At 62.1% G+C, this 49039-nt stretch carries 40 protein-coding genes (1 of these 40 only partly in view); 22 read left to right on the top strand and 18 right to left on the bottom strand.

The window, feature by feature from the left end:
* Positions 1-132: 132 nt before the first annotated feature.
* Together QCE69_RS21400 and QCE69_RS21395 are read right to left on the bottom strand one after the other, a co-directional pair.
* Entirely contained in the window at positions 133-1233 is a 1101-nt protein-coding gene (locus QCE69_RS21400; protein ID WP_309922833.1) for an ABC transporter substrate-binding protein, read from the bottom strand.
* 51 nt (positions 1234-1284) lie between these two features.
* Entirely contained in the window at positions 1285-2646 is a 1362-nt protein-coding gene (locus QCE69_RS21395) for an FAD-binding oxidoreductase (protein WP_404987418.1), read from the bottom strand.
* 342 nt (positions 2647-2988) lie between these two features.
* Here QCE69_RS21395 and QCE69_RS21390 point away from each other — a divergent pair, with 342 nt between their 5' ends.
* The gene (locus QCE69_RS21390) at positions 2989-3762 is read left to right on the top strand and encodes a DeoR family transcriptional regulator (protein WP_309922828.1); all 774 of its coding nucleotides are present in this window, start codon (positions 2989-2991) and stop codon (positions 3760-3762) included.
* 11 nt (positions 3763-3773) lie between these two features.
* Here the strand turns inward: QCE69_RS21390 and QCE69_RS21385 are convergent, their stop codons facing one another.
* Positions 3774-4235, bottom strand: coding sequence for a cupin domain-containing protein (locus tag QCE69_RS21385; protein WP_309922826.1), 462 nt, complete (start codon positions 4233-4235; stop codon positions 3774-3776).
* A gap of 137 nt (positions 4236-4372) precedes the next feature.
* On the opposite strand from QCE69_RS21385, the gene QCE69_RS21380 reads away from it, so the two are divergent.
* From QCE69_RS21380 to QCE69_RS21360, 5 genes are all read left to right on the top strand, one after another.
* The gene (locus QCE69_RS21380) at positions 4373-5257 is read left to right on the top strand and encodes a DMT family transporter (protein ID WP_309922824.1); all 885 of its coding nucleotides are present in this window, start codon (positions 4373-4375) and stop codon (positions 5255-5257) included.
* A gap of 350 nt (positions 5258-5607) precedes the next feature.
* Positions 5608-6717: a sugar ABC transporter substrate-binding protein gene (locus QCE69_RS21375; protein ID WP_309932797.1), complete on the top strand. Its 1110-nt coding sequence runs from the start codon at positions 5608-5610 to the stop codon at positions 6715-6717.
* A complete protein-coding gene (locus QCE69_RS21370; RefSeq protein WP_309922820.1) occupies positions 6717-7727 on the top strand; it encodes an ABC transporter permease in 1011 nt (336 codons plus the stop codon). The genes QCE69_RS21375 and QCE69_RS21370 overlap by 1 nt, the downstream gene beginning before the upstream one ends.
* Entirely contained in the window at positions 7724-8515 is a 792-nt protein-coding gene (locus QCE69_RS21365; RefSeq protein WP_309932795.1) for an ATP-binding cassette domain-containing protein, read from the top strand. Before QCE69_RS21370 ends, QCE69_RS21365 begins: the two co-directional genes overlap by 4 nt.
* Positions 8516-8561: 46 nt before the next feature.
* Positions 8562-9305: a FadR/GntR family transcriptional regulator gene (locus tag QCE69_RS21360; RefSeq protein ID WP_309922817.1), complete on the top strand. Its 744-nt coding sequence runs from the start codon at positions 8562-8564 to the stop codon at positions 9303-9305.
* A gap of 300 nt (positions 9306-9605) precedes the next feature.
* On the opposite strand, the gene QCE69_RS21355 is transcribed toward QCE69_RS21360, so the two are convergent.
* Positions 9606-10058, bottom strand: a complete 453-nt coding sequence (locus tag QCE69_RS21355) for a hypothetical protein (protein ID WP_309932794.1) — start codon at positions 10056-10058, stop codon at positions 9606-9608.
* Positions 10059-10077: 19 nt separating this feature from the next.
* Between QCE69_RS21355 and QCE69_RS21350 the strand changes: the two genes are divergently transcribed.
* Entirely contained in the window at positions 10078-10980 is a 903-nt protein-coding gene (locus tag QCE69_RS21350; RefSeq protein WP_309932792.1) for a lipopolysaccharide biosynthesis protein, read from the top strand.
* Positions 10981-11002: 22 nt separating this feature from the next.
* On the opposite strand, the gene QCE69_RS21345 is transcribed toward QCE69_RS21350, so the two are convergent.
* The gene (locus QCE69_RS21345; RefSeq protein ID WP_309932790.1) at positions 11003-11929 is read right to left on the bottom strand and encodes an AEC family transporter; all 927 of its coding nucleotides are present in this window, start codon (positions 11927-11929) and stop codon (positions 11003-11005) included.
* A gap of 124 nt (positions 11930-12053) precedes the next feature.
* A complete protein-coding gene (locus QCE69_RS21340) occupies positions 12054-12317 on the bottom strand; it encodes a hypothetical protein (RefSeq protein WP_309922809.1) in 264 nt (87 codons plus the stop codon).
* A gap of 319 nt (positions 12318-12636) precedes the next feature.
* Between QCE69_RS21340 and QCE69_RS21335 the strand changes: the two genes are divergently transcribed.
* Both QCE69_RS21335 and QCE69_RS21330 read left to right on the top strand, forming a co-directional pair.
* Complete coding sequence (locus QCE69_RS21335) at positions 12637-13104, top strand: zinc-finger-containing protein (protein ID WP_309922807.1); 468 nt, start codon at positions 12637-12639, stop codon at positions 13102-13104.
* Between the two features lie 29 nt (positions 13105-13133).
* A complete protein-coding gene (locus tag QCE69_RS21330; RefSeq protein WP_309922805.1) occupies positions 13134-13616 on the top strand; it encodes a hypothetical protein in 483 nt (160 codons plus the stop codon).
* A 2129-nt stretch (positions 13617-15745) separates the two neighbouring features.
* Here the strand turns inward: QCE69_RS21330 and QCE69_RS21325 are convergent.
* Together QCE69_RS21325 and QCE69_RS21320 are read right to left on the bottom strand one after the other, a co-directional pair.
* Positions 15746-16723, bottom strand: a complete 978-nt coding sequence (locus tag QCE69_RS21325; protein ID WP_309922803.1) for a ParB/RepB/Spo0J family partition protein — start codon at positions 16721-16723, stop codon at positions 15746-15748.
* A complete protein-coding gene (locus tag QCE69_RS21320; protein WP_309932840.1) occupies positions 16720-17931 on the bottom strand; it encodes an AAA family ATPase in 1212 nt (403 codons plus the stop codon). The genes QCE69_RS21325 and QCE69_RS21320 overlap by 4 nt, the downstream gene beginning before the upstream one ends.
* A gap of 656 nt (positions 17932-18587) precedes the next feature.
* On the opposite strand from QCE69_RS21320, the gene QCE69_RS21315 reads away from it, so the two are divergent.
* Positions 18588-19988 (top strand): replication initiation protein, encoded by a 1401-nt coding sequence (locus tag QCE69_RS21315; RefSeq protein WP_309815294.1) that lies wholly within the window; start codon positions 18588-18590, stop codon positions 19986-19988.
* A gap of 24 nt (positions 19989-20012) precedes the next feature.
* On the opposite strand, the gene QCE69_RS21310 is transcribed toward QCE69_RS21315, so the two are convergent.
* Positions 20013-21239 carry a YbfB/YjiJ family MFS transporter gene (locus QCE69_RS21310; RefSeq protein WP_309932788.1) on the bottom strand — a complete coding sequence of 409 codons (1227 nt, stop codon included), beginning with the start codon at positions 21237-21239 and terminating at the stop codon, positions 20013-20015.
* Positions 21240-21313: 74 nt separating this feature from the next.
* Between QCE69_RS21310 and QCE69_RS21305 the strand changes: the two genes are divergently transcribed.
* The 3 genes from QCE69_RS21305 (at position 21314) to QCE69_RS21295 (ending at position 24573) form a co-directional block, all read left to right on the top strand.
* The gene (locus QCE69_RS21305) at positions 21314-21649 is read left to right on the top strand and encodes a hypothetical protein (RefSeq protein WP_309922799.1); all 336 of its coding nucleotides are present in this window, start codon (positions 21314-21316) and stop codon (positions 21647-21649) included.
* 28 nt (positions 21650-21677) lie between these two features.
* The gene (locus QCE69_RS21300) at positions 21678-23789 is read left to right on the top strand and encodes a phosphocholine-specific phospholipase C (RefSeq protein WP_309932786.1); all 2112 of its coding nucleotides are present in this window, start codon (positions 21678-21680) and stop codon (positions 23787-23789) included.
* A gap of 349 nt (positions 23790-24138) precedes the next feature.
* The gene (locus QCE69_RS21295) at positions 24139-24573 is read left to right on the top strand and encodes an NUDIX domain-containing protein (protein WP_309922795.1); all 435 of its coding nucleotides are present in this window, start codon (positions 24139-24141) and stop codon (positions 24571-24573) included.
* A 14-nt stretch (positions 24574-24587) separates the two neighbouring features.
* Here the strand turns inward: QCE69_RS21295 and QCE69_RS21290 are convergent, their stop codons facing one another.
* Positions 24588-26942, bottom strand: a complete 2355-nt coding sequence (locus tag QCE69_RS21290; RefSeq protein ID WP_309932784.1) for a transglycosylase domain-containing protein — start codon at positions 26940-26942, stop codon at positions 24588-24590.
* A gap of 82 nt (positions 26943-27024) precedes the next feature.
* The gene (locus QCE69_RS21285; protein WP_309932782.1) at positions 27025-27552 is read right to left on the bottom strand and encodes an Lrp/AsnC family transcriptional regulator; all 528 of its coding nucleotides are present in this window, start codon (positions 27550-27552) and stop codon (positions 27025-27027) included.
* A gap of 176 nt (positions 27553-27728) precedes the next feature.
* Between QCE69_RS21285 and QCE69_RS21280 the strand changes: the two genes are divergently transcribed.
* Positions 27729-28745, top strand: a complete 1017-nt coding sequence (locus QCE69_RS21280; RefSeq protein WP_309922790.1) for a 1-aminocyclopropane-1-carboxylate deaminase — start codon at positions 27729-27731, stop codon at positions 28743-28745.
* 6 nt (positions 28746-28751) lie between these two features.
* On the opposite strand, the gene QCE69_RS21275 is transcribed toward QCE69_RS21280, so the two are convergent.
* The 3 genes from QCE69_RS21275 to QCE69_RS21265 form a co-directional block, all read right to left on the bottom strand.
* Positions 28752-29636 (bottom strand): nucleotidyl transferase AbiEii/AbiGii toxin family protein, encoded by an 885-nt coding sequence (locus tag QCE69_RS21275; RefSeq protein WP_309932780.1) that lies wholly within the window; start codon positions 29634-29636, stop codon positions 28752-28754.
* Positions 29614-30639 (bottom strand): type IV toxin-antitoxin system AbiEi family antitoxin, encoded by a 1026-nt coding sequence (locus QCE69_RS21270; protein WP_309932778.1) that lies wholly within the window; start codon positions 30637-30639, stop codon positions 29614-29616. The genes QCE69_RS21275 and QCE69_RS21270 overlap by 23 nt, the downstream gene beginning before the upstream one ends.
* Positions 30640-30731: 92 nt before the next feature.
* Positions 30732-31052, bottom strand: coding sequence for a pyrimidine/purine nucleoside phosphorylase (locus QCE69_RS21265; protein WP_309922785.1), 321 nt, complete (start codon positions 31050-31052; stop codon positions 30732-30734).
* 1423 nt (positions 31053-32475) lie between these two features.
* Between QCE69_RS21265 and QCE69_RS21260 the strand changes: the two genes are divergently transcribed.
* The 4 genes from QCE69_RS21260 (at position 32476) to QCE69_RS21245 (ending at position 38753) form a co-directional block, all read left to right on the top strand.
* On the top strand, positions 32476-33693 hold the full coding sequence (locus QCE69_RS21260; protein ID WP_309932776.1) for a glycosyltransferase family 4 protein: 1218 nt from the start codon (positions 32476-32478) through the stop codon (positions 33691-33693).
* Between the two features lie 1017 nt (positions 33694-34710).
* Positions 34711-35880: a glycosyl hydrolase gene (locus QCE69_RS21255; protein WP_309932774.1), complete on the top strand. Its 1170-nt coding sequence runs from the start codon at positions 34711-34713 to the stop codon at positions 35878-35880.
* Between the two features lie 42 nt (positions 35881-35922).
* Complete coding sequence (locus QCE69_RS21250) at positions 35923-36081, top strand: hypothetical protein (protein WP_309932773.1); 159 nt, start codon at positions 35923-35925, stop codon at positions 36079-36081.
* A 305-nt stretch (positions 36082-36386) separates the two neighbouring features.
* A complete protein-coding gene (locus QCE69_RS21245) occupies positions 36387-38753 on the top strand; it encodes a polysaccharide biosynthesis tyrosine autokinase (protein WP_309922778.1) in 2367 nt (788 codons plus the stop codon).
* A gap of 57 nt (positions 38754-38810) precedes the next feature.
* Here the strand turns inward: QCE69_RS21245 and QCE69_RS21240 are convergent, their stop codons facing one another.
* From QCE69_RS21240 to QCE69_RS21230, 3 genes are read right to left on the bottom strand one after another with little or no spacing between them, the layout of a single operon-like run.
* A complete protein-coding gene (locus tag QCE69_RS21240; RefSeq protein WP_309922776.1) occupies positions 38811-40043 on the bottom strand; it encodes a glycosyltransferase family 4 protein in 1233 nt (410 codons plus the stop codon).
* A gap of 52 nt (positions 40044-40095) precedes the next feature.
* Positions 40096-41223 (bottom strand): glycosyltransferase family 4 protein, encoded by a 1128-nt coding sequence (locus QCE69_RS21235; RefSeq protein WP_309932771.1) that lies wholly within the window; start codon positions 41221-41223, stop codon positions 40096-40098.
* 32 nt (positions 41224-41255) lie between these two features.
* Entirely contained in the window at positions 41256-42722 is a 1467-nt protein-coding gene (locus QCE69_RS21230; protein WP_309932769.1) for an oligosaccharide flippase family protein, read from the bottom strand.
* Between the two features lie 469 nt (positions 42723-43191).
* Here QCE69_RS21230 and QCE69_RS21225 point away from each other — a divergent pair, with 469 nt between their 5' ends.
* Genes QCE69_RS21225 through QCE69_RS21215 form a run of 3 tightly spaced genes read left to right on the top strand, consistent with a single transcriptional unit; the run spans position 43192 to position 47107 of the window.
* Positions 43192-44505 carry a hypothetical protein gene (locus QCE69_RS21225; RefSeq protein WP_309932768.1) on the top strand — a complete coding sequence of 438 codons (1314 nt, stop codon included), beginning with the start codon at positions 43192-43194 and terminating at the stop codon, positions 44503-44505.
* Between the two features lie 8 nt (positions 44506-44513).
* Complete coding sequence (locus QCE69_RS21220) at positions 44514-46232, top strand: cellulase family glycosylhydrolase (RefSeq protein ID WP_309922766.1); 1719 nt, start codon at positions 44514-44516, stop codon at positions 46230-46232.
* The gene (locus QCE69_RS21215; protein WP_309922764.1) at positions 46229-47107 is read left to right on the top strand and encodes a polysaccharide deacetylase family protein; all 879 of its coding nucleotides are present in this window, start codon (positions 46229-46231) and stop codon (positions 47105-47107) included. Before QCE69_RS21220 ends, QCE69_RS21215 begins: the two co-directional genes overlap by 4 nt.
* A gap of 47 nt (positions 47108-47154) precedes the next feature.
* Here the strand turns inward: QCE69_RS21215 and QCE69_RS21210 are convergent, their stop codons facing one another.
* Complete coding sequence (locus QCE69_RS21210; RefSeq protein WP_309932767.1) at positions 47155-47862, bottom strand: methyltransferase domain-containing protein; 708 nt, start codon at positions 47860-47862, stop codon at positions 47155-47157.
* An 875-nt stretch (positions 47863-48737) separates the two neighbouring features.
* Here QCE69_RS21210 and QCE69_RS21205 point away from each other — a divergent pair.
* Positions 48738-49039: the beginning of a Crp/Fnr family transcriptional regulator gene (locus tag QCE69_RS21205; protein ID WP_309815229.1), read on the top strand. Its footprint extends 430 nt past the window's final position; the window shows 302 of its 732 coding nt (coding positions 1-302); it begins with the start codon at positions 48738-48740; its stop codon lies off the right edge, out of view.

The raw sequence follows: 49039 nt of genomic DNA, 5'->3' as shown, positions 1-49039 counted from the left end.
GAACTCGCCCTGTGCGACGTCAAGATCGGTCGGCGCGAGCGCGACGAAGTCGCCATAACGCTTGCACAGACCGCTGATCTGGAGATTGATGGTTGCCATGCGGATCTCTTCCTTGATGAACGATGCCAGGCCTTAAGTGAGAATCCAGCGGTTGAAGCGCTCGAGCGCCACGCTTTGATTCTCCTGCCAGTACTTTGCATCGATATGCACGCCGGTCTTCATGTTGTCCGGGAACGTCGGGCAGTTCTTCGCCTGTTCCGGCTTCACGTAGTTAAAGGATTCCGGTTGCGTGAGACCCGCCGGGAAGTACTCGACGAGCGCGGCCTGACGCTTCGGGTCGCTGGCGAACTTGATGAACTCGCGGCAGGCATCGGCGTTCGGCGTGCCCTTCAGGATCGCCCAGTTGTCGCAGCCCCAGATGTTCTGGTTCCACACGATGCCCACCGGCGCGCCCGAGGCCATCGCCGATTGCGCACGCGAGGCCCACGTCGCGACCATCGCGACTTCGCCCGAGTTGAGCATCTGCTCGACTTGCGCGCCCGTCGTCCACCACACATCCACTTGCTTCGAGATCTTGTCGAGACTTGCAAACGCGCGATCGAAGTTGATCGGATAGACCTGGCTCGTCGATGCGCCATCGGCCATCATCGCTTCTTCCAGCGTATCGAACGGATACTTGCGGATCGAGCGGCGGCCCGGGAAGTCCTTCACGTTCCAGAGATCGGCCCACGAACTCGGCGCCTTGCGGCCCTTGAACGCATCGGTGCGATACGCGAGCACGGTCGAATAGACATTGGTGCCCACGCCATATGCCGACATGTATTGCTTGGGAATCTTGGCGATGGTCGGATCGGATTCGAGGCCGTGCTTCTCGAGATATTCCTTGCCACCCGAGGTCAGCAGAAGAATCGCGGGCTGGCTGATCTTCGCCATGTCCCACGCGTAGCTGCCTGCTTCGACCATGCTCTTGATCTGCGCGGTCGGCTCGGCATTCGCCTGCACGCCCACCACTTCGATGCCGGTCTTCTCGAAGAACGGCTTGTAGTACACCGCGCCGTACGCCTTGGTGTAGATACCACCGTCGTCACGCACGACGATGCGCTTGCTGGCCGCGCGCGAAGGCGTCCAGACAAACGGGAACGCGCCGGCCACGATGCCTGCGCCTACGGTCTTGATCGCCGAGCGGCGGGCGGGGTTGAGGATCGTTTTGTCGTTATCGTGCTTGGGCTTCATATAAGTCTCCTGCGGTAAGCGAGGGGCGGTGGTGGCTTGATGAGGGGTGGATCAGAGCGGCGCGGCGGGAAAGAGACGCCCCGGGTTCATGAGGTTCGCGGGATCGAGCGCGCTTTTCACGGCACGCATGATCGACAGTTCGGCGGCGGACTTGTAGTGCGCCATTTCCGGCAAGCCCGTCTGGCCGACGCCATGTTCCGCGCTGAACGTGCCGCCGAGCGCATGCGCGGCATCGTTCACTGCACGGCGCACGGCAGCGCCCGCGGCGGCCTGGTCGGGCAGCGCGCGCCAGGCATCGAAGGTGTACATCGGCACCAGATGGATATTGCCGTCGCCCATATGGCCGACGATCACGATGCCGATCTCGGCGTCGAGCGCGAGCACCGCTTGCGTAGCCTGCTCGATGAACGCGGGCACCGCCGACAACGGCACCGCGCAATCCGTGGTCAGCCCGATGCCGGCCTTCTTGTTGGCTTCCGTCACGCTGTGCCGCACTTCCCACAGTGCAGCGCGCTGACGGTCGCTGCTCGCGATGATCGCGTCTTCGAGCAAGCCCGCTTCGGCCGCTTCTTCCAGCGTGGCCTGCAACACGCTTTCCATGTCGGATGCGCCCTGCGTGTCGCCCAGCTCGACCAGCACGTGCCAGTCGTGCGCGCCTTCGAGCGGTGCGCGGCGATCCATCACGTGCTCGACGACCAACTGCAATTGCCGTGCGTTCATCAGTTCGAACGCCGAGAGGCGCGAGCCGCAGTTGGCCTGGAACATCCCGAGAATCGTCAGCGCGGCTTGCGGGTCGGTCGGCGCAAACCAGGCGAGCGCGTGATGCGTCGGCAGCGGATGCAGCTTGAGGGTCGCCGCCGTGATGATGCCGAGCGCGCCTTCCGCGCCAATGAATAGATGCTTGAGATCGAGGCCGGTATTGTCCTTGCGCAGCCCGCGCAGGCCGTTCCAGATGGTGCCGTCGGCCATGACCACTTCGAGGCCGAGGACGTTCTCGCGCGTATTGCCATAGCGCAGCACGCTGGTGCCGCCGGCGTTCGTCGAGAGCGTGCCGCCGATCTGGCACGATCCCTCCGCGCCGAGACTCACGGGATAGAGTCGCGCGACATCGGCGGCTGCATCCTGCACGGTCTTGAGGACGCAGCCCGCTTCCACTTCCATCGAACCGTTCGCGGCATCGATGCTGCGAATGCGGCGCATGCGCGCCAGGCTGACGATGACAGGCGGTACGCCGTGCGTCGCCGGCACCGCGCCGCCGCACAGGCTGGTGTTGCCGCCTTGTGCGAGCAAGGGCACGCCCGCCGCCGCGCACAGGCGCACGACACCCGCGACCTGCTCCGTCGATGACGGCTGCACCACGCACAGCGCCGCACCGCGATAACGCCCGCGGAAGTCCTCGACGAAACCGCTCATGTCCTCCGCCACGGCGATGACCGCATCATCACCCAGCAGACTGCGCAAACGGCCGATCAACTCAGATTCATCAAACAAGGCAAGCTCCATTGGGGCAAGGGTTCCACCCGTCGTTTGAGGCAAGAATAGGAGCGCCAAAATTGAAATAAAATCACAGTGATCGAATAGCGATTACTTTGGTCATGCTGCAACGCATTTTTGCTTAAGTTCAAGGACTTGCGAATTCAAAAACTTATTGCAAAGCCTTAGGCCGGAAAGCACCGGGGCATTGGGTCCGGTCCGCGTTTCGTCGTACACTCGCGCATCCGCCATCACTACCAGCTCGCGCCCGTGCGCATCGCGATGACCTTCGACCCAGCACTCAACGGCAGACAGCGCGCACTGCTCGATCGTGTCGCGCGAGATGGCTTCGCGACCATCGAAGACCTCGCCGCGCATTTCCAGGTGACGCCGCAAACCATTCGGCGCGACGTCAACTGGCTTTCGGAACAGAACCTCCTGCGCCGCTATCACGGCGGCGCGAGCACGCTGACCAGTTCGGAAAACACGGCCTACACCGCGCGCCAGCAGATGTATCTGGAGGAGAAGCAGCGCATCGCGCGACGCGTGGCTGCGGAGATCCCGAATCAGGCGACGCTCTTCATCAACCTCGGCACGACCACCGAGGAAGTGGCGCGCGCGTTGTGCCAGCACACGGGTCTGCGCGTCATCACGAACAACCTGAACGTCGCGAACATTCTCGCGGACGGGTCGGACGCCGAGGTGCTGGTGGCGGGCGGCCAGGTGCGCGCGCGCGACAAGGGCGTGGTGGGCGAGCAGGCGGTCGACTTCATTCGCATGTTCAAGGTCGACTTCGGGATCATCGGCATTTCGAGCATCGAGGAAGACGGCACGCTGCGCGACTTCGATATCGCCGAGGTGCGCGTGGCGCAGGCGATCATCGAGCAGTCACGCACCGTATTCCTCGCCGCCGATCATTCGAAGTTCGGGCGCGCCGCACTGGTCAAGCTCGGGCATCTGTCGCAGATCGACGCGCTCTTCACCGACGCCCCGCCACCCGACTGGATAGCCGACACGCTCGCCGCCGCGGACATCGCCGTGCGCGTGGCGCACTGAATCCCGGTCGTTCAGACGTCCTGTATCGGCGAGCCGTCCTTGTGCACGAAGCGGCCGTCCGCGTTGGCGCTCATCATGTCGATGTCGGAACAGGTCGTGAGATCTTCATGGACGCGGCTGCCGACTTCCAGATACACCGCTACCGCGTTTGAGCGGTTGATCAGGTGATGACCGTTTCCGGTGCCCTTCGGAAAGGCCGCGCACTCACCCGCGCGCAACACGGTTTCGCCTTCGTCTTCGATCAGCACGAGTTCGCCTTCGAGCACCTGCACGAACTCGTCCTCGTGCGAATGCCAGTGCCGCTGGCTCGACCATCCGCCCGGCGGCAGGTGCATCAGGTTCACGCCGAAGTCACGCAGGCCGCCTGCGTCGCCGAGACGCTGACGCGTGCGCGTGGCGCACGGCGCGGCGAAGGGCTTCGGATAACCCGATCCCGCGATCTTCGGAACAGCGGCGATATCGACCTTGGGCATGCTGGCTCCTTGCTTGCGCACAGGTTGAAGAGCATCGCTCAAAGAGCGGCGCATGTGCAACCACGGCTTGCCATCGGCGGCATGCTGGGTTGCAATGACGGGCCCGGCTTCAACCCTCCACCAACAAGGACGCGAACATGATGCAGGATCAACGGCGCTGGCTCACTATCGGCGGTCCGGTCGTGTTCCTGCTGCTCTGGTCGGCGGGCTTTCCGATTGCCAGGACCGGCCTGCACTACGCCTCGCCGCTGACGTTCCTCTCCATTCGCTTCGCACTGAGCGTAGGCGTGCTGCTCGCGGTCTGCGCGATCAAGCGTCCGCGCTGGCCCGCCGATGCGCGCGGCTGGCGGCATCTCATCATCGTCGGCTTTCTCGTGCAGGTGATGTACTTCGGCCTCAGCTATCTCTCGATGACCGCGGGCATCGCCACCTCGGTGCTGGCGCTGATCGTCTCGTTGCAGCCGATCCTCGTCGGCGTGCTCGCACCGAAGCTGGTCGGCGAACGCATCGGCGCGCGCCGCTGGGTGGGCCTGCTGCTGGGTCTCGCTGGCGCGACCGGCGTGATCCTCGCGCGCGGGCCCTTGCAGGCATCGTCGCTCGGGCCGGTACTGCTGGCAGTGGGCGCGCTGATCGGCATCACGGGCGCGATGCTCTACGAGAAGCGGCTCGGCACCGCGCAGGATCCGCTCACGTCGAATCTCGTGCAGTACAGCGTCGGCTTCGTGTTCTGCGCGCCCATGGCGCTGTGCTTCGAGCACACGCAAGTTCACTGGACGCCCACGCTCATGGCGACGCTCGCGTATCTCGTGATCGGCAACTCGCTGATCGCCATCACGCTGCTGCTTGCGATGACGCGCGCGGGCAAGGTCTCGCAAGTGGCGTCGCTGTTCTTCTTCGTGCCGCCCGCCGCCGCCGTGATGTCGTATCTGATGCTTGGCGAAGTGCTGCCGGTGAGCGCATGGTGGGCGATGGGCATCGCGGTGCTGGGCGTGGCGATCGCTACATGGCGGCCGCGCGCATAGCGTCTTGCGCATGAAATCGAGGCGTTGCCCACTCTGTGAGAATGCCCGATGAATAGCATGACTATATGCCTTCAATGGCCGGGAAAACGCTAATCGCACGCGTCGAAAGTGCTGCATATAGTTTGTCTATTGAAGCCGACGCGCGGCATTTCGCTTTTCCCAATTACTAGTTCAAACACGCCGCGTTTTCGCACAATCCTCTCGCGCACTGCCTGCCACGTCATGGTCTCTGGCGGCATCTTTCATCCGTGAAAGATGCCCACTCATGACGTGCCGCTGAAACCCTGTATCTGAAAGCGATCGACGATCAGTCGACTCATCGACTCACGAAGAACAGACCGGAGGAAGACATGGCGCAGAATCGGGACGACGACACGAAAGACGGCAACGGCTTCATCAATTCGAGCCGGCGCGGGCTCATGCAAGGCGCGGGGCTCGGCGCCGCGCTCTCGCTGCTCGGCGGCGTGGCGGGCACCGGCGGGCTGATCTCGAGCGCGCAGGCCGCCGAAGCCGCGTTTCCGCAGCACAAGAAATGGAAGATCGTGTTCGTCAATCACGTGACGACCAACCCGTTCTTCGTGCCGACGCAATACGGCATTCAGGACGCATGCTCGATGTTCGGCATGGACTATCAGTGGACCGGCTCCGCCACGTCCGATGCCGGTGAAATGGTGCGTGCAGTGAACTCCGCCATCGCCGCGAAAGCTGACGCGATCGCCGTGCCCATCGTCGATCCGAACGCCTTCGACAAGCCCATCCAGGCCGCGCTCGACGCCGGCATTCCTGTCTTCGCCTATAACGCGGATGCACCACGCGGCAAGGTCAATCCGCGTCTCGCGTATATCGGCCAGGACCTGTATCAGTCGGGCTATCAGATGGGCGAGCGCATCGCGGGCATGATCGACAGCGGCATGGTCGCGCTGTTCATCGCGACGCCGGGTCAGCTCAACATTCAGCCGCGTCTCGACGGCGCCAGCGACGCCATCAAGAAGTCCGGCAAGAAGATCGACATCCAGACCGTGGCCACGGGCGCGACCGTCAACGAGGAACTCTCGAAGATCAAGGCGTTCTATCTCGGCCACCAGGACCTGAAAGGCATGTTCGCCGTCGATGCAGGCAGCACCCAGGGCGTCGCCCAGGTGATGAAGGAATCGAACCTGCCATCGAAGGGCGTGCATGGCGGCGGCTTCGATCTGTTGCCGCAGACCATCCAGCTCATTCACGAAGGCTTCCTCGATTTCACCATCGACCAGCAGCCTTATGTGCAGGGTTTCTATACGGTCATGGAAGCGTTCCTGTTCCTCGCTTCGGGTGGGCTGGTCGGGCCGGCGAACATCAATACGGGTCTCAAGTTCGTGACGAAGGACACCGTCGAGCCGTACCTCAATACGTCGACGCGTTATGAAGGCAAGACCACCAAGCCGGAAATCGTGCCGATGAAAGGCGCAATCAAGTCCTGATGAACACGATGAACCAACCTGGCAACGCAGCGACACCCGCGCGGATTGCAGCCCCGCGCGGGGCATGGATGTCGCACTGGGCGCCCGAGCTGCGCATCCTGCTGGTGGCCGTGCTGCTCTCGGCTTACTTTCAGTTCGTCAATCACGACTTCCTGCTCAGCGGTCCGAGTCTCGTCAACCTGTCGCAGTTCATCGCGCCGGTGGCGATCATCGCGTTCGGCGAAATCATGCTGATGATCGGCGGCGACATCGATCTGTCAGCGGGCATGGTGTTCGCCTTCGCGCCCTTCATGATGGTGTTCGCCAACGACGCCGGCGCGCCGATGTGGCTCGCGGTGATCGCGGGACTCGTCGCGGCGGCGATCATCGGCTTCGTCAACGGCGCCGTGACGGTGTTCCTGCGCCTGCCTTCGTTCGTGACCACGCTCGGCACGCTGTTCCTCATCAACGGCATCACGCTCACCGTGTCGCGTGGCACGCCGGTCGCGACACCGGGCACGCCCACGTTCGCCAACGTAATGGGCGCCTGGGGCTACAGCGAGATCATCTGGACCGTGGCGATCGCCGTCGTCATGCATACGCTGCTGCGCCACACGCGCTGGGGCCTGCATACGCAGGCGTCGGGTGCGAATGCGCTGGGCGCGAGCGAGGCCGGCATTCATGTGAACCGGCTGCGGCTCGGTAACTTCGTGCTCGCCGCCGTGCTCGCGGGCTTCACCGGTATCCTCGAAGGCTTTCGCATCACCTCCATCGATCCGCAGGCCGGCGGCAACCAGATCATGTTCCTCGCGGTGGCGGCGGCGGTGATCGGCGGCACGCCGCTGACGGGCGGTTCGGGCACGATCGTGGGCGGCCTGCTCGGCGCCGCGGTGCTCGGCATCCTGAGCGACGGCTTCACGCTGATCGGCATCAACGCGTTCACCTTCAACATCATTCTCGGCGCCGCGATCCTCGCCGCGATGATCTTCAATATTCACGTCGGGCGCATTCGCCGCAAGGGAGCGCGATGATGTCGGAAGTGCAAACAGCTCCCACTGATCTCGCGTTGCGTGGCGATCGTATCGTCAAGCGTTTCGGTGCAGTGACGGCGCTCGACGGCGTGTCGCTCACACTCGGCAAGGGCGAGATTCTCGGCATTCTCGGCGACAACGGCGCGGGCAAGTCCACGCTTGTCAAGATCCTCACGGGCTTTCATCAGCAGACCGAGGGCGCGCTGCACGTGCATGGCGAGGAGACGCTGCTCAAGTCCGTCGATCATGCGCGTTCGCTCGGCATCGAATGCGTGTATCAGGATCTCGCGCTGGCGAACTCGCTGTCCATCTATCACAACATGTTCCTCAACCGCGAGATCGTGCGGCGCGGACCCTTCCGTCTCGTCGATCACAAGCAGATGCGCGAACGCGCGGCGCAACTGCTCGACGATATCGGCGTGCATGTGCCTTCTGTTGACCTGCCGGTGGAGCGGCTCTCGGGCGGACAGCGCCAGGCCATCGCGGTGGCGCGCGCCGTGAATTCGAACGCGAGGATCCTGCTGCTCGACGAACCGCTCGCCGCGATGGGCGCACGCGAGGCCGCGCTCATCATCGACCTGGTGATGCGTTTGAAGGAGAAAGGCGGCCTCTCGATCATCATGATCATGCACAACTATGCGCAGACGCTCGACATCGCGGATCGCATCATGTTGATGCAGCGCGGACGCGTGACTTACGAGCAGCGCAGCGCGAACACGTCGGTGGCGGAGCTGATGGATATCGTGAGACGGGAATACCGGGCGATGCGCGCGACCACCGCGCATTGAGCGTCATCGACGTTTGAGCCAGTCGCGGTGAGCTGGCGGGACCAACATGGATTACCGCAATCCCAAGCAACGCAAGAGCATGCACGGACGCATCGTGCAGGAACTCGGCATGCAGATCGTGAGCGGGGTCTTTGCGCCCGGCCAGCGTCTGCCCGCCGAGCCCGCGCTCTGCGAAAGCTATGGCGTGAGCCGCCCCGTGCTGCGCGAGGCGACACGCGTGCTGGTCGCCAAGGGACTGGTGGTGTCGAAGCCGCGGGTGGGCAGCGTCGTGCGGCCTCGCGACGAGTGGCACATGCTCGATCCCGACGTGCTCGTGTGGACCATCAGCCGTCTTCCCGAAGGCGAGTTCTTCCGCTCGCTGATGACCGTGCGGCAGGTCATCGAGCCTGCCGCCGCCGCGCTCGCGGCGATCTCCGCTTCCGAGGAGGACATTGCGCGCATCAGCGCGGCCTTCGATCGCATGGAACGCGCACAAACCGCCGATGAACTGCTGGTGCCCGACCTCGAGTTTCATCGCGCGATCATGACGGCGACGCACAACGACATGCTCGCCTATATCGGCAACATGCTGTCGCTCGCGCTCAGCGAGTCGATCAAGCTGACGAGCCGCCATCCGAACACGCACGCGCTGTCATTGCCGCGACACAAGGCAATCTTTACGGCCATCGCCAACCGCGATGCGCTCGGTGCGCGGCAGGCCAGCGTCGTCCAGCTCGACAATGCCCGCGCCGACGCCAACTCGATCCTCGGCGGCGCCGCACTCGAATCCGCAGGGCCTTTCACACGTTAGGCGCTCGCGGGTTCATCGCGTGTCATTCCACGTGATACGCGTCTCAAGTTCATTTCCCTCTCGCCGTAAACCCTGACTAAGACCGGCCGCTGCTGCACGGTCTCCATCCTGCCCCTCCCTTCCCGCACTTTCTCTCGTGGAACGGCCATTGGGGTCTTGCGACGAGCACTCCACACCGTCGAGCGCCCCCTCTCCGGCGCGAGATGAAGGTCCATCATCGGTCCGTCCGTTTTTACGGACGACTCGCGGAACGCGCACCTGGTTCGTGGAAATAAAAAACTGACCATCGGGTAGTGCGTTTCACATGACGAACTTTGAATCTCTTCGTTCCTCGGGCTTCCGCTTTTCGCGCGTGCGCGGAGTTGCAATGTCCGCCGCTACGCTCGCGATGAGCGTGATGCTCGCCGCATGCGGCGGCGGCGGCGGTGGCGGTGGCGACAATGCAGGCACGGCATCCGCCGCGAGTCCGACAGCGAGTGCCGCAGCGAGCGGCACGTCGACGTCGGCCCAGGCTTCGACTGCGAACGCATCGGCGACTGGCGGTACGTCCGGCGCGAGCACGTCCACCAGCGGCGCCGCCGTGGCTCCCACGAATGCGGCCGCCGCGACCAGTCCGGTCGTCACCACGCCGGTGCCCGTCACCAGCAACGACACGTCGACCAGCCCGGCCTCACCGTCGAGCCCTGCATCGACGGCGACGCCTGCGTCATCCCCCCCCGGCGAGGTCACGTCGCCTACCAATCCCGTGTCCACTCCGAGGCGCTTCTATGGGGTGAACGGACACAACAACGAAGGCGGCGCCTACGACATCTCCAGCCCCGCCGTGCAACTGGCGCAGTTGCAGGATCTGGGCGTCAAGTACTATCGCAACGAGGTGTACAGCCCGGGCACCGCGAGCAAGCTCGCGAACATCGCCGCGATGATGGACGCGGGCGGCGTGACCGTCTATCCCGTCCTGCTGATGGACTACAGACTCTTCGCCAACGAGACGCAGGCCTATAACGCCGGCTTTGCACTCGGCCAGCAGACCGCGACCTCGCGCCGCTATCCCTATTACGAAGTGACCAACGAGATCGAAGCCGAAGCGCTGAACGGCAATGTCGACGGCGTCTATCCGCAGCAATACGACACCGGCACGTTCAGGATCGTGCGCGGCATCATCCGCGGCATGATTGCGGGCATCAAGTCGGTGGATACGTCGGGCAAGATCATCCTGGGCGGCGGCACGTGGCTGCACTACGGCTTTGCGCAGATGCTCGCGGCCGGCATGGAACCCGACGGCAGCATCAGTCATCCGACGGTCGACTGGGACATTACCGCGTGGCACTGGTACTCGGAGCAAGGCGACATCACGAACGCATGCGGCGGCACCGGATGCCATAACGTATTGCAGGCCCTCAAGGCCTTCGGCAAGCCCATCTGGCTCAACGAGATCGGCGTGCGTCCGAACTACGGTTCCGATCAGGCGATTGCCGCCTACCTGACCGGCAACACGATGATGGCGCAGTTCGTGGCGCTTGCATCGACGTACGATATCGAATCGATCCAGACTTACGAGCTCTACGACGACCCCGTCGGCGGCGAAGGCAACTACGGCTTGCTCAAGAACGACGGCGTCACGCCGAAAGCCGCTTACTCGGCCTACAAGAACTTCGTCGCCACGCATCCGATGTGAGTCGTCTGCATGTCCGGATGCGCTAGAGGACGGCGATCCAGGCGAGCAGCGTGACGATCGAGAACAGCGTGGTCATCGAGATGACCGCGCCCACGACATGCTTTTCGATGTCGTATTCCACCGCGAGCACATATGCACTCTTCGCGGTAGGCACGGCCGCGCACACCACGGCCGCGACGGTCGCGGTGTGACCGAGGCCGGTCGCGAGACAAAGCGCATAGACGACCAGCGGCACGACCGCGAGCTTCAGGGCCGTGAGACAAGCGTAGCAGCCGAGCCGCTCGCGCAGTTCGCCGATGGTCAGATCCAGTCCGATGGCGAACAGCGCGCAAGGCGTCAGCGCTTCGCCGAGAATCGTCAGGAAGGCATCGACCGGCGCGGGCAACCGGACGCCGATGATCGACCAGAGCAAGCCGACGAGCGTCGCGAGGATCACGGGGTTGGTCGCGATCTGGCGGATCAGTGGAGCCGCGCGCAGAGTGTGTGAGCTATCGCGACGGCCCAGTTCGAGCAGCACGACCAGCATCGGAAACATGATGGCGCCGACGAACACGGTGGCCACCGCCGCTGCGAGCACGCCCGGCTGTCCATAGAGGGTCTTGAGTATCGGCAGCGCGACGAAACCCGTGTTGGTCATGGCCACCGCGGCGGCGAGCATGGCGCTCGTGCTCAGGTTCATGCGCGCGGGCCACGCGATGCGCGCGCCCGACATCATGGCCGCGAAGCAGAGCATCGAGCCGCCGCCGAATGCCGCGAGGAAGCGCCATTCGAGCAGCGAGTGCAGCGGCTCTTTCGCGATCGTCACGAAGACCAGTGCGGGCATCGCCACGTAATACGCGAAGCGCATCAGCGCGGCCGCCAGCGTGCGCGGCATGTAGCCGGAAGCGCCTGCCAGCCATCCCGTGACGATGATCGCGAAGATCGGAAGAATCATTCCGGCGAGATGCATGGCGGCTCCGACAAGGAAGGCGGACCTGCCCGCAGGCGCATGATGCCTTGCGGTGATTCGCCGCCATTATCGAAGAAAAGCCGCCTGCACCTTGCCGTGTTGCGCAATCACCGGTTTCCAGGCTTCACTGACCGCTGTAGATGTTGCAACTCAGTCCGACGACGCATGCCTGATTCGTGCTCGGCGTCCACGCATCGCGCGAGGCGCCGCTGGCCTTGCTCGTCGACATCGTTCCGCCATAGCTCATATCGGACATGCTATTGCTTTGCGTGGTCTGCTGTTGCGCGGCGCCAGAATCCGGCGCCATCTGCATGTCCTGCGCGAAGACCGCAGCGCTCATCGCGAGTGCGCCCGCCGCCGCAGCGGCGTAGAGGAAGCTTGCTTTCATTGCCGTCACCTCATTGATCAAATCATCACATTCGGAGCCGCAAGCTTGCGACGGGCTTGCAGCCTGACCTTGCACGGCCGCGTCGAGCGGACTTCTTGTTTAATGCGTATGAGAGAACGCATTCATACGCTATACCGTCGGACGGTAAATTCAATTCTCGATCCGTTCGAAGCATGGCTGGCATGCACGACATCGGGGATGCGCGAGGGCTCGTTTAAGCAGACGATGAGTCGCACACGAAGCGCTGTCCGGCCGGCGCGCTTACGAAGCTTGCGACCGACTTTGCTATATTGGATTTCCCGCTCTGGAGTTGCTTGCAATGCGCGTCGGCAGACCTGTCAAACCGCTTCCTCACCCGGACTGCGACTATTGCGGCGCGCCCGCGACGCTCGCTCGCATGGGCGACGAGCCGTATCCCTATCGCGACGATCACGGACCGCTCTGGATCTGCGTGCCGTGCCAGGCATGGATCGGCATTTTCGCGCGCAGCACGCGCCATGTTCCACTGGGCAGGCTCGCGGATGCGCAGCTGCGCGATTTGAAGACGAAGCTGCATGCGGCGCTTGAACCGCTCGTGCAGGCGAAGGTGCGACGCGATGGCTGCAACGTGTTCGAGGCGCGTTCGAAGGGCATGAAGTGGCTCGCGCAGGCGATCGATGTCGAGCCGGACAAGTGCAGCATCCATACGCTCGATGCAGAACAGTGCGAACGTGCTATTGCCATCGTCGAGGCATTCGAAAAAGAGCGCGGCAACCACCCTTCAGATTCTGCGGACGACGATCGTTAACCTGAAAACGATCAACCATCGGTCTTCGCATGTCACGCACCCTTCCCTTCCAGCGCTCGCCGCAAGCGACGCGCGCACGTCTCGGCAAAGCTCAGTTGCTTCCTATCCCGCGCGCCGTCGCCGACGAGCTCGCGCTCGGCGCACACATGGCGCTGGCTGCCTTGCGCTCGGGATCGCAAGATATTGCGCCCGCGCAGAGCATCACCGAAGCCATGCTTCTGGCGAAGTTTCTCGCGGAAGCGGGACATGGGGATTTCTCGCAGGAAGAGTTGATCCTTGCTGATCAGACTATGGCCTCTGTTTTCGATGACGGGCGTAAGTCGGGGCATTGGACGTTGCCCGCTGAGGGATTCGAGCGTCTTGCCGCGATCGTGTCTCTCTATGATCACCAGTTGCGTCGCGCCACACTGGGTGCGCTTTCGGTTGCTAGCGAGCGGCTGGAGCGGTGCAAGGCGGGGGAGCCATATCAGGTGGTTCAGCCTGCGCAGGCGCGCGGGGCAGTGGGGGTTTGAGGTTTTTTGGATCTGTTTAGCGGGTGCGATGCGCTTGAACGGAGTCAGGCCGGTCACTCTTTGTGCAGCTTGTCAGCCGTTGTGGGATTGCTGCCGGTTGAGTTGGCTCCTTTCGGTTTCCGTGCGCGATGAGTCGATCAGGTATCTATTGGTTCGACTTCGCGGTGGGTCGCATATTGGGCGTAATCCAATGCCGCTCGGTGTGGGCGGTTGGCGAGTGTGGACTTGCCGCGGTGCGGTCGGTGCGGTCGGTGCGCGGAGAGCTAGTTGGCCACTCGGCCGATCGTTTATGGTTTGGGCTCAAGTGTCTGGTTGAGCCTGGCCAGGTTGCTGGGACGCGCCACGCGTTCGCGTGTTACAGCATGACGCTGAAAATCTACATATCAGACGCTCTTCCTGTCTTTCAGCAAACGACGCATAGCGCCGATGTTTTGCGCAGATACATTTCCAGTCGTCCAAACATCCGGCGCTGGACCAACCATCATTACACTAGTTGTATCGTTTGATACGCTTCAGGTCAGTACTAGGCGCTCAACTACGCTTCTTGCCGCCATTAAGCGTTGTCCTCGGTCACTAGCTTGACACTCATGTGTTTTTCCGTGAAACAAGTTCAGGAATACTTTGTATCCTATTGATTTACATAGCTTTAATTGGATTCGAGTTTCTTCTTGAATGTTTCACGCGCGAAACCGGTTGAATTGGATTAAGCCGGCCTTGCGGATCAGCGCGGAATGCGGATGGATTGGCTCGTTTCGTCGATTCCGGCCCGCAATACCTAGAGTCTTCATTTTTGCCGCATCAAGGTCGGCACGAGCGATTGGGCTGCGTCGGCATTCTTGCGAATTCGAGTGAGCGACTAGCGCTCTCCTGCTGATTGGCGTAAGAGCGTGGACTTGCTGGATGGACCCGGACGTATGCTGCGCGTTGGCTGCTGAACATGGCCTGTCGTGCCAGCCCCGAGAGCGCGGACCGCTCGAATTCAGGACGCGTAATCCAAACCAGGTGCAGCATCTCAATGCGACGCTTGGCACGGAACTATAGGGCCTAACTATTTACCACTTGGTCGGTGTCACGTCCGCGCATCAGCGGGCGAGAATAGAGTGCGTCAGATTGCGCCTGTACCGACCCGCAGACATACTGATTCGCGTGTGATTCTCACGCAACCCATCCGATAGGCAGATTCATAAGCTAAGGCAACGCCCCATCCGCTTATTCGCTCCAAGTTGCTTAGACAGTTGGGCGCTATCGCTGCAACTCAAAGTGAATCACCGCCCAACGCTTTTCAGCGGTTGATCAAAGCTTGAAGTATCGTTTGCGCAGCACGCTTGCTTATCGATTCAAACTTGGCAAACTTCAGGTCTTCTCTGACTCCTCGAGCACCCTCGTCCGCGAGTCTTACGTATCTCGCTGCTGGTAAAAGTTTAGCGCCTTCATATCCCTGGATGCGCCGTTTCGCAGAATTTGGCTCTGCTGAATCAATTCGGATCTAATACAGGACGCTCCGAGCGTCCGAATTCGGACACTTTTGATTGGCGACTATGGCCTCGCATAGAGATCGAGCAGCCTTCCTCTTCGCCTTGTAGGTCTAGGTCTCTTGCTGATGTCCGAATTCGGACACTGGCAACCGCTCGCATCGGATGCGTTTCACCCTTTTTGCAACTTGTGAACCGCGATCGTCCTCGGCCATGAAAAAGAGCTAGCTCGCGCTATCTGTTCACGGTATCGTCTGTTCGCAGCGGTCGATTGCACACATCTGTCCGTCAAACCTAAGCGCCATCCAGACTTAGAAGGCTACGAGGCTCGGGAACTTTCCCCTAACAACCACTGATTGACAACCATCTGACGTTGTCCGAATACGGACACTCGGTCGTGAAGCGTCTCGAAGGCGATAAAAAAAACCGCCGAAGCGGGCTGCGATCATTCGAGCAGGGTCAGAGCTCCGGGGCGTCATGGCCAATGTGTTGTCCCAATCGGGACTGCGAACCCGCCTGTCCGAATTCGGACACTTAACCCTACACCTCCCTTGAAGACCGCCTCCTCACCACTCCTTTAAGACCGTCCGAATTCGGACACGCCACCGCAAAGCGTCTCGCATCCCCAATAAAAAAACCCGCCGAAGCGGGTTCTGATCATTCCGATTGGATGGAAAACATCTTCCCTATGTGTTCCCTCAGCTGATTTTCCTGCTCCTCCGTAACCACACCCGCTTTGAACTTGAAAGTAAGGCCCTTGACGTCCTTCGTAATGCTGCCCGCCTGAACCTTACCTGCGAAAATCTTGAGGATGCTTCTGCCGCCGGCGTCGCTTGTCGGATTTCCCCGCGTAGCTTGAGCATTCATGCTCGCTGCAACCTTCGTCTGTACCAGATCTCCAGACACAACCTGCGGCCACAGTTCCTGAAGTGCCTTCAACCCCTGCTCACCAGTCTTCTTAAGCGCGTTGGCGATATCCTGCGCCGACGACGCGCCCAGCACCGATGGCTTGAGATCCAGATCACGCTTCACGAAATCGGGCAAGGCGTCATACGCAAGGAAGCGATACAAGTCGCTCCTCGAGATTCCCATCGCCTCCGCAAGCCTTGTTCGATTGGGGAATTCCGACTCCGCTCGACGAATAGCAATCGCAATTTCATAGTCGGAGAGATCGTCACGAGTGACGTTCTCCATGAGCGCCAACGCAGCCATGTCCTGATCCGTGCATTCGATTACCACCGCACGAACCGTTTCGCGATTGATCAGCTTGTGCGCTCGCCAGCGTCGTTCGCCTGCTACTAGTTGGAACGAGTCACCAACGCGACGAACCGTAACAGCCTGCAGCAGTCCTACTTCGCTAATCGAGCGAGCGAGTTCCGAAAGCTTTGCTTCACTGAACTGGCGTCGGGGTTGCCACGGGTTGGGCACAATCTCATCGACGCGAATTTCTGTTTCAACGCCTCGAGCTTCCAACTCCTGAATCCGCAACTGTGCCGCAGCCAATGCGCTCGTAATCCCCGGCATCGTCTGCGGACCACGATTCGTCTTATCCTTTTTAGCCTCTCCCTTGAAGTCCGCAGGCTTCGGCAGATTGGCCGTCTTGGCCATGAGTTGTTCGCGTATGTTATTGCTCATGCCGACTCCTTCCAGGATTTCACAAACATGTCGTCCAGCCACTTGGCGTATTGCATCATCGGTTGCCGGACACGCTGAAGCGACTTTGCCGTCGAGTGTGTGCTGACCACGTCCAGTGCCGTCGAAAAAGACAATGCGCCGCCGCTCATGACGGAACTCGAGGGAATCTCGAACGGATCGAGCCATCGGCCATATGCGCTTTGCGCCCACTGTCGAACCACTGGCGCCGACGACGTCTTCCCATAATCCACCTTCGACAACAGGATGGAGATAAAGTCATAGACCTTGTCTTCCTCGTAGGGAAGGAAGTCCTCAGCGACATCCGAGAAGAGACGCCAGAACGCCAATGAGCTGATGAAGTCGAGGTTCTCGGGAATCATCGGCATGAGCAACGCGTCGGCGGCCAAAAGCGCGTTCAAGTTCATATATGACAGCGACGGCGACGTGTCGATCAAAATATAGTCGTACTGCGATCGAAGCGGTTCGAGGCCTTCGCGAAGCACAGCCCAGAACCGATACCCTTGAATCGTCTTCTGCCGCGCAGGCAACAGGAACTCAGCTCCGTAGAGGAAAGTGTGGCCCGGTATGATGTCGAGTCCGTCCCAGTACGTCGATTGAACGCTGGCGCCGAGACCGCCTTCCACGTTCTGGTCATATATATAGGGCAGCACGGTGTCGTCGCCCGAAATCTCTTTCTCAGCGTAGAGTCCGCACAATTCCGAAGCCGATGCCTGCGGATCAAGATCGACGAGCAGCACCTTGCGTCCGAGCAGCGTCAGCGCCTGCGCGAGGCAAACGGTCGTCGTCGTCTTCGCCGATCCGCCTTTCAACTGAGCGGTCGTCAGCACCTTGCCCCGGAATGTGCCATCGCCTTCGTCGAGACGTGTCTGATAGATATCAGAGGCCATCTTCACCCACATGCGAACTTCCGGCAGCGTAAACGTACGGCTTCGACCCGTTCCATTCAGTGTGCCCGCCGGAAGTCCACCTTCACCTTTTGTGACGAGATACTGAATCTGCTGCCGCGTCAGATTGCACATCTCGGCCAGTTCGCTGATCGTGTAGTAGGGCGCGACTTTCCTCGGCCGGGGCGCCAGGATTTGCTCTCGCAGGTTGTCCGAGAAGGGTTCCAGGTTGTCTGCGAACTCCGCGACTTCGCGGAGTGTGACCTTGCGGTCTTCCATCGGTAGTGTGCCAACGTTAGCCATTCTGCGCTTTCTCCATGTATTGACGTCGAAGCGCAGAATACACGAATATGCGTAAACGAGGTTGTAGCGCCGCGAGATTTCAGGATTTTCCAATCCCGAACCGCCTTAAACCCTTGATTTCACTGGTGCTGCGCGTCCGATCCGGCCGCATTCAGCACCCGAAACGGCCCTCCGTACGTATCAAATTCGCCGCATCAAGCAACCCGAAACAGTATCCGCACAAAAACCACCCCGGGGGCGGTTTTTGTGCACGGCTGTCCGAAGCTCAAATAATGATCAATTTCATAGACTTAGCACACGTACCTCACATCAAACCTGATGATCGCCGCCTGTGTTCGTTCGGTTATTTTGTAAACCTTAAACTCGCAAACCTACAAACAGAGGGCAGTAAACCCTTTCAAATCAAGCGACCGCCCTGTGGATAGGGACGGTTTTTGTGATCAGCAGGGCGGTTTTTGTGCTGGTGTAAACGCATTTTGGGCAACCCTGGGCGATTTTTGTGTCGACCGGGGCGGAAATTGTGCGCAACGGATGCTCGCCGGGGTGTTTTTTGTGTCGCTCCGAACGAATCCGGGTTGGACCGCCACGGGGCGGTTTTTGTGTTGACACCTCTTGCTCGCCTGATAGAGTGCCCGTGGACCGCAGTCGACAAACGCATGGAAAACCGAGAACTCACCGTTACCCCTCAGCAACTGGCGCTGGACATCTACGAAGACATGTCCGCCCAGGGCTCGGCTATCTCCGAGTCGACGAGGGACATCGGTTTCCTGCGCAACAACATCTTCACGCGTGTCGGCGGGCTCGGCATCGCCGCGCGCCGCGTGCTGGACGCCGCTTACTTCATCGTCGCGACCAAGGCGCCGGAAGAGCTGATCGACGACAAGGTCTACACCTTTTCGGCCGACATCAACTACTTCAAGTGGCTGATGCGCTACGACAGCCGCAATCACAGCCACCTCATCACACAGATGCGCGCTGCGGCCCGGGCTCGCGTCGAAATCATGACGGCCCCGTCGATCGAGGAAATCACCGAAAAGGATTCGTGGGGCACCATCAGTCTGCTGGGCGATTGCTACATCGAACGCAACGTCGTGTGCATTCTGCTGGCCGGACGCGTCATCAAGTACCTCATCAGCCCCTACAAGGCTCACTGGCTCAGCTTGCGGGCCTCGACGGCCTTCTCGCTGTCGCTGTCCCGCGCCATTTACGACCGCCTGATTCCCTGCGAGGGTCACGGCGTGACCGAATGGTTCGCCTACGAAGAGGTACTCGAATGGCCGGGCAAAGTCGGCGAATCGCGCAAAGAGGTGAAGGAGTTCAAGAAGCGCTTCCTGGAACCCGCCATCGACCAGTTGAACGAGGTGTCGGATTTCGATGTCAGCTGGGAGCCCAACGCCGAGCGCGTACCGCCGGAGAAGCTCAAGATCCGTTTTCGCTTCACGAAGAAGCAGGGCGCGGATGCCGCGCGCGCCGGCATCCAGGACTCGATGTACCTCCTGCTGCACAACGAATTCGCCTTCGATACCCCTGACTTCGAGCGTCTCGCCAAGCAGCGCGACCTCTGGACCGACGAGCGCCTCGAGCAGGCGATCGAATACACGCGCTACAAGCTCAACGAAGGCAAGGTGACGGTGAGTCCGCGCGGCTACCTGTTCAAGGCGCTGGAGGGGAATTACCGGATCGGCGAAGCGGATCGCAAGATGGCGGCCGTCAAGGCTCGTCAGCTCGAGGACGATCGCAAGGATCGCCGTTCGCGCGATGCCGCGCAGGCCAAGCTCGAAGCCAGCATCCAGGTGCAGAACGACACGGCGAAAGCCAAGATGAGCGAGGAGGTCCGCGCGGGCCGCGAATACTTCGAGTCCGCCGATACCCCGTTGCGCCGCGATCTGTGCCACGCGTTCCTGAGCCAGCTGATTCCGCAGCGCCTGATCGAGAAGCAGGGGCTGTCGCGCGATGCGCTGAATGCCGACAACATCCTCACCGTGAACCGCGTGGTGTGCGATGCATTCTGCTCGCACGTGTTCGCGAAGATGAAGAAGGCGCGTCCGAGCCGTTGAAACGCGCCGGGCCGTGCGTCCCCGCTACCGGCCATCCAATGGCTTCTGAAGCGCCGCCAGCACCGCGCCGACCACGAGCACCAGCGCCGAATACACCAGTCCTCGCGTGAGCCCTGCGCTGTCCGAGATCTTGCCGATCACCACCGGCCCGACGATCTGCCCGAACGCGAACACGATGGTAAAGGCGTTGATGCCGCGCGCCCACTGGGCGGACGGGAGGTTGTGCCGCACGAATGCCGTCGTCGACGCCACGGCGGACAGGAAGGTCGCGCCGAACAGGGCGCCCGAGACGAAAGCCGCGAGCGGATGCACGATCATCGCGGGAACGAGCGTCGCGACGGCGAGCAGCACGTTGAGGATCGCGAGCGCCTGGCCGCCGCGCATGCGATCGAGCAGCGTGGACCACATGCGCGCCGAGAAAACCGTCGCCACGCCGAGCAGCACATAGAAGCTGCTCACGACCGGCGCACTCATGCCTGCATTGCGCAGCAACGCGACGATGAAGGTCATGTAGCCGATATAGCCGATGCCGAAGCACGCATAGCCCGACAGCGCGAGCGCGAAACGGCGCCGCCGCACGGGAGCGCTTTGCGCCGCGTGCGTCGCATGGCGTGCCGTCGACGCGGACTGCGCGCTTTCAATCCGCCGTGCGGCCGACGCCGCCACCACTGAAAACACCGCGCAGCCGACGGCCAGCGCGAACCACGCGTAGCGCCAGCCGTGCAGGGTGGGCAGGACGGTGAACGGCACGAGGATCGACGAGATGACGATGCCCCAGCCGGTGCCGCCGTAGTAGATCCCGATGACGAGTCCGGCGTCGCGCGGCGAGAGCGAGGCGAGCCGGGCCGCCAGTACACCGCCGCTCACGAAGATGAGTGCGCTGCCGATGCCGGTCGCCACGCGCAGCGCGAGCAGCGCGCGGGTGCCGGTCACGGCGCCGCTCGCCGCCATCAGCACGACCGTGGCGATGCAGCCCGCGACGAACAGCGAGCGCGAGGTGAAGCGCGTCGACCATCGGGAGAAGGCGAGTGCCCCGAGCAGGTAGCCGAACGCGTTCGCGGTGTTCATCGCGCCGGCCTGGGCGAAATTCCACGCCAGATCCTGGCGCATCGGCGGCAGCAGCAAGGCGTAGGAGAAGCGCGCGAGGCCAAGCGCGATCGCGCTGCCGAGCGATAACGCGATCGCGAGCTTCAATGCCTGCACGCGTTCCACTTCGCGCTCTTCATCGCGCGCGTCATTACGCTGGCTCACCCTCTGTCGTCCTCTTGTCGTTTTGCGCCCGCCGTATGGTATCGCGTCGAATGGTCACACTGCTTACACGAGCGATGGCTAAGCTTCGCGACGCTGCGTCGATCGGCGCGCCTCTGCCGGAGAACCCGATGTCGTTCGTGCCAGGCCGCTGCATGGCGGCGGGAGTCGTCGTATTACTGTGCGCAATCGTTTGCGGATGCAGCCGTCCGGACGCGGATGCCGCGCGTCCGGCGCCGTCGTCCACCTCCACTGCGCTCGACAATCCGGCGCCCGCCCCGACCGACACCAGCGAGCTTCAGGACTGGGCCAGACAGGCTACCGGCAGCACCTCCGTCCGCCCGGCGCAGGCAGGCAGCGCGCAGGCATCGTCGGACGCGCTTGCGACCCCCGTGATTCATACGGTGGATTGACCTTTCTCCTCACCCTCCCCGCCTACCGATGAAAAACAAGAACCGTCGTGACTTCCTGCGCGCGTCCGCCGAAGCGGCCGGCGCGGCCGCCGCGCTGAACGTGATGCCGCTCGGCATCCGCCAGGCCCTGGCGATCCCCGCCAACAACCGCCATGGCTCGATCGAGGATATCGAGCACATCGTCGTCCTGATGCAGGAGAACCGCTCGTTCGATCATTACTTCGGCACGCTGCGCGGCGTGCGTGGCTATGGCGACAAGAGCGCGGTCACCTTGCCGAACGGCAAGCCCGTCTTCCATCAGCCGACGACAGCGGGCGCGGGCGAGCTGCTGCCGTTCCATCCGGCCGCGGCCAACCTCGGGCTGCAGTTCCTGCAGGGCTTGCCGCACGACTGGGTGACCGGACACGCCGCTTTCAATGGCGGCCTGTACGACCAGTGGGTGCCCGCCAAGGGCACGACGACCATGGCGTACCTGCAACGCAACGACATCCCGTTCCACTACCAGCTCGCGGACGCCTTCACGATCTGCGACGCCTATCACTGCTCGATCAACTCATCGACGGATCCGAACCGCTACTACATGTGGACCGGCTACGTCGGCAACGACGGCACCGGTGGCGGCCCCGTCGTCGATAACGCGGAAGCGGGCTACGGCTGGTCGACGTTCCCCGAAGTGCTGGAACGCGCGGGCATCTCGTGGAAGGTCTATCAGGACATCGGCACCGGTCTCGACGCGAAGAACAGCTGGGGCTGGACCGACGACGCCTACATCGGCAACTACGGCGACAACTCGCTGCTTTACTTCACGCAGTATCAGAACGCGCAGCCGGGCAGCCCGCTGTACGAAAAGGCCCGGCGCGGCACGAACGCCGCCGCCGGCGACGACTACTTCACGCTGCTGAAGCGCGACGTCGCGAACGGCACGCTGCCGCAGGTCTCGTGGATCGTCGCGCCGGAGGCGTTCTCCGAGCATCCCGAATGGCCGGCGAACTATGGCGCGTGGTACGTCGATCAGGTCCTGCAGGCGCTGACGTCGAATCCGGAGATCTGGAGCAAGACGGCGCTGCTCATCAATTACGATGAAAACGACGGTTTCTTCGATCACGTCGTGCCGCCGTTTCCGCCGGCGTCGAGCGCCAATGGCTTTTCCACCGTCGATACCACCAACGAGATCTTTCCCGGCAGCTCGAGCTACGCGACCGGACCGTACGGACTCGGCGCGCGGGTGCTGATGCTGGTCGTGTCGCCGTGGTCGCGCGGCGGCTGGGTGTGCTCGGAGACCTTCGACCACACGTCGGTGATCCGCTTCATCCAGAAGCGCTTCGGGCGCGCGCACGGTCTCGCCGAACCGAACATCTCGCCGTGGCGCCGCGCGATCTGCGGCGATCTCACGTCCGCCTTCGACTTCCGCCGCCCGAACGCCAATCTGCCGACACTGCCCGCCACGACCGCCTACGCGCCGCCCGACAAGCTGCGTCACACGCCGTATCAGCCGGTGCCGCCCGATGCCCAGACCGTTCCGCAGCAGGAGCCGGGCGTGCGTCCGGCGCGCGCGCTGCCGTACGAACTGTTTGTGCGCGCGAAGACGCACGCGTCGAAAGATGCCGTTTCGTTCGATTTCATCAATACCGGCAGCGCGGGCGCCGTCTTCCTGCTCTACCAGAACGCCAGCACGACGGCCCCGCGCTCGTACACCGTGGAAGCGCGCAAGCGCCTCGCGGACCGCGTCGCGGCGGAGACGGACGGCAGCTTCGATTTCGTCGTGCATGGCCCGAACGGCTTTGTGCGCCGCATTGCGGGCACGGTCGGGAAAGCGCATTCATGGTGGTCGGGCGAGCAGGCCCAACCGGACGTCGCTGAAGCTTACGACGTCGCCAACGGCAACCTGCAACTGCGGCTCGAGAACCGCGGAACGGCTGCGTGCACGTTCAGCGTCAGCAACGCCTACGCGTCGACGAAGACCGTCACGCGGCGCGTACGCGGCGGCGATACGGCGCAGTTCTACCTCGATCTGCGCGACGCGCACGGCTGGTACGACGTCGAAATCAAGGTCGATACCGACGCCAAGTTCCTCCGCCGCCTGGCCGGCCACGTCGAAACAGGCCAGGACAGCATGAGCGATCCCGCGCTCGGCACGTGACCTCCGCCGCGGCGCATCCGCCGCGGTGACTCCCGGATCGTGCGTCCGTCGCCGGGCGCGCGACCGTCTCCATTTCCCCGTTTTCCGGAACTCTTCCGCTCCAATCCGTTCGGAACCAGCTGGTTGCGCGCGCCGTCCGCGCTTGCCTGTCCCGCTGCGACGCGCTGGAACGCACGTCGCCGGGCGGGGGATGCCCGGATGGCCGAATGCCCGGCGGACGAAGAAAATCGATTTCGCGCCACCGCTCGAAGCTGAGAATCGTTTCGACGGCGAGGTAGGTAACGGAAAGCCGGCGCGTCGGGCCGCACCATCATGCCAACAATGAATGCAGGTGCAAACGGAGACGGGGATGAGAGTACGAGCAACTGTGCTGCTGGTTCGACACCAGGCGGTGCTTCTGGTCCGGGAACACGGCGGCCCGTGGCTGCTGCCGGGCGGGCCGGTGGGATTGAACGAGCTGGCGCTGGTCGCGGCGGTGCGGGCGCTGCATGAGGATACGGGGGTCGAGGCGAGCGCGGCCGCGTTCCTGTTCCAGCAAGTGTCCGCGCATCACCTGCATCATGTTTTCCGCGTCGCGATTCCGGACGACATGCATCCGCGCGCCGCGATGGGCGGCGGCATCGACGACGTGCTGTGGGTCGCGCCCGCCCAGCTCAACCAGGTCGCCATGACGCCCGGTACGCGGGCGATCCTGAGCCGGGCGACGGGAATCGGCATCGATCCCGCCGAAGCGCTGCACGGCCACGACGATCCGGGCGCGCGCATCGACAGGCGGCGGCGCTAACGGCGCGCGCCGCCTTATCGTGGCGCCGACGCGGCCGCTGGCTCCGGCAGGATCGGCGGCATGGTGGTGAAGACGGGCGGCTGCGTCTGCGGCTGCGGCGGCGCTTCGGTCACTTCGGCCTCCGGCTCGGCCGGCGCGCGCTTCACGCGGACGGATTTCTGCGGCGCAGTCTGTTTCGTCGCGCTCGGCTTCGGCTCTTTCGTGAAGGTCTGCGCCATCCACGCGCGCAGGCGCGTCACCGTGGTTTTCCACAGCCCCGGCGTTTCCTGCGTGTCGAAGCGGGCGCGCGCGTCGATCAGACGCGCGCGCAGCGCGCGCTGCATGAAATCGCCGACGATTGGCAACGCACTGTGCGCGCCTTGCCCCCAGTAGTCGCTGCGCAGCGTGACGCGGCTGTCGTTGAAGCCGACCCACGCGCCCGCCACCAGTTGCGGCTGCATCAGGATGAACCAGCCGTCGGCGTTGTCCTGCGTCGTGCCGGTCTTGCCCGCGACATCGCCGCGAATCCCGAAGCGCGTGCGGATGGTCGTGCCCGTGCCGCGATTGATGACGTCGCGCATCACGTCGACGAGCTTGCGGGTCGCATCGACCGAGAGCGCGCGCTCGGGCGCGTTCTCGAACTGCGCGAGCACCTCGCCGTCCTTGTTCTCGATGCGCGTGACGAGCAGCGGCTCGATATAACTGCCGTCGTTCGCGATCGTGCCGTACGCCGACACCATCTCGTTGAGCGTGACCGGACTCGTGCCGAGCGCAAGCGACGGCACGACGTCCAGATGACTCTCGCGCACGCCCATGTCGCGCGCGAGCCCCGCGACGCGTCCCGGCCCGACCGATTCCATCAGCTGCGCGGTGATGCGGTTCTTCGAATACGCGATGCCGTCGCGCAGGCTGACCGGCTTGCCGCTCGGCGGGGCATCGTCGGTCGGACGCCAGGTTTCGTTGCTGTTGATCGGAATCTCGACGGCCTGATCGACGATAGTGTCGGTCGGCTTCGCGCCGTGTTCGAACGCCGCGCCATAGACGAAGGGCTTGAAGGTCGAGCCGGGCTGGCGGCGGGCCTGCGCGACGTGATCGAACGGATCCTGCGCGAAATCGCGGCTGCCGACCCAGGCCTTGATCTGGCCATTGCGCGGATCGAGCGCGACGAAGCCGGCCTGCACGCGCGTCTTGCTCTCGCACAGCGACTGCATGAAGCCGCGGTCCGCGCCGAGCTTCGCGAGGGCGTCGGCGTCGTTCATGCCGCCGTCACGCGCCGCGCGGTACTCGCCCGTCTCGCGGATGAACGCGTGCGCGAGATCCGCGTTCGCCTTCGCGCAGCCGCCGCGCGTGCCCCACGCCGCGTTGGCGATCGACTGCAACTGGTTGCCCTGCAACACGAGCGCGTTGGTCGCCATGGTCTGGAGACGCGAGTCGATGGTCGTGCGCACGACGAGGCCGTCGGAATAGATGTTGTAGTCGTTGTCGTCGGCCCAGGCGATCAGCCACTTGCGCAGCTGTTGCGCGAAATGCGGCGCGCGGCCGGGCTCTTCGGTCTGGCGTTCGAAGTCGATGCGCAACGGCCGCTTGACGAGCGCGTCGAGCTTCGCGGCCGGCAGATGGCCGAACTTCACCATCTGGCCGAGCACGATGTTGCGCCGGTCGAGCGCGCGCTCGGGATTGATCACCGGGTTGTAATAGCTGTTGCCCTTCAGCATGCCGATGAGCGTCGCGCTCTGGAGGGCGTCGAGTTCGCCCGCCGACTTGCCGAAATACGTGCGCGCGGCCATCTCGATCCCGTACGCGTTGTAGAGGAACGGCACGGTGTTGAGATAGGTTTCGAGGATTTCGTCCTTCGAATAGACGGCTTCGATCTTGAACGCGGTGATGGCTTCCTTCAGCTTGCGCGTGAGCGTCTGCGAGCGGCCGATCTCCTCCGGAAACAGATTGCGCGCGAGCTGCTGCGTGAGCGTCGAGCCGCCTTGCCGGTCGCCCTTCAGCGTATGCAGCGCGGCGGATGCCGTGCGCTTGAAGTCGATGCCGTGATGCGTGTAGAAGCGCCGGTCTTCGGTCGCGATGAGCGCGTCGACGACCTGCGGCGAAACGGACTTGAGGCTCACCCATTCGCGATGCGTGGGCTTGAATTCGGCGAGCAGCTTGCCATCGGCGGAATAGACCTGCGCAGGCTGATCCACCTTGGCGCGGCGCAGGTCGCGGATGCCGGGCGTGAACGGAATCAGCACCAGGACGTACAGCACGAATAGCGCGGGCAGAAGCAGCAATGTACGCGGCCGCAGATGCGGACGCAGCCGAGGCAGCAGGCGGGCCTGCAACTGGCCGACAAGCTGGCCGAAAAGCGCCCGGGCCAGGGCTTTGAGATCAGACGCGGTCACGACGAAACGGGTTGCTCAGACAAGAAAACCCTGAATCCTAGCGTAATTTTTCAGCAGGCTGACCGTTGGGCGCGTGGTCGGCTCATGCCGGCCTCGTGCCGGCGGTCTCACCGATGGGAAATGCCGTGGTCGAAAGAATCTCGCGCAATACGACGAAAGTGCGAATCTGCCGCACGCCCGGCAGATAAAGCAGCTTCTCGGCATGCAGGCGGTTGAAGCTGTCGCTGTCGCGCGTGCGGATCAGCATGAAGAAGTCGAACTCTCCGGTCACGACGTGACACTCCATGCAGCCGGGCACCTTCTGCGCGGCTTTCTCGAAGGCATCGAAGGAGTCGGGCGTGGAGCGGTCGAGGATCACGCCGATCACCACCAGCATGCCGGCGTCCAGCGCCTTCGGATCGAGCAGCGCGACCGTGGCGCGGATCAGCCCCGCTTCGCGCAGCCGTTCGACGCGCCGCAAACATGCGGGCGGACTCAGATTGACCTTTTCGGCCAGGGCGACATTCGAGATCGATGCGTCGCGCTGCAATTGCCGCAGGATGGCGCGATCGACCCGGTCGGTCTGATGCGCCGTCAGAAGGGCGTTTGCGGGGGGCGGGGTTTTTTTCATTGCGTTTGAAGTCGTTTAAACACCGTAAAAGTTTGCCGTGACGGAAATTGGTGAATGAACGTTAGGCAAAAGTGAATTTTTTTGCAACCCATCCACTGCGAGGATTCTCTAGCATTGTTTCAAGGCGACGCTTCACGCGCGCCGGCCAGAATTCCATCATCAGGAGGATGCTCACCATGAACCTGCAACGTTTTCCCCGCTATCCGCTCACCTTCGGACCGTCGCCCATCCAGCCGCTCAAGCGCCTCTCCGCGCATCTGGGCGGCAAGGTCGAGCTCTACGCCAAGCGCGAAGACTGCAACAGCGGACTGGCGTTCGGCGGCAACAAGACCCGCAAGCTCGAATACCTGATTCCGGAAGCGCTCGCCGAGGGCTGCGACACGCTGGTGTCGATCGGCGGCGTGCAGTCCAACCAGACACGTCAGGTGGCGGCGGTCGCGGCGCATCTCGGCATGAAGTGCGTGCTCGTGCAGGAAAACTGGGTCAACTACTCGGATGCGGTCTACGACCGCGTCGGCAATATCCAGATGTCGCGGATGATGGGCGCGGACGTGCGTCTCGTCGCCGATGGTTTCGACATCGGCATCCGCAAAAGCTGGCAGGAGGCGATGGAAAGCGTGCGCGCCGCCGGCGGCAAGCCGTTCCCGGTGCCGGCGGGCTGCTCGGAGCATCCGCTGGGCGGACTGGGTTTCGTCGGCTTCGCGGAAGAAGTGCGCGCGCAGGAAGCGGAACTCGGCTTCAAGTTCGACTACATCGTCGTGTGTTCGGTCACGGGCAGCACGCAGGCCGGCATGGTCGTCGGCTTCGCGGCGGACGGTCGGGCGCGGCGCGTGATCGGCATCGATGCGTCGGCGAAACCCGAACAGACGCACGAGCAGATCCTGCGCATCGCGAAGCACACCGCCGAACTCGTCGACCTGGGCCAGGATCTCACGCGCGAGGACGTCATCCTCGATACGCGCTTCGGCGGCCCCGAATACGGCTTGCCGAACGACGGCACACTCGAAGCCATCCGCCTGTGCGCGCGGCTCGAAGGCGTGCTGACCGATCCGGTCTACGAAGGAAAGTCAATGGACGGCATGATCCAGATGGTGCGCAACGGCGAATTCCCCGAAGGCTCGAAGGTGCTGTACGCGCACCTCGGCGGCGTGCCGGCGCTCAACGCTTACAGCTATCTGTTCCGCAACGGCTGAGTCGCGCTACGGCGCGGTTTCGCTGAAGGCATGGCGGAAGGCGTCGAAGAGGGCGGCGATGCGTTCGCTGGTATCGGCGTCGAAGACCGGAATGCGCGAGCCGAGCATGTGGTCGAGCAGCGGCGGCGCGGGGTCGTCCACCCGCAGGATGGCGAGCAGTTGCGCTCGCACATCGCCGGTCGCGAGCGCCGCCGTATCGCGGCCCAGCAGCGCCGCGCCGGCGATGTCGGGATCGTGGCCGTGACGCTCGACGAGATCGAAGGCATCGTAGTAAAGACGGTCGAGCTGGGCGGCCTGGGCGTAGCGCGCCATCAGGAACAACAGGTCGATGGCGTCCTTGCGGTCGGACGCGTGCCGGTCCTGCCAGGCGACGATCTTCAGCATCGCCTGCGCGGGCAGCGACGCCACCGGCACGATCAGATCCGCGGCAATGCGCACGGGCAGGGCGGCTTCGAGCGCCTGCCGGAAGCCCGCGACATTCATTCGCACCGACTGATCCGGCGGCCACGCAATCTCGCCGTGTTCGTCCTGCACGCCGCCGAAGGGCACGATGTCGAGCCAGGTGCGCTCGCCGGTATGCGGCGCGCTGAAGTCGAGTCGATGCGCCGAGCGTTTCGGCGCGTGAAAATGACCCGAGGCGATCAGCGTGCTGCGCAGCGCGTCGTGGCCGGTCCAGCTCTGGATCGAGATGCCGATGTCCACGTCAGCAGTGGCGCGGATGGCTTCGATGTCGTGCACATGCGTCAGCAACAGGTCTCGCGCGCTCGCGCCGCCGACGAACCACGCAATGCCCGTGGCCCGCGACGCCGCGACGACTTCGCGCAGCATCGCCGCGACCGGTGCGGCGAGCGGACGATGCGGCAGCAGTTCAAGCGGCAAGATAGCGTTCACGCAGCATCCTCGCGGTTTCGAGATTGCGCGGATCGCCGCTCGCCATCAGATCGGCATAGACGAGCAGCGGGGCGACCACGTTCGGCGGCAGTCCCTCCACAGGTGCAAGCTTGACCGGCGCGCGCAGGAACTCGACGTTGCCGGCGGGATCCGGACGCAGCCGCGCCTTCATGAGCCACTCGCGCGGCACGGTCTCCGCGCAGTATGCCGTGACGCTGGCCGGCTTCAGATACTCGGTCAGGATGGCGGCCGCGGGTTCACCGCCGAACTGGCATTGGCCGGGGAGTTCGGGGACATCGCGCCACCAGTCGTTCGAATCGGCACGATAGCGTCCCAGCACGAGCGATTCGCGCAATTGCCGCGGATAGAGTGTGACCCATTCGTCGATCAGCCGTTCGCGATCCGCGAAACGCAGGCCGCCGCCGTCCGGACGTTCGATCAGATCGCGATGTTCGAGCAGCGCACGCACCGCGTTCTGCACGGTGCCGTGACTGACGCCCGCGGTCTGCGCGATATCGCGATAGGCGCGCTCCAGCAGGGAAGGATCGACGAGCAAGGCGAGCGTGACGCGCAGGGTGGATCGGGTCCAGGTTCTGACGCGGCGCGTCCGGCTTTCGGCGACACGCGGGCGCCCCGAAACGATCACGACGCAATTGCCTTCGATGAGACTGGCGTTGCCGGCGAGATCGAGCGCATCGATATCGAGTTCCCGGCATGCCTGGATCATGTTCGGCGAAAGATGGGTGGTGACGAGCGTCAGCCTTTCAGTGTGCGCCGCGGCGGCGACCGTAAGGGCGCTGAACCGGTCGACGGTTTCGCGCACGACCACAAGTCGCCTGAAGCGCATGGCGCCGGCGCGAAATTCGATGGCGGCATCCTGCGGGCTGCCCCTGGGCGTTTTCACGCGGCGCGCCACCAGCCCGGTGGCGTTGCTGAAGGCCGCCGCCGCTGCATCCGCCATGTGCTCGAGATGTTCTCGTCGAGGCTCGACACGCGCTGCCATGAAAGGTCCATTTGTCCAATTTTCAGCAGTGTACACGAAACGTGGACAGACGAAAAAATTGGACAGAGGCACTGCAGCGCGTACGGGAGACGTCAGAGATAACTACAGATGTAGTCGAGCGTTTCAGTGACGTCGATGTCGAAGCGGCTCTTGCCCGGCACCGAGAACGACTCGCCCGCGCCATAGGTTTGCCAATCCTCGCTGCCGTCCAGGCGAATGCGGCAGGAGCCGGCTTGCACTTCCATCAATTCCGGGGCGTCGGTGCCGAAGTTGAGCTGGCCCGGGAGAATCACGCCGAGCGTCTTTTTCGTGCCGTCCGCGAAGAGGACTGTGTGCGATACGCACTTGCCGTCGAAGTAGACGTTGGCGCGTTTGATAACGGAAACCTGGTCGAATTGCGTTGCAGCCGTCATGGCGAAAATCCTCGAAGTCCAACGGGATAAGAATGAAGCACGCAGCATGCATTCGTGCGGTCCGCCATCTTACAGGCTTGCGCCATGTCGGCAGCAATCCTCCGATGAGACTCCTTGATTCGATCTTTGCGGAATGAATGTCCGCTTTGTCGGGCTGGGCAGGAACGCGATCTTCGAATGGAAATCCGCCTTCCCCGTTGTCCGGCTTCATTACGAATGGGCGTGATCGGCTAATAAAGAAAATTCGAAAAACCTCTGACAAAACATGCCTGCCCAAGAATGTGCGCGCTCGCACATTGTTAAGCTTCTTGTCCGAATAGCATTCTTTCCGACGGATAAAAGCGAGAGGGTAATTACATACCGAACGTGCGGTTCAAAAGGTTAGTAAACCGTAACAACGATTTTCGGACGTAATAATCGCACGATGAAATCGACTGAAGTTTGATCGTCGGTGCGGCTTGCGACGATTCGAGTCAGCGCTTCCATCGGATCAGGAAATCCGATCTTCAGATCAATAACTCAGGATTCCGAACGTGAGAGAGAGGGCCATAAAACCATCGCCACTGCCCGGCGGCGCAAGCGTCGGGAAAGAGTCGCGAACCCTGCCCGCCGTGGCAGGATCGAGCCATTGCGTATCGTCGCCATGCGTTGCGACGATACATCCCGAAAGCCATGCGTCGCACGCCTCCAATCTGTTCGTTGCTGCCGGGCGGCGTTCAAACTGTCGCCGAAAACCCGGTGTCAGGAAGAAGCGCATTCACGGTGTGATCAGCAGGCTATCAATGCCTGGATAAGCTTCACCCACGGAAAGAAAAAGCTTTATTTCCAGACGTCGCTTACAGCTTCGTCGCGGACATATCGATCGTCTTTCCATCCAGAAACAGTGTTTGCCCAATCCGTATCCGGAGATGAGCTTCTTCGGCCTGGCCGATAACGCTCACTCAAAGAGATTCAGTTTTCCTATGGAATGGCAAGTCAGCAATCAGTCAGCTTGATGTCAATTTATCGATCTCAACAATAGACAGATGAATAGTGGAAAACCCAATGTCTTCACTAACGAATATGCAGGAAAACGAAATTCTTCCAACTCAGACAAATGAAAGAAATATCTGTGTGCGCTATCCCACAGTCCGGTATGGGGCGCGCCATGCAGTATCGAATAAAGGCTCCTCCGGAACCGTGATCCTCTATTCGCGTGATTTTACGTTTGCCAGTCGCCCGTGTGGTCCAAAGGGCTCGCGGGCATTATGTGCATCGAAAGCCGTACGTGTTCCGCGGGACGTGTAGCTCGTCGCCGAAAACCGAAACACGTTCTTAATTATTAATTCGGAACCCGAACTGGAAGGTTGGAGGGAAACAGATACAGGCCGTTCAGCAACCCCGCGATTTCTGAAAATAAGTTTTCACCGAATGCGAGGAACGCATGAAAGTTGCCATCGTTCATGATTGGCTCGTCGTTTCCGGCGGTGCCGAAAAAGTGCTGGAGCAGATTGTCAATTGCTTTCCCAAGGCCGATATCTTTACGATCGTCGACTTTCTGAAGGATAGAACCTGTCTGAACGGACGTCCGGTTCGTGCGTCATTCATCCAGAAACTGCCTTTTGCGCGCCGGCAGTACCGCAACTACCTGCCGCTCATGCCGATTGCAATCGAACAGCTGGACCTATCCAGCTATGATCTGGTGATATCGAGTTCTTATGCGGTTGCCAAAGGCGTGATCACCGGACCAAATCAGCTTCATGTGAGTTACGTCCATTCGCCAATACGTTACGCATGGGATCTCCAGCACCAGTATCTGAAAGAAGCCGGCATCAGCAAAGGATTGAAATCCGCGGTCGCGCGCGTATTGCTGCATTACGTTCGCGGTTGGGATGCCCGCACGGCTAATGCAATCGATCACGTCATTGCCAATTCAGGATTTGTCGCGAGGCGAATTCGAAAATTCTATGGACGCGATGCGACGGTGATTTATCCACCGGTCGATGTAAGTCATCTTCCGATGCGGCAAGACAAGGAAGATTTCTACGTCACGGCGTCGCGCTTCGTGCCTTACAAGCGTATCGATCTCATCGTCAAGGCGTTTTCCGAAACACCTGAACGGCGCCTGATTGTCATTGGCGACGGGCCTGAAATGCGCAAAGTGAAAGCGCTTGCGGGTCCCAATGTGCAATTGCTTGGCTACCAGCCTTTCGAGGTCTTGAAAGATCATCTTCAGCGAGCGCGGGCGTTCGTGTTTGCTGCTGAAGAAGATTTCGGCATTTCCGTGGTGGAAGCGCAGGCGTGCGGCACGCCCGTCATCGCGTATGGCAAGGGCGGCGCGCTGGAATCGGTGATTCCGTTGCCGGAGGATCGGCCAACGGGGGTGTTCTTCCCTGAGCAGACGTGGGAGTCGTTGCGCGGTGCCGTGGATTTCTTCGAATGCAATTCGCATTTGTTCAAGCCGGCAAATTGCCGGCACAATGCCGAGCGATTCAGCGCGGACCAATTCAGGGCGCTGTTCCAGGCGTTCGTGACGACGCGTCTTGCACAGTTTCAGGCGGAGCTGCAGGGATGCCGCCGTAACAACCGCACTCTGCTGAACGAACCGATTGTGCTTTCGGAACCGGAAATTACACCGCAAGTGTCACATCTGATCGGGTAAAACCATCGGAGCAGGGCAGGTGCAGGAGACCAAGTGCAGCGCCAGCGCATACTCATTCAAATCGAGCGCATAAAAAACGGTTGGATCGAAACAATCGAACCCAGCCGCTTCGGGTAGTGCAGTTCCCTCCTTTGTCAGTTCAAACCCAAGACGGCCAGACCTGGCCGAACGGTCGGACGTTCCTTTCTCTCGCCCTCCGCGATTCAGTTTTCTCTCCCCGCAGTGCGGATCTCTCCGAACGATCGGATTAAATCGCGTTTTTTCAGCTATTTCTTCATTCCCAAGGCCGGGTATGAATTACCTCTTAATGCTGAAACAATAAAAGCTGATCGGTATAAAAAGGTTATGTCTTTACATAGTACAAAAAGCAAAAAGCACAAAGTTCGGAAGCGGTCTCGGCCTGAAAACCTAAAATCAACTGCTGATATGAGAAATAAAGATAACTAAGTAGTGAAGGGTACGAAGCGCTAAGCGGAAGGCAACGGACGTCGTCCAGAGCCTTGCCGGGAGCGCTTCAGAAGGGTTTAAATCAAGCCGGAACGAACCTTCCGGCGGCATGTGATAACATCTGAAGAATACCTATGGAGGCCTAATAAAGGGGCCGGGTCGCCCTAAATAGCACGGGCTAACCACTACTTATAATATTATTACAGGTCTTATCATAAGTTACAGCCGGATACATCTCGGTTACGGACTGTAACGGCCAATGGTCAGTATTATTCGGACACCTGCCGTTGTCTTGGCGACTGTATTCGAACGTGTTGGGCACCTTGAACGCCCCGATGCGACATGGGACACGACTAACGCAGTCCCTGATCGTCGCGCCGAATCCTTCTCCATAGCGGATGGCATCGCAAACGTTTGCGCTGCCGGCTTCGCGCCAGGTTCGTAGGCCGGTCGCCGCGCGAACGGTCTTCCTTCGCAGGTCATGCGGTTCTTGATCTTTATCGGGGCACGACTCCCGAGGGTCTCGTTCGCGCGCTGTTTTCAATCCGATAATTGGTCATACGTAATCTCATGAGAAAGCCCGCACTACTCCTCTCATCGCTTGCCATTTCCTCTGTTGTCCTGACCTTGGCCGCATGTGGCGGCGGTTCCGATACCAGCGGCCCCGACGCAGTCGCCAACGCCGCCGATTCGCCGGCAGCCGTGCAGAATCGCGCCCGCAACCACAGCACGACCAAGAGCATTCAGGCAACCGGAACCAATGCCACGCCTTCGGCCGTCACCTGCTCGACGGGCACCCGATCCACGTTCTACGGCATCAACGGCCACCTGAACATGGGCGGCGCTTATTCGAAAAGCAGCTTCGCCACCCAGATTGCGCAAGTGCAGGATCTCGGTTTTGCGCTTTACCGTAACGACGTCATCGATCAATGGGGCGCCAACAACGTCGCTGCGTTTGCAAAGCAGGCCAAAGCCACTTCCGGCCCTTGCGTGACGATTTACCCGACGATCGGACCGAATAACTCGGACTGGGGCAGCAACGAAACCGATGCCTATAACCGCGCCTATGCACTCGGCAAGGCGAGCGCAACCGCGATGAAGGGCTCGGTACCCGTCTATGAAGTCGGTAATGAAATGGAAAACGCGGCGCTGGTCGGCAATGGCGACGGCAACAAGCCTTCCGACTACGACAACACGTGGTTTTCCAAGGGCCGTGGCGTGATTAACGGCACGATCGACGGCATTCGCTCGGTCGATACCACTACGCCGATTATCCTCAGCTCGATCAGCTGGCTGCACTTTGGCTTCGACGACATGCTTCTCGGCGGCACGGGTCCGGATGGCTCGAGCGGCCACCAGATTCCGAAGGTCGACGCAGTCGCGTTCCACTGGTATTCGGACATGGGCGATATTGAAAATGCCTGCGGCGGCACGGGTTGCTATAACGCCCTGCAGAAAATGGCTTCGTATGGAAAGCCGATCTGGCTGACGGAATACGGCGCACGTCCGGAAATGGGTTCGCAGAGCACGATTGCTTCGTATATCGTCGGCAACAAGATGCTGGGCGATTTCGCCACGCTGGCCGCGAAATACAACATTCAGAGCACGGAGCTGTATCAGCTGTATGACGACGCATCGAATGGCGGCGACGGCAATTACGGCGTGATCCAGGACGACGGCAAGACCCAGAAGACCAGCTACGCCAAGGTCAAGGCGTTCATCGCAGCGAATCCGAAGTAAGTTTTAATCGCGCACCGTTCCCTGAGCAAATGCGGCGTGCCCATGCGCGCCGCAGAAAATGATAAAAAGGGAACGGCTGCTCGTCTGCGCAGCCAGGCCACTACCTCCGAACCACCGGATTTTCAATCAGTACATCAACTGAACGAAAAGCTCATCCTCATTGACGGTTCAATCAAAAACCCGGTAATCGTTTCGTCGTAAGTTATGGCGCCGACGGGGTCCGTGCGTTTCGCAACATACGGACTCCATAAGTTGCGCGATGCTTTCGGATGCAATCGTTTGACGAATCGTCTCATGCGTATCGCCCGGCTCATCGAACGATACGTTCAATCTGTTCCCATTCCGGCATGACATTGCATTAAGGCAGTTTCGATGTCATCGGCCGGTGCTTCGATTGCGGCATTCCCGTGCCGCGCATGTTGGTTTCGCAAGCTTCGCTCATCCGCAGGCGACTCGCCGAGCGGGATAACTGTTTCGAAAGGCCGTGTGAACAGGAAAAGACGAACATGGAACAGCGAAGAATCGACGTTGGGCCCGCCTTGATGCGCGCAGGAGATGAAACATGGGCGGCCGCCGCCGAGTTGTCGCGGCTGATTACGGATAACCTCAAAGTCGTCATTCTCATCATTGCCACGGCGGTCGCAGGCGCGGCAATTTACGCCTTCCTCGCCACGCCGACGTATTCCGCGGATGCCGTCCTGCAAGTGGATATGCCCAATCCCAACGGGCTCGGCGTCACGCCGCAATCGCAACAGCAGGCACAGGTGCTCCAGGGAACCCTGCCGACCGACGCCGAGATGCAGATCATCCAGAGCCGCAAGGTGCTCGGCCCGGTGCTGGATGAATACAGGCTGTTCGTTTCGGTGACGCCGAAGAAGATGCCGGTGTTGGGCACCATCACGGAGAAATTCGCGACGCCCGGTACACCCTTGCCCGCTTTCTTCGGTCTGGACTCGTATGCGTGGGGCGGGGAACACGTGGCGATCGATACGCTCGACGTGCCGCCCAAGCTCGAAGACAAGCCGATGATGTTCGCGGCGCTCGAGCACAATCGCTATCGCCTGCAGGATGCGGCGGGCCGTGTGCTGGTGGAAGGCGAGGTGGGCAAGCAGGCCACCGGCAACGGCGTCACGATGCTGGTGACGAGCCTTGATGCGCGGCCCGACACGCGGTTCACGGTCGTGCGCTACAACGAGCTCAACGCCATCGAGCGTTTCTCGCGCCAGTTGCGCGTGACTGAACTGGGCAAGGCTACGGGCGTCGTGCAGATTTCGTATGAGACGAGCGATCCGACGCTGGCCGCTGAAGTCACGAATGCCATCGCGCAGACCTATATCACCTTGCACATCGCGCAGCGTCGGGAGGAAGCCAGCCGGATGCGCGCGTTCGTCGACAGCGAATTGCCGCGCATGCGCGATGAACTGAAGAATGCCGAAGCGGAGCTGAGTCAGTACAAGATCACCGCCGGGTCGATGCAGCCCAGCACCGAATACGCTTCTTATCTTCAGGCATCGATCGACCTGGACCGGCAGATTGCCACGCTCGGCGTCCAGCGTGCGGAACTGCTGAACCACTATGTGCCGGACGCGCGTGAAGTCCGCACCGTCGACAAGCAGATCGAGTTGCTCAAGGCCGCGAAGCAGAAGTTCGAAGCGCGCTTCACCAACCTGCCGACCTCGGAACGCAGGTCCGCGGACCTGACGCGCTCCATGAAGGTTGCCGAAGAGATCTACGTCGCGATGTTGAACAAGTCGAACGAGCTGGCCGTGACGCAGGCCGGCACGATCGGCAACGTGCATATCATCGACAGTGCGCTGCGGCCTTCCGTGCCCATCAAGCCGAAGCGTGCGTTGATCATCCTGATGGCCGCGGTGCTCGGCACGGTTGTCGCGCTGATCTTCCTGTTCGTGCGCCGGCAGGTCTCGTCGGGTGTCGAAGATCCGGATCTCGTCGAACGGCGCCTGCATCTGCCGGTATTCGGCACGGTGCTGTTCAGCAACGAGCAGGCGCGCGTGAACAAGGGCGGCAGCCCCGTTCCGCTGCTTGCGTCGAATGTCATGCCGCGCAGCCACGACGTTCAGACCATGGCCAGCGAGCTCTTCGCGAGACTCAAGTCCACGCCTCGCGAGCCCGTGACCGAGGACGCGGCTGCCGCTTCCGATGCACGCGAAGCCGCGAAGCGTTTCGTGCTGGCGATGCAGTGGCCCGACGACCTCTCGCTGGAAGGCTTGCGCAATGTGCGCACCGCGCTGCAATTCGACATCAGCGATGCGCCCAACAACATCCTCATCATGACGGGCGCGACGCCCGGCACGGGGAAGAGCTTTGTATCGGCGAATCTCGCAGTGCTCCAGGCCGAGACCGGCAAGCGCGTGTTGCTGATCGACGCCGATCTGCGGCGCGGCCATCTTGCCGCGCGCTTCGGTCAGGAGAAGACCAGCGGCATGGCGGAATTGCTGGCGGGAAAGATAGAGTGGGATGAGGCGATCCGCCCGGTCGGCGTGAACAACCTGTCCTTCATTCCGGCCGGCGAGTATCCGTGCAATCCGTCGGAGCTGCTGTCGACGCCGCGCATGCTGGAGTTGCTCAAGCTCTTCAGCTCGACCTACGACCTCGTCATCGTCGATACGCCGCCCATTCTCGCGGCCACCGATGCGAGCATCATTGCCGCTCACGCCGGTTCGACCGTGCTCGTGATTCGTCCGTCCGTGCAGACCCAGCGCGAGTTGCAGGAGACGCTCAAGCGCCTGGACCGTACGGGTGCGCGGGTGGTCGGTGCGATCTTCAATGCGATGCCGCGCCGTCGCAGCGAGAAGCGCAGTTATGACTATGTGAGCTCGTACGCGGCGGCCACGCCGGGGCGCGCGAAGTAACGCCAGGCAAGGGAGCCCGCATCGTGGCTCCCTGCAATGCAAGCGGCGAGTACGTCTTCAGCGCCTGACGGCGGCGATTGCGCTCGTCATCTGAGTCACATAACGATCGAGGGAGAAGTGCCGCTGTGCGTCGTCGCGCGCGCGCTCGGCGAGCCGTTGCCCGAACTCCGGCGCGGCGCGAATCACGCGGATGGCTTCGACCAGCGCTGCGGGATCGCCGGGCTTGACCAGCCAGCCGTTCTCCAGATGCCGGATGATTTCCACGACACCGCCCGCCGCCGACGCAACCACGGGCCGTCCCGCCGCCATGCCTTCCACTATGACGCGGCCGAACGGCTCCGGTTCGGTCGATGTATGGAGGATCACGTCCATGGCCTGCATCCAAGAAGGCATGTCGTGCTGGAAGTTCGCGAAGTGCACTCGATTCGCGACGCCCAAACGTTGCGCGAGTTGCTTGAGACGCGCTTCATACGCGTCTTCGCCGAACAGCGCCGCGCCCACCAGCACGAGATTGACTTCGGGCAGACGCGGAAGCGCTTCGATGGCTATGTGCTGACCTTTCCAGGGCGCGAGGCGTCCGAACAAGCCTGCAAGCCACGCATCGCGCGGCAGTCCGAGCCGCTCGCGCAGCGCGCCGATATCGCCGGCATCGGTTTGCGCGAAAGCCGAGGTATCGATGCCGTTGTGCACGATGGTGATGTCATCGGCGCGCAGTCCCGTCAGCGCCACGAGCGCGTCCGCGCTGGCGCGTGAATTGGCGATGATGCTGTCGACGGCATGACGCGCGATCCACTTGACGAGCATCCGCTGCACGCGCCCGAAGTGATCCGCCGACACGATGTCATGCAGATACCAGACCACCGGCCGCCGATGCAGGCGCGCCCCGAGCGCACCGAGCACGAGCGCTTTCTGCGTGTTGAGAAACAGCACGTCGTGACGGCGCGCCACCTGCGCGATCGAGCGGATCTGCGCGAGGATGGCCGGCAGCGCGCGGATCCAGCCGAGGCGCATGGCTTCCCGGTCGATGCCCGAGACACGTTCGTTGCAGAGCGTCTGCACGCGCACGCCGGCCGCTTCCAGCCGGTTGCGAAACGGCCCTTCGGCAAGCAGCACGACCTCGCCACGCGAAGCACAGGCGGCGGCCAGTGGCAACAAGGCGAACTCCGCGCCGCCCAGTTCGCCGGCCTGATCCACGAACAGCACGGTCCGCGTGCGAGTGTCTTCCGGTGCGGCATCCCGTGCCGTGGGCACAAGGGGAAGGGCTAGTCGATCGAGTTCGGGCGTGTTCATGTTCGTGGCTCGAAGGGTCGGGAGGGCGCGTGCAATACGGCTTCTAAGAAGGTCATCGGCCGGGCATGTCGTGGCCATCGGCGAAGTGCGCGGCTTCCTTCATCGATGGCGTCCGGTGCAGCGCCGCTGCCCCCGCATAGATCTGCATGTATTCGTTGCATACGCGCTGAGCGGAGAAGGCATCGAGGTTCTGCGCTGCGCGCAGTTGCCATGTGCGGCGGCTCTCGTCGTCCAGCAACAGCCGCTCGACGGCGCCCGCCAAGCCGATGCGATCCGAGACCGGAACCATGATGCCGGCCGCGCCTTGATCGAGCGTTTCGGGTATGCCGCCGACGTTCGTCGCCACGATCGCGCAACCGGCCTCGCGCGCTTCCATGATGGCAAGCGACGAAGTCTCGCTGTGCGAAGGCAGCACGAACACGTCGGCCTGGGCGAGATAAGGCCGGGGATCCGCGATATAGCCGAGGAAATGCGCGCTGTCCTTCACGCCGAGTTCCAGCGCGAGCGCTTCGAGCTTCGCGCGGTCCGGCCCATCGCCAACGATATAGAGCTGTGCTTGCTCGACACGCGACTTCAGATGCCGGAACGCGTGCAACAAGTCATGAATGCCCTTGCGTTCATACAATCCCGACACGGTGACGAGGTTCGGCCGATGCAAGGCTGGCACCGGCACGGTCGCGCCTTCACGCTCGAAGCGCGGCGCACCGATGATGCCGTTGCGCACCACGCACAGCCGCGCTTCGGGAATGCCGCGCTGTGCCATCGAGCGGGCCACGGCCTCGCTCACGGCAACCACGCGATCGCCCAGTCCCATCAGGTTCGACGCGCGCTGGAATTCGTTGTGGATCGTCGTGACGAAGGTGTACGGCGTGCGCCCCCGGCCGATGCGCGCCAGTACCGCGCCCGTCATCATGTGCGCGTGGACCACGTCGGGACGCGTCTCCGCGATCACCCTGCGAAAGCCCCACAGCATGGCCGGCACGCGCCACGGCCGCGGACTTTGCGGCAGCGTCAGATGGCGCACGCCGTGTCGTGCGAGAAGCGCCTCGAAGCGCCCGCCGGAAGACGCCACGGCAACCTGATGCCCCGCCTTCGACTGGAGGCAGGCAAGGTCCACCATCACGTTCACGATGCCGTTGCCGATCTTCTCGGCATGATTCGCCAGGTGCACGATCTTCATTGCATTCGACCTCACGTTTGCGGAATGACCGCTCAGGCACTGCGCTTCATGCTCAGCTTCATGAGTACGCCGAGCACCATGTCGCGCAGCGTGGACGACTTGTAGAGCGAGAAGCCGGCGTTGGCCGCGAGCATGAGCAGGCCCGTTGCGGCGAGCAGCGCAAGGCTGCCCACGGTGTTGGCGAGAACCAGGCTCAGGACGAGGAAGACGAGTTGCGAAAGCATGTCGGGCACGACGCGTTTCGCGCCGACACGCGAGAGGAAAATCAGAATCCCGTAATCGACGAAGCCGCGTATGACCACGGTCACGCACGCGCCGAGCAGACCGAAGCTCGATATGGCGATCCACAGGCAACCGACGAAGAACGGCACTTCGATCAGCCCGAGCCGCACGAGGGTCGCGGCGTTCGCCTGCGCCTGCACGAGCACGCGAAGCACGTTGGATTGCCCGACGATCCACGCCGCGAGCACCAGTGTGCGTCCGGCGGGCGACGACACGGCCGACAGGTCATGGCCGATCCACACGTCGAGAAACGGCCCGAGAGCGAAGATCGCGACGATGCCGATCGGCGTGAACAGCGCAGTGAGGAAGCTGAGCGAGTTCTGCACGATCTCGTCGGCGTGTGCGCGCTCGCAGGCGACGAGGCGGGGAAACAGCGTGCGCGTCAGCGAAAGCGGCAGCAGGCTGAGCCGTGAGACCAGGTTCTGCGGCACGGAATAGTAGGTGACGTAGCGCGCGCCCATCACCATGCCGAGGATCACCGTGTCGAGCGTTTCCATGATCGTCGCGATCACGGTGGTGAGCATGATCCAGCCGCCATAGCCGAACAGGTTGCGGATCGTCGACAGGCGCGGGCCCAGCACGCGTTTGATGTGCAGCACGCGCACGGCAACTACGCCCAGCGCTACGAGCGTGCAGAGCCTGACGAGCGTGATGGTGGCGAGCACGGCGGGCAGGCTGGGACGCGTCAGCAGGACCACGGCAATGGGCAACAACTGCTCGACGAAGGTGCCGACCGTCTGGCTCGTGTTGAGAATCCCGAAGCGCTGCGCGCCTGAAATGGAGGCGACGAATACCGCCGAGAGATTGGCGACCGGAATGCAGAGTGCGAGCCACGGCAACGAATCGTGAAGTTCGCCCTGCAAGGCCGGCGGCAGCGACGTCATGTGATGCACATACAGCAGGGCGGCGCCGTAGATGATCGCGGCGCCCGCGATCCCCGTGCAGAGATTGGTCCACACCGCGCTCCAGAAGACGCGGTCGATGGGAAGCTCGTTATTCGACAGATGCGCGCGGGAGATGCGGTTTTCCGTCGCGATGCCCATGCCGAGATCGAGCATGGCGAAATAGGCGATATACACGCCGACGAGCGCAATGATGCCGTAGCGCTCGAGCCCCAGCAGCCTGATGTAAGTCGGAACCGTGACCAGCGAAACGAAGGTCGGCAGAATCAGTCCCGTGAAATTGATGGCGAAGTTACGAAAGATGGCTTTGTCCATCGCGTCTCCGTGGTACTTCGTCGTATCCCGAATGCCCGCAATCAGCGTCGGGACGAGCCGCGCTGGCAGCCGGTCGAAAAGACAGCGTAGATAAAGTGATTCGTCAGCTCATTCGCTTCGAATAAAAATACTTGGCAATGCTACGTGAGCGACTTTTTGGCTTATGTGCGAGTTCGTACGAAGCGCCGGGAATAGAAAAACAACGTGCAAAGCATGCCGGTTTATTTCTTATGAATTAATTGCGGATTGGCTTTGTCTGAATAATATGAATGCATTCAAGGCTTATCGAAAATTACTGAAACCAGATGGATTCCTGAGCAACGCGCCGTCTTTACATGTCCGCGTGAAACGGGAAATGAGTCGGTGCGAAAACGTACATAGAACCTCTGCTGAATCGCTGTACCCTTAGCCCGCGCAGCCCCGTTCATCGACACGACTCGACTTCACATTCGCTCGCCGGAACGAGGACATGAACCCTACGATCAATCGCTATTTCACCGTCTGGGCGCTGTTCATCCCGATATCGTCGGTGCTGGTGATTCCGTCCATTCAGGGAACCGTTCCAGGTTTCCTGTTCAGCTTTCTTTCTCCGCTCGTCGTGATGCTGGCGGGAGCAAACCTGCGCGCGCGCTATATCACGACGCTGGCCATGGCCTTTCTGTTATGGCTGTTCTTCTTCTCCGGCAGCCAGCTCGCCGACATGATGGTGGATTACACCATTCGCTTCAAAGGTGTGGTGCTGGTCAATCCGCTGGATCGATCGTTCGTGTTGCGCAATTCGCTTTTCACGCAATCGCTCTATCTGATGGTGATCGTGTTGTTCGGTGTTTTCGTCTCTTTCTTCTACGACAAAAGCTGGGATAAACCCTTTATCGCCGGCGGCGTGCTGATGGCCTTGTTCGGCCTGTATGAATTCGTGTACTTCCTTATCTTCGGCGTGTCCGGCGACGTCATCAGCAACCGGGGCTTCGGCTCCGATCTCGGCACCAACGACGTGATGTCGATCGCCTTCCAGACCGTGGACCTCGCGGGACACACGTTCGCCCGCATCAAGAGCCTGACCGGCGAACCGTCCATGTACGTGTTCTCGATCTTTCCCTATTGGGTGTATGCGCGCACCGTGTCCCGCTCGCCGTGGCCCGCCCGCATCATCGGGCTGTCGCTGGTCCTGACCGTGTCGACGACGGCGCTCGTCGGTCTCCTGTGCTTCGCGGCGGTCAAGGCATCGCGCATGAGGATCGATGTCCTGCGCGTCCTGCTTTCGCTGCTGATTCTCGTGCTGCTGTGCTACGTGTTCCGCAACTACATCGGCGACTTCTTCGAGCACGGCATCATCGACAAGGTGAATGGCCGCAACGACTCCGGCGCCGAACGCTTCGGCAACTTCATGGCGAGCATCGAGTTCTGGGCGTCGCTTCCGCTTGCCAATCAGATTGTCGGCGTGGGCTTCGGCTATATCCGCTCCACCGACATGGCGTCCACGCTGCTGGTCAACAATGGCATTCTTGGCGTCGCGCTCTTCAGCTGGCTGTTCCTTTATCCCGCCTTCAGGCTCGACAGCTCCGAACGGTCGCAGGCGCTGCGCATCTCGCTGATTGCCGTCTTCGTGATGATGATGATGTCGGTTCCCGAGTTCGCCTATCTCGCGCCCTGGGCGTTCGTCGGCATGGCGTATCACAGGCTGCGCGAATACCGGTTCGCGGGAACGTCCTTCGACATGAGTCCGCCTCAGGCCGCGCCGCCCGTCGTGGCCCGGCACGCCGGGCAGGGATCGCGCTCATGAGGAGGGCGGTGGCAGGCTGGCGGAACGTGGTGCTGCGCGTGATCGCGGCATGGATGTGCGCGCTCGTCGCCCTGAGCGCGCAGGCGGCGGACGCCGATATCAGCTTCACGGTGCAGAACCCCGTCCAGGGCTTGCTCAGCCAGGGGGCGGGCAAGAAGAGCATCCGGCTGGCCATCGACGGCAATCAGGCGCTGACCGGCACGCACCTGGCGCTGAGCCTGCGTGGCTATCAGGAAGATGGCGTGCCGGTGCTGACGCCCATTGCATCGTGGCGGCAGATGGTGGGAAGCGTGCTGCTGTCCGCCGTGGTGACCGTGCAGGCCGATCTGCCTGCGGTGGGCTTCTATCAGCTGGACGTGCAACTGCTTTCACCGAATGGCGCCACGCTCGCGCGTCGGCAGATCAATCTCGCCGCGCTGCCGCACCGGACCACGCTGGGTCCGGCGGACTTCGGCGTGGGCGCGAACTTCGACCAGGGCGACAACGCGCCGGCCACGCTGCTGTCCATCATCAAGTCGGCCGGCTTCTCGTGGATTCGCGGCGAGCTGACGTGGGACACCATCGAGAAAAAGCCCGGTGTGTTCATGTTTCCTGCGCAATTCGATGAGTCGATGAAACTCGCGCATGAAATGGGGCTGACCACGCTCGTGCTGCTGGACTACGGCAATCCGGTCGCTTACCCCGAGCTGTTCAAGGAGAAGCTCAGCTTCCCGATGACCGCCGCCGCACGCGATGCGTTTGCCCGTTATGCCGATGCCATGGTCAAGCGCTACAAGGGGAAGGTCAATTACTGGGAAGTCTGGAACGAGCCGCGCCTGATCCTGATCGGCTACTCGCCTTATGTGGAGTTGCTGAAGCGCGTCTATCCGGTCATCAAGCAGGCGGATCGGCAGGCGGGCGTGATTGCCTGCGGAGGCGAATGGGGCGGCGTTCCCGTCGATGCCTGCTTCAACGCGATCCGCGCAGCCGGCGCCATCGACTACAACGACGGCTTCAGCATTCATCCTTATATGTATCCGGCCGCGCCCGAGGTGGGCTTCGACGGGGACAAGTCGCCGGTCAAGCCCGTCAGCATGATGACCATCTGGCCTTATCTGAGCGGTCTGACGGCGAAGAACCGTCCCAGCGACGGCCGGCGCCTGCAGGTGTGGGTGACGGAAATCGGCTGGCCGAGCGCGCCGGTGTCGAAGCAGCAGAACGAGACGAAGCAGGCCGCGTACTTTCTCCGCACCTATCTTCTGACGCGCCGCTTCAACACGGCGCGAGGGGTCTGCTGGTACGACCTGGTGGACGACGGCACCGACCCCGACGACCGGGAAAACAACTTCGGCCTGGTGCGCGCCGATCTCTCGCCGAAGCCGGCGTTCGCCGCTGCCGCCGTGTGGTCTGCGACGCTGGGCGATCGCGCCTGGAGCAAGGCATGGGTCGATAGCGCCGACATCAAGGTCTATCAATATGGTGGCGGCACCGGCAACGACAGCCCGGTGATCAGCGGATGGTCGGTGGCGAAGCGCGACTCGGTGCATCTGGCGCTGCCGGCGGGCGATTACGTGCAACGCAACTGGGACGGCCGCGAGACGGCGGTCACGGTCGCGGACAAAGGCCTCGACTGGCCGGTCGGGCCCTTGCCGCGCTATCTGTTGCCGAAGCAGCCGCAACAGCCAGGACATCAGGACCAGGAACAGAAGCATCGACCCGCATTGATGAGCGAGGAGAACAGGCGATGAACCCGAAGAGGATGGTGCGCGAGCTGATGGCGCGTTCGCTGTTATGGAGCGGCGCGTGCGCGATGGTGCGGAGGACGTTCTGGCGCGACAAGGTCGCGATCCTGCTGTATCACGACCCGAGTCCGGAATCGCTGGACCGGCATCTCAGCTATCTCGCGACGATCTGCGAGATCATCCCGCTGGCGGAGATCGACCGGCCGTCGAACGGCAGGCCGCGCGCGGTCATCACCATCGACGACGGCAATGCGGGCAACGCGAAGCTGCTGCCTGTGTTCAGGAAACACAACGTGCGCCCGACGATCTTCGTGTGCAGCGGCGTGGTGGCGAATCAGCGGCAATTCTGGTGGCAGCACGAGGGCGCGGCGCGCGAGGGCGTCGCGCGGCTCAGGCGGCTGTCGAATGCGGAACGCCTGTCGCGGCTGCGCGCACATGGCTTCTCGCCGCTCGCGGAAGGCCATGCAAGCGCATTGACGGCGGAAGACATCGCCGCGATGAAACCGTGGGTGGACTTCCAGTCGCATACGCGCTTTCACCCGGTGCTGCCGTGCTGCGACGACGCCGAATGCGAGGTCGAGATCAGCGCGGCCCGTCAGGAAGTCGAACGCCTGGTGGGCGCGGACTGCCTGCACTTCGCGTATCCGAACGGACGCTACGGCAAGCGCGAGATCGCGTATTTGCGGGCGGCGGGGTATCGGACGGCGCGAACCTGCGATGTCGGCTGGAACGATCAGCGGACCGACCGCTTTTCGCTGAAGGCCATCCCGGTGGACGACGAAGCGTCGATTCCATGGTTCGCCGCCAAGCTCTCGGGCATCCCGCTGTTCCTGCGCTACATGGCGAGCGGCAGCTTCAACGGCAAGATGCCGCAGATGTGACGGGTGAAGTGAAGGCGCGCGTCACTCGCGCGCCTTCCAGACAGCACTCAGCGCGTTGATTTGCACAGCGCCATCATCGAGACGCCGCCCAGGACGTCGGCGACCAGCGCCGCGCTGATCATCGAGAGCGCGAGCCGGGGCGCCACGGCGAGCGCTGAACGCACCGTCACGCCCGTCTTGAGCCGCTGCATGAAGGCCAGGGGCAATTGATCGTCGATGATCCCAAAGCCGCTGTCTTCGAGCGTGGCCCGCGCGCTGCGCGTCGAGAAGTAGTGCAGGTGGCCCACGGACTTGCGCAGGTCCAGGTAACCGCGCGTCAGCAACGAGGCGACGTTCATGTCCAGCGGGATATTGAACAGCCAGTAATTCGCCTTGGGACGCGCCGTGCGCAGGAAGCCGAGATAGTCGTCGACGTGCTCGAAGACATCGAACATGATGCCCAGGTCGACGTGCTGATCGATGTCCTGGAGCTCGGTCACGCGAAACTCAAGATTGGGGTGGCGGAATTCGTTCTTCGCGTCGGCGATCGACTGCGGCGAGATGTCGATGCCCAGCGTCGGCACCTTGTATTCCTGCGCCAGCAGGGCGGTTCCTTTGCCGCCGCCACATCCTACGTCCAGGATGGACTCCGGCTTGATGCCGTTCTTGCTCAGGATCCGCACGGCATTGCTGAACTTGTACTCCGCGTCCTGATCGTGCGAGGACTTGTTGCCGGTCCAATACTCTCCGCTTTCATAGAAGTTCGCATTCGACATTCCAGTCTCCAGACGTTCCGCTTGCGCGGGAAGCTGTTTGATCGAGGGACAGCGATCGACGCACGGTCGACCGGCGCGGGGAGGATGAATGAAAGTGCCGGTCGAGCATGCCTCCCGCTTTCGACGCCGTCCGTGCGCCATCGAACGGAGTTCTGGTCGGAGGATATGCGTGGCGGTAAATCTGCCGGAAAGCGCGTCCAGCAAGGCGCTGCGGGCCATCGGTGCAAGCGTCGGTCCGCCTGAAACACGCAATCGTGTACGCAATGCAACATTTTTTGACGAACCTTGCGTTCGGTGTGAGCGGCCGGTGGCTCCGTGCACGAAACGAAATGAAATCCGCCCGGGCCCCGCCGCACAAGGCTCCCGGAACTCAGTGCGGCGACGCAGTCGGAATCTCCCCTCCAAACGGTATCCACGAATGCAACGTTTTTCGCAAAACGCTTGTTACGTCGTGAAAGGGGCTCCGGCATTCGCAATCGAGCCCGGCGGCAATTCTTGCCGGTGCCTTGATCCACCGCCTGACGGGCCATTCAGCAGACGAAAACGTTAGCGCGTTGCGGGGGTCTGTGCGCTTACGGTATGAACGTCACTGTTCACGTCTGAATCATTTTTGTTCGGCCCCTGTTCGCGCATTCGGGCGTCGGGACGCAAACACACACAGACCCCATACAGAACGTGGCCTGGCACACCTCTCGCTAATGTATGACCAAGCACGAAGGCCGCCGCGATCCAAAACCACAAGAAGCAGCGGCGGCCAAGTGCAACGGGGCTGGTCACAGCGGCTTCGACGATCGACACAGAATTGATCGCGAAGCCGCTGGGGGCCAGAAAAAAATCAGGCGCAAAGAAGCGCACAGAGAAAAGAGCATAAGAACATGTTGACACTTCAATCGGATCTGCACGGCAATCACCTGTTGGGCGCGCTTCCGGCGCAAGAATGGCAGGCCATCGCGCCGCATCTCGAACTCGTCCAGTTGCGCACCGAGCAACTCCTCTGCGACTCGGGCCAGCGCATTCATCACGTGTATTTCCCGACGACGGCAATCATCTCGCTGCTCCACACGATGGAAGACGGCGGTTCGGTCGAAGTCGCGGCAGTCGGACGCGAAGGCATGTCCGGCGTGCCGGTCCTGACCGGCGGCGACACGATGCCGACGCGCGTGCAGGTCCAGTGCTC

Origin of the sequence: Caballeronia sp. LZ032 (assembly GCF_031451315.1) — a bacterium.
Lineage (GTDB): Bacteria > Pseudomonadota > Gammaproteobacteria > Burkholderiales > Burkholderiaceae > Caballeronia.
Note: the sequence above shows the minus strand (reverse complement) of the source record. Positions and strands in the feature narration are given on the sequence as shown.

Bases quoted from the DNA above. Each gene is read 5' to 3' on its own strand.
- QCE69_RS21285 (WP_309932782.1), bottom strand. From the start codon at position 27,552: ATGAAAAAAACCCCGCCCCCCGCAAACGCCCTTCTGACGGCGCATCAG.
- QCE69_RS21340 (WP_309922809.1), bottom strand. From the start codon at position 12,317: ATGAAAGCAAGCTTCCTCTACGCCGCTGCGGCGGCGGGCGCACTCGCG.
- QCE69_RS21235 (WP_309932771.1), bottom strand. From the start codon at position 41,223: ATGAAGATCGTGCACCTGGCGAATCATGCCGAGAAGATCGGCAACGGC.
- QCE69_RS21345 (WP_309932790.1), bottom strand. From the start codon at position 11,929: ATGCATCTCGCCGGAATGATTCTTCCGATCTTCGCGATCATCGTCACG.
- QCE69_RS21320 (WP_309932840.1), bottom strand. From the start codon at position 17,931: ATGGCTAACGTTGGCACACTACCGATGGAAGACCGCAAGGTCACACTC.
- QCE69_RS21225 (WP_309932768.1), top strand. From the start codon at position 43,192: ATGAACCCTACGATCAATCGCTATTTCACCGTCTGGGCGCTGTTCATC.
- QCE69_RS21325 (WP_309922803.1), bottom strand. From the start codon at position 16,723: ATGAGCAATAACATACGCGAACAACTCATGGCCAAGACGGCCAATCTG.
- QCE69_RS21370 (WP_309922820.1), top strand. From the start codon at position 6,717: ATGAACACGATGAACCAACCTGGCAACGCAGCGACACCCGCGCGGATT.
- QCE69_RS21300 (WP_309932786.1), top strand. From the start codon at position 21,678: ATGAAAAACAAGAACCGTCGTGACTTCCTGCGCGCGTCCGCCGAAGCG.
- QCE69_RS21260 (WP_309932776.1), top strand. From the start codon at position 32,476: ATGAAAGTTGCCATCGTTCATGATTGGCTCGTCGTTTCCGGCGGTGCC.
- QCE69_RS21265 (WP_309922785.1), bottom strand. From the start codon at position 31,052: ATGACGGCTGCAACGCAATTCGACCAGGTTTCCGTTATCAAACGCGCC.
- QCE69_RS21375 (WP_309932797.1), top strand. From the start codon at position 5,608: ATGGCGCAGAATCGGGACGACGACACGAAAGACGGCAACGGCTTCATC.
- QCE69_RS21270 (WP_309932778.1), bottom strand. From the start codon at position 30,639: ATGGCAGCGCGTGTCGAGCCTCGACGAGAACATCTCGAGCACATGGCG.
- QCE69_RS21210 (WP_309932767.1), bottom strand. From the start codon at position 47,862: ATGTCGAATGCGAACTTCTATGAAAGCGGAGAGTATTGGACCGGCAAC.
- QCE69_RS21390 (WP_309922828.1), top strand. From the start codon at position 2,989: ATGACCTTCGACCCAGCACTCAACGGCAGACAGCGCGCACTGCTCGAT.
- QCE69_RS21400 (WP_309922833.1), bottom strand. From the start codon at position 1,233: ATGAAGCCCAAGCACGATAACGACAAAACGATCCTCAACCCCGCCCGC.
- QCE69_RS21380 (WP_309922824.1), top strand. From the start codon at position 4,373: ATGATGCAGGATCAACGGCGCTGGCTCACTATCGGCGGTCCGGTCGTG.
- QCE69_RS21215 (WP_309922764.1), top strand. From the start codon at position 46,229: ATGAACCCGAAGAGGATGGTGCGCGAGCTGATGGCGCGTTCGCTGTTA.
- QCE69_RS21315 (WP_309815294.1), top strand. From the start codon at position 18,588: ATGGAAAACCGAGAACTCACCGTTACCCCTCAGCAACTGGCGCTGGAC.
- QCE69_RS21365 (WP_309932795.1), top strand. From the start codon at position 7,724: ATGATGTCGGAAGTGCAAACAGCTCCCACTGATCTCGCGTTGCGTGGC.
- QCE69_RS21240 (WP_309922776.1), bottom strand. From the start codon at position 40,043: ATGAACACGCCCGAACTCGATCGACTAGCCCTTCCCCTTGTGCCCACG.
- QCE69_RS21330 (WP_309922805.1), top strand. From the start codon at position 13,134: ATGTCACGCACCCTTCCCTTCCAGCGCTCGCCGCAAGCGACGCGCGCA.
- QCE69_RS21360 (WP_309922817.1), top strand. From the start codon at position 8,562: ATGGATTACCGCAATCCCAAGCAACGCAAGAGCATGCACGGACGCATC.
- QCE69_RS21385 (WP_309922826.1), bottom strand. From the start codon at position 4,235: ATGCCCAAGGTCGATATCGCCGCTGTTCCGAAGATCGCGGGATCGGGT.
- QCE69_RS21395 (WP_404987418.1), bottom strand. From the start codon at position 2,646: ATGAGCGGTTTCGTCGAGGACTTCCGCGGGCGTTATCGCGGTGCGGCG.
- QCE69_RS21230 (WP_309932769.1), bottom strand. From the start codon at position 42,722: ATGGACAAAGCCATCTTTCGTAACTTCGCCATCAATTTCACGGGACTG.
- QCE69_RS21250 (WP_309932773.1), top strand. From the start codon at position 35,923: ATGCGCGCCGCAGAAAATGATAAAAAGGGAACGGCTGCTCGTCTGCGC.
- QCE69_RS21295 (WP_309922795.1), top strand. From the start codon at position 24,139: ATGAGAGTACGAGCAACTGTGCTGCTGGTTCGACACCAGGCGGTGCTT.
- QCE69_RS21280 (WP_309922790.1), top strand. From the start codon at position 27,729: ATGAACCTGCAACGTTTTCCCCGCTATCCGCTCACCTTCGGACCGTCG.
- QCE69_RS21335 (WP_309922807.1), top strand. From the start codon at position 12,637: ATGCGCGTCGGCAGACCTGTCAAACCGCTTCCTCACCCGGACTGCGAC.
- QCE69_RS21245 (WP_309922778.1), top strand. From the start codon at position 36,387: ATGGAACAGCGAAGAATCGACGTTGGGCCCGCCTTGATGCGCGCAGGA.
- QCE69_RS21305 (WP_309922799.1), top strand. From the start codon at position 21,314: ATGGCTAAGCTTCGCGACGCTGCGTCGATCGGCGCGCCTCTGCCGGAG.
- QCE69_RS21255 (WP_309932774.1), top strand. From the start codon at position 34,711: ATGAGAAAGCCCGCACTACTCCTCTCATCGCTTGCCATTTCCTCTGTT.